Origin of the sequence: Fibrobacter sp. UBA7003, assembly GCA_002449765.1 — a bacterium.
Lineage (GTDB): Bacteria > Fibrobacterota > Fibrobacteria > Fibrobacterales > Fibrobacteraceae > Fibrobacter.
In genome coordinates, this window is record DJXN01000006.1 from 1 (window position 1) to 57,671 (window position 57,671).

The 57,671-nt window shown below is 54.2% G+C and carries 49 protein-coding genes and 1 tRNA gene (1 of these 50 running past the window's edge); 31 read left to right on the forward strand and 19 right to left on the reverse strand.

What is annotated here, in order from left to right; all coding sequences use genetic code 11:
- Positions 1-152 precede the first annotated feature (152 nt).
- Positions 153-869, forward strand: a complete 717-nt coding sequence (locus tag B2952_RS04255; protein ID WP_290729981.1) for a hypothetical protein — start codon at positions 153-155, stop codon at positions 867-869.
- 206 nt (positions 870-1,075) lie between these two features.
- Entirely contained in the window at positions 1,076-1,801 is a 726-nt protein-coding gene (locus B2952_RS04260; RefSeq protein WP_290735642.1) for a hypothetical protein, read from the forward strand.
- 167 nt (positions 1,802-1,968) lie between these two features.
- Here the strand turns inward: B2952_RS04260 and glgC are convergent, their stop codons facing one another.
- Positions 1,969-3,219 carry a glucose-1-phosphate adenylyltransferase gene (gene glgC / locus B2952_RS04265; protein WP_290729985.1) on the reverse strand — a complete coding sequence of 417 codons (1,251 nt, stop codon included), beginning with the start codon at positions 3,217-3,219 and terminating at the stop codon, positions 1,969-1,971.
- A 256-nt stretch (positions 3,220-3,475) separates the two neighbouring features.
- On the opposite strand from glgC, the gene B2952_RS04270 reads away from it, so the two are divergent.
- From B2952_RS04270 to B2952_RS04290, 5 genes are all read left to right on the forward strand, one after another.
- Positions 3,476-5,338, forward strand: coding sequence for a phosphoenolpyruvate carboxykinase (GTP) (locus tag B2952_RS04270; RefSeq protein WP_088657573.1), 1,863 nt, complete (start codon positions 3,476-3,478; stop codon positions 5,336-5,338).
- Between the two features lie 202 nt (positions 5,339-5,540).
- Positions 5,541-6,146: a PadR family transcriptional regulator gene (locus B2952_RS04275; protein WP_173365897.1), complete on the forward strand. Its 606-nt coding sequence runs from the start codon at positions 5,541-5,543 to the stop codon at positions 6,144-6,146.
- Between the two features lie 53 nt (positions 6,147-6,199).
- The gene (locus B2952_RS04280; protein ID WP_072810829.1) at positions 6,200-8,713 is read left to right on the forward strand and encodes a GH36-type glycosyl hydrolase domain-containing protein; all 2,514 of its coding nucleotides are present in this window, start codon (positions 6,200-6,202) and stop codon (positions 8,711-8,713) included.
- 203 nt (positions 8,714-8,916) lie between these two features.
- Positions 8,917-9,642 (forward strand): TonB family protein, encoded by a 726-nt coding sequence (locus tag B2952_RS04285; protein ID WP_173382885.1) that lies wholly within the window; start codon positions 8,917-8,919, stop codon positions 9,640-9,642.
- 307 nt (positions 9,643-9,949) lie between these two features.
- Positions 9,950-10,651 carry a DUF2314 domain-containing protein gene (locus tag B2952_RS04290; RefSeq protein ID WP_290727986.1) on the forward strand — a complete coding sequence of 234 codons (702 nt, stop codon included), beginning with the start codon at positions 9,950-9,952 and terminating at the stop codon, positions 10,649-10,651.
- A gap of 9 nt (positions 10,652-10,660) precedes the next feature.
- On the opposite strand, the gene B2952_RS04295 is transcribed toward B2952_RS04290, so the two are convergent.
- On the reverse strand, positions 10,661-11,533 hold the full coding sequence (locus tag B2952_RS04295) for a hypothetical protein (protein WP_290735651.1): 873 nt from the start codon (positions 11,531-11,533) through the stop codon (positions 10,661-10,663).
- 101 nt (positions 11,534-11,634) lie between these two features.
- Here B2952_RS04295 and B2952_RS04300 point away from each other — a divergent pair, with 101 nt between their 5' ends.
- Positions 11,635-12,669 carry a peptidylprolyl isomerase gene (locus tag B2952_RS04300; RefSeq protein WP_290727990.1) on the forward strand — a complete coding sequence of 345 codons (1,035 nt, stop codon included), beginning with the start codon at positions 11,635-11,637 and terminating at the stop codon, positions 12,667-12,669.
- A protein-coding gene (prfB, locus tag B2952_RS04305) for a peptide chain release factor 2 (RefSeq protein ID WP_290735654.1) occupies positions 12,669-13,776 on the forward strand; the annotation gives its coding sequence in 2 pieces (ribosomal slippage) (positions 12,669-12,740 and positions 12,742-13,776; 1,107 coding nt in all). Before B2952_RS04300 ends, prfB begins: the two co-directional genes overlap by 1 nt.
- A 1-nt stretch (position 13,777) precedes the next feature.
- On the opposite strand, the gene B2952_RS04310 is transcribed toward prfB, so the two are convergent.
- A complete protein-coding gene (locus B2952_RS04310; protein ID WP_173382890.1) occupies positions 13,778-14,656 on the reverse strand; it encodes a TIGR01212 family radical SAM protein in 879 nt (292 codons plus the stop codon).
- A 64-nt stretch (positions 14,657-14,720) separates the two neighbouring features.
- Here B2952_RS04310 and B2952_RS04315 point away from each other — a divergent pair, with 64 nt between their 5' ends.
- On the forward strand, positions 14,721-15,257 hold the full coding sequence (locus tag B2952_RS04315; protein WP_290735657.1) for a hypothetical protein: 537 nt from the start codon (positions 14,721-14,723) through the stop codon (positions 15,255-15,257).
- A gap of 285 nt (positions 15,258-15,542) precedes the next feature.
- Positions 15,543-16,166 carry a fibrobacter succinogenes major paralogous domain-containing protein gene (locus B2952_RS04320; RefSeq protein ID WP_290735660.1) on the forward strand — a complete coding sequence of 208 codons (624 nt, stop codon included), beginning with the start codon at positions 15,543-15,545 and terminating at the stop codon, positions 16,164-16,166.
- Positions 16,167-16,226: 60 nt separating this feature from the next.
- Here the strand turns inward: B2952_RS04320 and B2952_RS04325 are convergent, their stop codons facing one another.
- From B2952_RS04325 to B2952_RS04345, 5 genes are all read right to left on the reverse strand, one after another.
- Complete coding sequence (locus B2952_RS04325) at positions 16,227-16,550, reverse strand: hypothetical protein (protein WP_290724450.1); 324 nt, start codon at positions 16,548-16,550, stop codon at positions 16,227-16,229.
- A 195-nt stretch (positions 16,551-16,745) separates the two neighbouring features.
- A tRNA-Pro gene (locus B2952_RS04330) sits at positions 16,746-16,819 on the reverse strand.
- An 81-nt stretch (positions 16,820-16,900) separates the two neighbouring features.
- Positions 16,901-17,389, reverse strand: a complete 489-nt coding sequence (locus B2952_RS04335) for a Smr/MutS family protein (protein ID WP_290735663.1) — start codon at positions 17,387-17,389, stop codon at positions 16,901-16,903.
- A gap of 47 nt (positions 17,390-17,436) precedes the next feature.
- Positions 17,437-18,357 carry a lauroyl acyltransferase gene (locus B2952_RS04340; RefSeq protein ID WP_290735666.1) on the reverse strand — a complete coding sequence of 307 codons (921 nt, stop codon included), beginning with the start codon at positions 18,355-18,357 and terminating at the stop codon, positions 17,437-17,439.
- Positions 18,358-18,384: 27 nt separating this feature from the next.
- A complete protein-coding gene (locus B2952_RS04345; protein ID WP_290735669.1) occupies positions 18,385-19,719 on the reverse strand; it encodes a UTP--glucose-1-phosphate uridylyltransferase in 1,335 nt (444 codons plus the stop codon).
- A 127-nt stretch (positions 19,720-19,846) separates the two neighbouring features.
- Here B2952_RS04345 and B2952_RS04350 point away from each other — a divergent pair, with 127 nt between their 5' ends.
- Genes B2952_RS04350 through B2952_RS04360 form a run of 3 tightly spaced genes read left to right on the forward strand, consistent with a single transcriptional unit; the run spans position 19,847 to position 22,701 of the window.
- Entirely contained in the window at positions 19,847-21,157 is a 1,311-nt protein-coding gene (locus B2952_RS04350; RefSeq protein ID WP_290735671.1) for a hypothetical protein, read from the forward strand.
- A 10-nt stretch (positions 21,158-21,167) separates the two neighbouring features.
- Positions 21,168-21,884, forward strand: a complete 717-nt coding sequence (locus B2952_RS04355; RefSeq protein WP_290735674.1) for a fibrobacter succinogenes major paralogous domain-containing protein — start codon at positions 21,168-21,170, stop codon at positions 21,882-21,884.
- Positions 21,885-21,894: 10 nt separating this feature from the next.
- On the forward strand, positions 21,895-22,701 hold the full coding sequence (locus B2952_RS04360) for a fibrobacter succinogenes major paralogous domain-containing protein (protein ID WP_290735676.1): 807 nt from the start codon (positions 21,895-21,897) through the stop codon (positions 22,699-22,701).
- Positions 22,702-22,726: 25 nt separating this feature from the next.
- Here B2952_RS04360 and mraY read toward each other — a convergent pair whose 3' ends face one another.
- Positions 22,727-23,875 carry a phospho-N-acetylmuramoyl-pentapeptide-transferase gene (mraY, locus tag B2952_RS04365; protein WP_072810228.1) on the reverse strand — a complete coding sequence of 383 codons (1,149 nt, stop codon included), beginning with the start codon at positions 23,873-23,875 and terminating at the stop codon, positions 22,727-22,729.
- Between the two features lie 168 nt (positions 23,876-24,043).
- On the opposite strand from mraY, the gene B2952_RS04370 reads away from it, so the two are divergent.
- Complete coding sequence (locus B2952_RS04370) at positions 24,044-24,427, forward strand: hypothetical protein (protein WP_097035191.1); 384 nt, start codon at positions 24,044-24,046, stop codon at positions 24,425-24,427.
- A gap of 3 nt (positions 24,428-24,430) precedes the next feature.
- Positions 24,431-25,069, forward strand: a complete 639-nt coding sequence (locus B2952_RS04375) for a LysE family translocator (RefSeq protein ID WP_290735679.1) — start codon at positions 24,431-24,433, stop codon at positions 25,067-25,069.
- Between the two features lie 82 nt (positions 25,070-25,151).
- Here B2952_RS04375 and B2952_RS04380 read toward each other — a convergent pair whose 3' ends face one another.
- Complete coding sequence (locus B2952_RS04380; RefSeq protein ID WP_290735682.1) at positions 25,152-26,114, reverse strand: DHH family phosphoesterase; 963 nt, start codon at positions 26,112-26,114, stop codon at positions 25,152-25,154.
- Positions 26,115-26,209: 95 nt separating this feature from the next.
- On the opposite strand from B2952_RS04380, the gene B2952_RS04385 reads away from it, so the two are divergent.
- The 3 genes from B2952_RS04385 to pnp all read left to right on the forward strand — a co-directional run bounded on the left by B2952_RS04385 (position 26,210) and on the right by pnp (position 30,780).
- Complete coding sequence (locus tag B2952_RS04385; protein WP_290735685.1) at positions 26,210-27,250, forward strand: FISUMP domain-containing protein; 1,041 nt, start codon at positions 26,210-26,212, stop codon at positions 27,248-27,250.
- Between the two features lie 992 nt (positions 27,251-28,242).
- Entirely contained in the window at positions 28,243-28,515 is a 273-nt protein-coding gene (rpsO, locus tag B2952_RS04390) for a 30S ribosomal protein S15 (protein ID WP_072810239.1), read from the forward strand.
- Positions 28,516-28,536: 21 nt separating this feature from the next.
- A complete protein-coding gene (pnp, locus tag B2952_RS04395; protein ID WP_290735687.1) occupies positions 28,537-30,780 on the forward strand; it encodes a polyribonucleotide nucleotidyltransferase in 2,244 nt (747 codons plus the stop codon).
- Between the two features lie 158 nt (positions 30,781-30,938).
- On the opposite strand, the gene B2952_RS04400 is transcribed toward pnp, so the two are convergent.
- A complete protein-coding gene (locus B2952_RS04400; RefSeq protein WP_290724429.1) occupies positions 30,939-31,685 on the reverse strand; it encodes a glycosyltransferase family 32 protein in 747 nt (248 codons plus the stop codon).
- Between the two features lie 137 nt (positions 31,686-31,822).
- On the opposite strand from B2952_RS04400, the gene B2952_RS04405 reads away from it, so the two are divergent.
- From B2952_RS04405 to B2952_RS04420, 4 genes are all read left to right on the forward strand, one after another.
- Positions 31,823-33,517, forward strand: coding sequence for an HD domain-containing phosphohydrolase (locus B2952_RS04405; RefSeq protein WP_349679835.1), 1,695 nt, complete (start codon positions 31,823-31,825; stop codon positions 33,515-33,517).
- A 3-nt stretch (positions 33,518-33,520) separates the two neighbouring features.
- Entirely contained in the window at positions 33,521-35,242 is a 1,722-nt protein-coding gene (locus B2952_RS04410) for an HD domain-containing phosphohydrolase (RefSeq protein ID WP_290735691.1), read from the forward strand.
- Between the two features lie 41 nt (positions 35,243-35,283).
- Positions 35,284-37,023: a (E)-4-hydroxy-3-methylbut-2-enyl-diphosphate synthase gene (gene ispG / locus B2952_RS04415; RefSeq protein WP_290735694.1), complete on the forward strand. Its 1,740-nt coding sequence runs from the start codon at positions 35,284-35,286 to the stop codon at positions 37,021-37,023.
- Positions 37,024-37,089: 66 nt separating this feature from the next.
- Positions 37,090-38,256, forward strand: a complete 1,167-nt coding sequence (locus B2952_RS04420) for a phosphoglycerate dehydrogenase (protein WP_072810253.1) — start codon at positions 37,090-37,092, stop codon at positions 38,254-38,256.
- Positions 38,257-38,326: 70 nt separating this feature from the next.
- On the opposite strand, the gene B2952_RS04425 is transcribed toward B2952_RS04420, so the two are convergent.
- Positions 38,327-38,998 carry a hypothetical protein gene (locus B2952_RS04425; protein WP_290728018.1) on the reverse strand — a complete coding sequence of 224 codons (672 nt, stop codon included), beginning with the start codon at positions 38,996-38,998 and terminating at the stop codon, positions 38,327-38,329.
- Positions 38,999-39,050: 52 nt separating this feature from the next.
- Here B2952_RS04425 and B2952_RS04430 point away from each other — a divergent pair, with 52 nt between their 5' ends.
- Positions 39,051-40,100 carry an NAD-dependent epimerase/dehydratase family protein gene (locus tag B2952_RS04430; protein ID WP_290728020.1) on the forward strand — a complete coding sequence of 350 codons (1,050 nt, stop codon included), beginning with the start codon at positions 39,051-39,053 and terminating at the stop codon, positions 40,098-40,100.
- A gap of 70 nt (positions 40,101-40,170) precedes the next feature.
- On the opposite strand, the gene B2952_RS04435 is transcribed toward B2952_RS04430, so the two are convergent.
- On the reverse strand, positions 40,171-41,085 hold the full coding sequence (locus B2952_RS04435) for a PD-(D/E)XK nuclease family transposase (protein WP_290728022.1): 915 nt from the start codon (positions 41,083-41,085) through the stop codon (positions 40,171-40,173).
- A 193-nt stretch (positions 41,086-41,278) separates the two neighbouring features.
- Here B2952_RS04435 and B2952_RS04440 point away from each other — a divergent pair, with 193 nt between their 5' ends.
- Genes B2952_RS04440 through B2952_RS04465 form a run of 6 tightly spaced genes read left to right on the forward strand, consistent with a single transcriptional unit; the run spans position 41,279 to position 48,766 of the window.
- Positions 41,279-44,677 carry a fibrobacter succinogenes major paralogous domain-containing protein gene (locus B2952_RS04440; RefSeq protein WP_290728024.1) on the forward strand — a complete coding sequence of 1,133 codons (3,399 nt, stop codon included), beginning with the start codon at positions 41,279-41,281 and terminating at the stop codon, positions 44,675-44,677.
- Between the two features lie 41 nt (positions 44,678-44,718).
- Entirely contained in the window at positions 44,719-45,084 is a 366-nt protein-coding gene (locus B2952_RS04445) for a c-type cytochrome (RefSeq protein ID WP_290728026.1), read from the forward strand.
- Positions 45,085-45,096: 12 nt separating this feature from the next.
- Positions 45,097-45,654 (forward strand): cytochrome c3 family protein, encoded by a 558-nt coding sequence (locus B2952_RS04450; protein ID WP_290728028.1) that lies wholly within the window; start codon positions 45,097-45,099, stop codon positions 45,652-45,654.
- A gap of 3 nt (positions 45,655-45,657) precedes the next feature.
- Positions 45,658-46,533, forward strand: coding sequence for a 4Fe-4S dicluster domain-containing protein (locus tag B2952_RS04455; RefSeq protein ID WP_290728030.1), 876 nt, complete (start codon positions 45,658-45,660; stop codon positions 46,531-46,533).
- Positions 46,530-48,323, forward strand: coding sequence for a c-type cytochrome (locus B2952_RS04460; protein ID WP_290728032.1), 1,794 nt, complete (start codon positions 46,530-46,532; stop codon positions 48,321-48,323). Before B2952_RS04455 ends, B2952_RS04460 begins: the two co-directional genes overlap by 4 nt.
- A complete protein-coding gene (locus tag B2952_RS04465; RefSeq protein WP_073115869.1) occupies positions 48,320-48,766 on the forward strand; it encodes a hypothetical protein in 447 nt (148 codons plus the stop codon). Before B2952_RS04460 ends, B2952_RS04465 begins: the two co-directional genes overlap by 4 nt.
- A 19-nt stretch (positions 48,767-48,785) precedes the next feature.
- Here B2952_RS04465 and B2952_RS04470 read toward each other — a convergent pair whose 3' ends face one another.
- The 6 genes from B2952_RS04470 to B2952_RS04495 all read right to left on the reverse strand — a co-directional run bounded on the left by B2952_RS04470 (position 48,786) and on the right by B2952_RS04495 (position 56,969).
- Positions 48,786-49,379 (reverse strand): L-threonylcarbamoyladenylate synthase, encoded by a 594-nt coding sequence (locus tag B2952_RS04470; RefSeq protein ID WP_173381944.1) that lies wholly within the window; start codon positions 49,377-49,379, stop codon positions 48,786-48,788.
- A gap of 106 nt (positions 49,380-49,485) precedes the next feature.
- Positions 49,486-49,878 (reverse strand): YraN family protein, encoded by a 393-nt coding sequence (locus tag B2952_RS04475; RefSeq protein WP_173366218.1) that lies wholly within the window; start codon positions 49,876-49,878, stop codon positions 49,486-49,488.
- Positions 49,875-51,380: a serine/threonine-protein kinase gene (locus B2952_RS04480; protein WP_173366219.1), complete on the reverse strand. Its 1,506-nt coding sequence runs from the start codon at positions 51,378-51,380 to the stop codon at positions 49,875-49,877. Before B2952_RS04480 ends, B2952_RS04475 begins: the two co-directional genes overlap by 4 nt.
- A complete protein-coding gene (locus B2952_RS04485) occupies positions 51,377-53,452 on the reverse strand; it encodes an ATP-binding cassette domain-containing protein (protein WP_290728035.1) in 2,076 nt (691 codons plus the stop codon). The genes B2952_RS04480 and B2952_RS04485 overlap by 4 nt, the downstream gene beginning before the upstream one ends.
- Positions 53,453-53,469: 17 nt before the next feature.
- Positions 53,470-54,666 carry a pyridoxal phosphate-dependent aminotransferase gene (locus B2952_RS04490; protein WP_290728037.1) on the reverse strand — a complete coding sequence of 399 codons (1,197 nt, stop codon included), beginning with the start codon at positions 54,664-54,666 and terminating at the stop codon, positions 53,470-53,472.
- The gene (locus B2952_RS04495; protein WP_290728039.1) at positions 54,663-56,969 is read right to left on the reverse strand and encodes an MMPL family transporter; all 2,307 of its coding nucleotides are present in this window, start codon (positions 56,967-56,969) and stop codon (positions 54,663-54,665) included. The genes B2952_RS04490 and B2952_RS04495 overlap by 4 nt, the downstream gene beginning before the upstream one ends.
- A gap of 134 nt (positions 56,970-57,103) precedes the next feature.
- On the opposite strand from B2952_RS04495, the gene B2952_RS04500 reads away from it, so the two are divergent.
- Positions 57,104-57,671, forward strand: the 5' end (the start) of a protein-coding gene (locus B2952_RS04500) for a BamA/TamA family outer membrane protein (RefSeq protein ID WP_290728041.1). 926 nt of this gene lie beyond the right edge of the window; only the first 568 of its 1,494 coding nucleotides appear in the window; it begins with the start codon at positions 57,104-57,106; the stop codon falls past the right edge of the window.

Below are 57,671 nucleotides of genomic sequence, written 5' to 3' on the forward strand. Positions count from 1 at the left end.
TGTCCAACTTTTTGGGTTCAGCTCACTTTGAGCCGGGGCCTTTGCGTTCCGGAGTGTGTTTTCGATCATATTTTGACCTTTTTTCGTATAGGATGTCCCTATATCGGTCAGTGTGATATATATTTATATTAAACTTAAAAAAGGAGTTTTTTATGGTGTGCAAAAAAATTGCATGTGCTCTTTCCCTCGCCGCGGCGTTCGCTTTCGTGGCTTGTGATGACGAATCCACGTCATTCTCTCCGAAGACCGAAGGCGATGAACAGGAACTTTCCAGCGATTCGAAGGACGTGGATGGTTCCAGCGAGTCTAAGGATGTGAATGGGGATGACGGGAAGGCGGTCTCCAGTTCGTCTGTCGCGGGCGGATTCGACGTGGATGAGATGAAGTGCGACGAGGAAGGCGCGAAGAAGACGAAATCGTACATGGGCCAGGAAATACCCCTTGTTTGCGAAGAGGGCTTCTGGATGCCTGACGAAGAGGCTATGGACGAAATGTACACGTGCGACGAGGAAGGCGCCACCAAGACCGATACGATAACGATGGGAAATAACAGCATGCAGGTTGCTTATGTCTGCGTGGATGGCGAGTGGAAAGTTGATTCCGCGGCCACGGCCAAATGCGACAAGGAAGGCGATGAAATGGAAGTCGACTTCGGTGGCATGGTCATGAAGGCGACCTGTGTCAATGGCACTTGGGTTCCCGATGAGGGGGCCATGGAAGAACAGTTCGTTTGCACGGCGGAAGAAGAAGGCAAAACCAAGGAAATTATGGGTATGCCGTTTGTCTGTACGGATGGCGAGTATATGCCCGATATGGATTTCGACTTTGGTGATTTGCCGGTCGACACGCTTGGCGTAGTTAAAGACTAGTTCCTTCGCCAATACCTTTACGAATAAGCAAAGAGCCCCGCAAGGTCGCGGGGTTCTTTTTTGGGACAAAAAGCCCCGTGCGGGGTGTTTTGGATCGCTTTTTTATATGCGTTAAATTTGAATTTACTTTAAGTTACGCAGGTGTAAGTTTCTCGGGACGTATATTTAGGGCGTATGGGAGATCGTTAACCAAAAAAGGAGTAAAAATGAATCTCAAGAAACTTGCTTTGGCCCTCTCCCTTACGGTGGCCTTCACTTACATGGGATGCGACGATTCCGCAAGTGCCTCCGTGACCGGTGGCGACGAACAGCCGGCACTCTCGAGCGCATCGACCGGCGATGAAGGTGGTGAGCAGACTGCTACTTCCAGCGATGCTAAGGCTGAATCTGCGGATTCGGGCGATGTACCCCCGGCAAGTTCTGCCGATGTGGGCCCTGGCACGATTCCGGGGATGGACTCGTCCTTCGTTTTTGACAGCACGGCCATTGCCGACATGATGAAGTGCGATGAGGAAGGTGCCACGCAGAACCAGATGGGAATCAAGATGACGTGCACCGACGGCCAGTGGACTGTTGATTCCTCTTCTATCGCCGACATGATGAAGTGCGAGGCGGGGGAGACCATGGAACAGATGGGCATGGTGATGAAATGCGAAGACGGTCACTGGACGCTGGATTCGGCCGCGACTGCGGCGGCCAACACGTGCGACGAGGAAGGTGCGACGAAAACCGAAAGCATGTCGATGGGTGGTGGAAATGGCTTCGAAATGACGTACATCTGCAAGGACGGCGAATGGGTCGTCGATATGTCTGGAATGGGCGGCCCCGGTGGTGGCATGAATTTCGGTGATTCCAGCTTCACGATGCCCGGCGGAGGTACGGGGGGCTGGGGCGCGAGGGATTCCTCTAGTACGCAGCCTGCCGGCGAATAAGTTTCTTTCATAACCAACCCTAAAGGCCCGCACTCATCGTGCGGGCCTTTTTGTTATATAATCGTTTGTGCAATCGACCGTTCGCCTTATTAAGCCTGGCGCTCTGTCGAGCGCATGCCTTTCGGCTCGGTCATGGACAAGCAAACTTGTCCGCGACTCTCGCCTTATTAAGCTTTGATGATCGTGTCCTTCGCTAGCACCACGATGCCGGATTCGGTCACGTGGAAGAGTTTCTTGTCGCGTTCCAGGTCGTAGCCGATCTGGAATCCGGCGGGAATGTGTAGCCCTTTCTCGATAATCGCGCGACGGACTTTTGCGCCCGGGCCGATGGTCACGTTCGGGAAGAGGATGGATTCCTCGACGAGCGCGTCCTTCTGAATGGAGACCCCGGGGGAGAGGATGCTTTTCACGACGGTTCCGCCGCCGATGATGCAGCCCGAAGACACGATGGAGTCTATGGCCGCTCCCTGGTGGGCGCTGCCGTCACCCGCGAAGAACCTTGCTGGCGGCTGGTTCCAGTTGAACGTGCGGATGGGCCAGTAGTTGTTGTACAGGTCGAACGGCGGGTTTTCGGAGCAGAGGTCCATGTTCGCTTCGAAGAAGGCATCGAGCGTTCCTACGTCGCGCCAGTAGCCCTTGGTAGATGCCTGTTCGCCGCGCACGATGTTCGTGTTGAAGTTGTAGACGTAGACGGGGTAGTCCTTGTAGAGGCGCGGGATGATGTGCTTGCCGAAATCGGTCGCACCTTCGTTTGCGCCCTTCAGGAGCTCGCGCACCAGGAACTTGCTCGTGAAGATGTAGTTGCCCATGCTTGCAAGGCACCAGCCCGGATGCCCGGGCATTTCCTTCGGGTTTTGGGGCTTCTCCTCGAATCCGATCATGCGGTTGTCCTGGTCCACTTCGATAATGCCGAACTCGCGCGCATCCTTGATTGGCACGGGAATCGCCGCAATCGTAAGCAGTGCGGCGCGACTCAGGTGGAAGTCAATCATCTGGTTGATGTCCATCTTGTAGATATGGTCGCCGCCGAAGATGGCCACGAGATCCGGACGTTCGTCGGTAATGAGGTTGATATTCTGGAAAATGGCGTCGGCGGTGCCCTTGTACCAGTCGTCTCCGGTGCGCATCTGGGCAGGTACCAGGTCCACGTACTGGTCGAGGCTAGCATTCAGGTTCCATGCGGCGGAGATGTGCTTGTTCAGCGAATCGCTCTTGAACTGCGTCAGGACCTTGATTTTGAAGATGCCCGAGTTGATGAAGTTGTTCAAAACGAAGTCGATGATGCGGTAGGTTCCGCCAAAGTGCACGGCCGGCTTGGCGCGGTCGCGGGTGAGGGGCTGCAGACGGCTTCCCTGTCCGCCAGCCATGATCATGCAAAGGATGTTTTTCTGATGTTCTCTAGAATAAGACCAACTCATAAAACCTCAGTTCGTGCTTAAAGCTCTATTTCTTGTATACATGCGTAATTTATGTAATTTTTTTTTGAAAAATCATTTTTTTTGCAAAAAAACACGAAAAAATCGAAAAAAGTGATACCGCTGACCTCAGGTGCCGGATTGGGCGGCTTTTATATGCATTTTTCTGGTGTTGCCCTGCTATTCCGATTTTATTTTTGTAAATTTTACCGCGTTCGAAATTATCGAAACTAAACGTTAAACCAAACAGGAGCTCATAATGAGTCTTACCCTTAACGATATCAAGCACCCGAAGATCAGTACTTGGGTGAATGAAATGATTGCCATGTGCGAACCGGACAACGTCGTTGTCGTTGACGGCTCCAAGGAAGAATACGATGCCCTTATGCAGAAGTGCGTCAAGGCTGGCCTCGCCACGAAGCTCGCCAAGAAGGAAAACTGCTACCTGTTCCGTTCTCTCCCGTCTGACGTGGCCCGCGTCGAATCCCGTACCTTCATTTCCTCTGTGAAGGAAGAAGATGCAGGTCCGACCAACCACTGGATCGACCCGTCTGAACTCAAGCAGACGATGCGTAAGCTCTATAAGGGTTGTATGCACGGCCGTACCATGTACGTGATTCCGTTCTGCATGGGCCCGCTCGGCTCCCCGATTTCCAAGAACGGTATCGAAGTCACGGACTCCGAATACGTTGTTCTCAACATGGACATCATGACTCGCGCCGGTAAGAAGGTTCTCGACATCTTCAATGCTGACGTGAACGCTGACTTCGTTCCGTGCCTCCACTCCGTTGGTAAGCCGCTCCGCGAATGCGAAAGCGACAACGGCATCTGGCCCTGCGCTGACGTTGAATACAAGTACATCACTCAGTTCCCCGAAGAACGCCTCATTTGGTCCTACGGTTCGGGCTACGGTGGAAACGCTCTTCTCGGTAAGAAGTGCTTCGCTCTCCGTATCGCTACCGTTCTCGCTCGCGACGAAGGCTGGCTCGCTGAACACATGCTCATCCTCAAGCTCACCAACCCGAAGGGCGAAGTCAAGTACGTGACTGGCGCATTCCCGTCTGCTTGCGGTAAGACGAACCTCGCTATGCTCATCCCGACTATCCCGGGCTGGAAGGTCGAAACCATCGGTGACGACATTGCATGGATGAAGTTTGGTAAGGATGGCCGTCTCTACGCCATCAACCCGGAAGCCGGCTTCTTCGGCGTAGCCCCGGGTACTTCTGCAGAATCCAACAAGAACGCTCTTATCTCTGCTGAAAAGAACACGATCTACACGAACTGCGCTCTCACTGAAGACGGCGACGTGTGGTGGGAAGGCATCGGCTACCCGGCTAAGGGCAAGCTCGTTGACTGGAAGGGCAAGACCCGTGACGCTCTCCCGAAGGACAAGGCTCCTAAGGGCGAAGAAATGGCTCACCCGAACGCTCGCTTCACCGCTCCGGCTAAGCAGTGCCCGTGCATTGCTAAGGAATGGGAAGATCCGGCAGGCGTGCCTATCTCTGCAATCCTCTTCGGTGGCCGTCGTCCGTCCACCATTCCTCTGGTCCACCAGTCCCTCAGCTGGAACCACGGCGTGTTCCTCGGCTCCATCGTGGGTTCCGAAATCACGGCTGCCTCTACGATTGACGCCTCTCAGGTCGGTAAGATCCGTCGCGACCCGTTCGCCATCCTCCCGTTCTGCGGCTACAACATGGGTGACTACTTCAAGCACTGGATCGAAATCGGTAAGAAGTCTACCGAAGACAAGCTCCCGAAGATCTTCTACGTGAACTGGTTCCGCAAGGATGCCAACAACGAAAAGCTTCCGGGTGGCTTCATGTGGCCGGGTTACGGCGACAACAGCCGCGTGCTCGCTTGGATCTTCGACCGCTGCAACGGTGTTGACAACGCTGTCGAAACTCCGATCGGTTACATGCCGAAGGAAGGCGCCATCAATACTGATGGTCTCGCTGACTACTATAAGGAAACTCTCCCGGAAATCACGAAGGTTGATGTGGAAGGCTGGAAGAAGGAACTCGCTGACGTTAAGGAAAATCACTATCCGAAGTTCGGCAAGCACCTCCCGAAGGAACTCTCCGACATCATTGACATGATCCAGGATCGTCTCAATAAGGCTTAATAGGCATAACAGCCTAGTTTGTTAAGTTCTCCTCCTAACAAACAAGTCCCCGTGGCCGCAAGGTCGCGGGGGCTTTCCTATTTATAGCGGATATGGCGGTTCGAACGGTTTTAGAATGCTTTTTTTACATTTTTTTTGAAAAAAATCGCTCTTTCCCATTTTTTTTGAGTATATTCCAAGTTGGAATAGAAAGAGGTATTGAATGAACCGATATGACTTGGTCCTTCTGGGGCTTATTCTCGAACACGAAAGCAGCGGCTACGATATCATTACAGAAATCCGCGACCGCGAACTGGACCGTTGGGCCAATTTGAGCACATCGACCGTCTACAACCGCCTGGCGACCCTCGAAAAGCATGGCTGCATCGTCGGCCGTTCCGAACGCGATGGCAACCGCCCCGAACGTGTTGTATTCAATATTACAGACAAGGGAAAGGACACGCTCCGCAAGGAAGTCCTCAAGCACTTGACGGGGTTCAACGACGACCCGCGCACGCTCGGTTTTGCATTCCTCTATGGAGCCGAGAACAAGGAGCTGATTCGCACCCTGGAGGCCCATGAACGCCACCTCGTGCTCGAAATCGAGAATCTGGAAAAGATGATTGCCGAAGAACCGCGCCCCACGCTCTACCCGGAAGGCCCGTTCCTCAACTGCATGAGCCGCGACCACATCCTCGTGGAACTCAAGTACGTGCGTGCCGCCATCGGCATCTTGCGCGACCCCATCCGCAACAAGAAGCTCGACGGCTACTTCTATATCAACTTCGGTAACCGCGACTTCGAGAACTTCAATCAGAAGAAAGACTAGTTTTTTCTATATTTACCGCGTTAAATTTAACAACCCCCTCTTACGGAGATACAATGGCTACAAAACAGAAGAAGAGTGTCAAGAAGGTCGCCTCCAAGAAGGCTCCGGCCGCCCAGTACGGCTACTTCGACGACGCTGCAAAAGAATACGTGCTCACCACGCCGGCAACCCCGATCAAGTGGTGCAACTACGTCGGTACTTTGAACTTCGGCGGTATCGTGGATACCACCGGCGGTACCCTGGTTTGCAAGGGCGACCCGGCCCTGAACCGTATCACCAAGTACATCGCCCAGATGCCGTGCTCTGACTTCAAGGCCAGCACCATCTACATCCGTATCAAGGAAGCCAAGGGCTACACGGTGTTCTCTCCGTTTGTCGTTCCCACCCTCACCAAGATGGACAAGTGGGAATGCCACGTGGGCCTTTCTTACATGCGCTGGATTGCCGAATGCTGCGGACTCCGCACCCAGGTCACGATTTTCGTGCCGACGGGCTCCAACACTCTCCTCCAGGACATCCAGGTGACGAACCTCGGTGGTGCCGCCAAGGAAGTGGACATTATCCCGGTCTATGAATTCAGCCACTTCGAAGCTGAAAAGCAGCTCACGAACGCCGACTGGGTCCCGCAGACCATGACCCTCAAGGGCCACTGGGAAAAGGACGGCCACGTCGTTCTCGAACAGTATGCCTACATGAAGCGCGACTACGCCGTGAACTACGTGACCGCTAACTGCAAGGTCGGTAGCTTCGACGGTGACCGCCGCGTGTTCCTCGGCGCGAACGAAATGGGCTCCTGGGCCGCTCCGCTTTCCTTGGGCAACAAGGAACTTTCCAACAGCGAATGCGACCGTGGCGACAACATCGCCGCCCTCATGATTCACGGTGGCAAGATTGCCGCCAAGAAGACTTTCCGTTGCTGCACCCAGCTCGGTCAGGAACAGAGCCTCAAGGTTGCTGCCAAGGCCATCGCCAAGTACCGCGACCTGAAGAACGTCGACAAGGCTTTCGACGAACTTGCCAAGTTCTGGGAAAACTACCTCTCCACGATTCAGGTGAAGACTCCGGACGCATCGTTCAACACGATGGTGAACGTCCACAACCCGCGCCAGTGCCACACCACCAAGAACTGGAGCCGCTACCTCTCCCTGTACCAGCTGGGCTACGGCACCAGCCGCGGTATCGGTTACCGTGACTCCACGCAGGACTTGATGGGTGTCATGAGCCACATGCCGGAAGAAGCCTTGGTCCTCACCAAGAACCTCATCTCCGTGCAGCGCCCCGAAGGTAACGCCATGCACCAGTACGCCCCGCTCGCCCTCGCCGAAGACAACGGCAACGAAGCGAACGCCGGTGACTCCCGCGAAAAGGCTGGCGTCAAGGATGCCAAGGGCAATCCGATGTATGCCGATTGGTACGGCGACGACCACCTCTGGATCATCCTCACCGTGGCTTCTTACCTCAAGGAAACCGGCAAGATGGATTTCCTCAAGGAAGAGATTCCGTTCTACGTCGCCGGCAAGAAGCGCAAGGACCGTCCGAAGGGCACTGTCCTCGAACACTTGAAGCGTGCCCTGAAGTTCACCCGTGAACACCTCGGCAAGCACAACCTCCCGCTCCTCGGCTTTGCTGACTGGAACGACTGCATGAACTTGCCCCTCGGTGCAGAATCCACGTTCAACACCGCCTTGTATGCCAAGGCCCTGCTCGAAATGATGGACATCGAAGAAGCCCTCGGCGACAAGAAGGCCGTCGAAATGTACAAGGGCTGGTACGAAGACGTCAAGGCCGCCTTCAACAAGAGCGCCTGGGACGGCAAGTGGTGGACCCGCTGGTTCGACAAGGACGGCAACGGCTACGGTGTCGCCAAGGCCAAGTACGGCAAGATCTACTGCAACGGCCAGTCCTGGCCGGTTATCGCCGGCATCGCTTACGGCGACCGCGCCAAGCAGGGCATGGACAGCCTGAACAAGCTCCTCAACACCAAGTACGGCGTGAAGAGCTCCACTCCGGGTTACCGCGGCTTTGAACCGGCCGTGGGTGGCATCTCCACCTATCCTCCCGGAGCCAAGGAAAACGGCGGTATCTTCCTCCACACCAACCCGTGGGTGATGATTGCCGAAACCATCCTCGGCCGTGGCGACAATGCCTTCCAGTACTACAACCAAATTAACCCGGCTTCCAAGAACGACATCCTCGACGTGTTCGAGTCCGAACCGTACTGCTATCCGCAGAACATCCTCGGTGACGAACACAAGCAGTTCGGCATGGGCCGTAACGCATGGCTCTCCGGTACTTCCACCTGGACGTACCAGGCTGCCACGCAGTTCATCATCGGTATCCGTGCCAACTACAAGGGCCTCGTGGTTGATCCTTGCATCCCCTCCAAGTGGGATGGCTTCGAAGCAACCCGTAAGTTCCGTGGTGCAACCTACCAGATTACGGTGAAGAACCCGAAGCACGTGTGCAAGGGTGTCGCCAAGATGGTGGTGGACGGCAAGGAAATCGACTCGAATATTGCCCCGATCTTTACGAAGGGTGTCCATAAAGTCGAAGTCACCATGGGCTAATTTGAATTATAACCGTCGTGATACGGCGTTTCCCCAAAGAGGATAACTCCACTAAGGGGTAAAACCCAAGTGTCGTATAGCTCGCCCCCTCACGTACGCTTAGTACGCTACGGGGGATCGCGCCTGGTCTCACTCGGTTCTAATCCAAATTCGAATTTAAAGGTCTGCTTCAAACGAAGCAGACTTTTTCTATATATAAGTGTATGGCGAGTTTATTTGGAAAATGCTGGAATAATTTTGTGCTCTTGGCTGCGGCGGTGCTGTGGGCGGGTTGCTCCGATAGCGATAAAAATGCGGATAAATCCCTAGAGCAGGAAAAGGGTAAAACGGAACAGTCCTTGGACGTGAAAAAGGAAGATGCCGAAAAACTGCGCAGGGATAGTGTATTTAAAGCATCCATAGACAGTGTTTTAAAGTCGGTGGGGCATCTTTCAACGCATGGGACGACTACGCTTTATGGATGTCGTCCAGAAAATGGCTGTTCCGTTAAAAGAGATGAATATGGGATTCCTGTAATAGATGAAAAGTACTTGCAAGGCCGTGCACGAGGCGTCGCAAAAGCCCCTACTTATGAGGAATTGAGTGTGGCAGGTGGCGTTGATGCTGATAAAGCTCTGATTTTAAAGAACATTCGCCTGCGGACTCCTGGATTGCGTCATATTTATAATAAACATTTAAAGAGGAATCCCAGTTTTAGCGGGACGATTGTTTTTCGGTTGAATATCAATGCTGATGGCTCCGTTCAAAAAGTCCAAATAGACTCAACGACTACCGGCAATACGGATTTTGACGAAAAAGTCCAGAATGCGGTAGGTCGCTGGAATTTCCAGATCATGAATTCGGGTGTAGTAGCCAAATTAAATACGGATGTAGTTGCGACTTTCCCGGTACAATTTTATGAAAGAGAACCGGCAAAAATAGGCGATTAAGGGCGATACCTAACGAGCCGGATTTTTGCTTTTTTTGTGGAAATTGGGGATTAAACTGCTGAAAAAACGCCTGTTTGGTACCCAATTTGTTAGCTTGTTTGTACTAAAAAAGTCAAATTTTGCTTTTAGTGGGGATGAAATACACAAAAAACGCCGGTTTAATCCCCAATTTTTGTGCAATATCAGTGTTTGAACGCTGTGAATGTATCATTTTGTGTTAGTTTGTGTGTGAAAATGGGTACTAAAGTGCGTCAAAATAAGTCGTTTGGTACCCATTTTTTGTTTTTTGTATTATTTTTAGTGAAGTATGAATATGTTTTCTAGACTATTTCGCGTGATTTCCCTGCTTGCAGTGCTTTGCGTATGCATTCACGCAGCCGAGGACAAGTTGTTCAACATGAACACTGATATGGAAAAACTCATAGCCCCGTATATCGAAAAGGCCAAGGCGACGTTCCCTGCGGTCAAGAAGAAATACATCGCGGGCGACTATGTGCGCGAAAAGCGTGTGCTGGATGTACAGATTAATCTTGTCGACAAGGACGGGACGAAGGAGATGGTTTTCGTTTTTGTCACCCAATGCCTGGGAAATCGGTTCCAGGGAATTGTTACTAACGATATTCAGCTCCTTAAGGAATACAAGAAGGGCGATGAAGTCTCGTTCACGCAGGACCAGATAAGGAACTGGGTCGTCGTGGATTCCTTGGGCAACGAGGAAGGCAATTATGTGGGGAAGGCCATCGAGGCTTTTGATTCTGGGATTGTCGGCGTCTTTTTCGAGGGGGTGTTCAAGAAGGGCAAGTTTGAGTTCAAGTACCAGGATGCCAAATCGGCGAAATACCAGAACAGCATAGACGGGATTGTATCGCAGGAAATCATTGCGGAAATAGCAAAGCGCTTGAAGACTTCGTACGAAAAGAAACGACGCGAAGGGCAGAAGTTCGAGGAAGGGAAACCGTTCTACACCTACGGGATTTATGACTTCCGAACCGGTGAGATAAAGCCCTGATTCCCCGGTCTAGAACTCGTCCGGCTTGATGACATAGACCGAATCGCGCCATGTCGGTAGGGGCTTGTAGGATTCTAGTTCCTTCCGGATCTCGTAGAAAAGGTTCCCCTTGAAGAATTGGTCGAGGGTCTTTTGGGAATGGAGCCTTGTGAAGATTGCGAACTTTGTCATTTCATGGTTGCAGACGCTTGCCTTGAGGTCGTAATCTATGTATGAGGTGTCCTGGTTGCGCAGGTTGTTGCAACTTTTCACGAATTTCTTTAGGATATAGTCGAACTTGGCGCCGATGTAGTTGTTGTCATAGATGAAATGCGCTTCCTTGAGGGAAGGGTTGAAAAGGTAGATATCCGAGTTCCATGTAAAGTAGTTGGAATCGATGGCAAGCTTGCGGTTGACGTAATTCTGGATGCTGGAATCCAGCTTGAGGTCGATTTCTTCTCGGTCTGCGGGGAGGACCAGCCAGCACATGATGGGGTATTTTGCGGTGAGCGCTATCTTGTCTGCGGTACTGTACGTGCCTTTGCTGGTGTCCCAGAACATGACAATCTTGCTTATGGCGGACGGGGCGACGAACCAGTTGCCCGCAAAGAGGAACGTTATGAATATCAGGATAACCGCAAAGATGCGGGTGAACAAGTCCTGGAAAATCTGTCTCTTGGCATCGGGGCCATAGCCCGTGTCAAGTATGGGATACTCGGCCTTGAGCGCCTCCATTTCCTTGAGCTTGGATTTGAATTGCTCGGCGTTCAGGGGGGAGGTGCCCGTCTCCTTGAATTGGCGGGTCGCGTCCTCGAGTTCGGACTTCAGCTCAAAGTAGTGCTTGAAGTCGGCCTTCGTCTTTTCCAAGTCGCCAGAGGAGTCCTGTTTATTCAGATGGAACATATTCCCCAATATAACAATTGGGCTCCTTTGGAGGGTTTGAAGGAATCCCTAATATTGAAAATTGCTATATTATTCGCGGAAATTTTTAAAAAGGATAGACAATGTCTCTTAAACTTATTACTCGTGGTGTTCTTACCGTGGCGCTTGCTGCGGGTATTGCCTCTGCGCAGCTCCTCAACAGCAAGAGCATGGATGTCGTGCGTGTCGAAAAGGTCGGTTTTTCTGCCGGGCGCATCGATAGCTTGACCCAGGCGCTTGCACTACAGCAGTTCCAGGGCAAGAAGGTGAGCGATGAGACCATGGCCCAGGTTCGTTTTGCTGTGATTGACAACCTTGTTGGGCAGGAACTGGTACGGCTCGAATGCAAGAAGCAGGGAATCAAGGTCCCGGCTGCCCGCGTGGATAGCCTTGCGACCCTCTTCAAGAAGCAGTTCCCGAGCGAGGATGTGTTCCAGAAACAGCTGAAGCAGAGCGGCCAGACGATGGCTCAGTTCCGTGAAAAGCTCGAAGACCAGCTCAAGAGCGAAGAACTCCTCAAGAAAAAGGTGCCCTATCCGAAGGACCCGACCGAAGAAGAAATGAAGGCCTACTGGACGCTCAACAAGAGCAAGGTCCCTGTAAACGATTCTATCAGCGGTGTCCGCATCTACATCAAGACGAAGGGCAAGAGCGCCCAGGACGTGTCGGATACGAAGGACATGCTGAAGGGTATGGCCGCCCAGCTTAGGAGCCAGATCCGTGCCAAGAAGGTTCCTTTTACTTATGCGGTGCAGCTTTTCGCACAGCAGGCTGTCCAGAACAGCGACGATCCCAATGCGAAGAAGACGGGCGGTGCCGTGCTGACCACGCTCAAGGGTAACGGGGCTGCGTTCGAAAAGGCCGTGGCCAAGTTGAACGTGGGTGACATCTCGGATGTCTATAACGACAAGGACGGTGTCGCCATCTTCATGCTCACGGGCAAGAACGATGGAAAGTTCGAAAGCTACCGTAACCAGATCGATACCGGACTTCGCATGCAGGCCGAACAGGAACGCCAGATGAAGCTCAAGGCTTATCTTGACGAACTCGCCAAGGTCTACAAGGTGCAGTACCTCGACAAGAAGTATACCCCGCCGCAGGCTATCGGGGGCAAGTAATGGCCTTCCAGACGACTCATACCGGGCTTATCGAGCTGCGTAGCCGCATCGACAAGCTCTGGGGGTATCTTTGACTTAGAGGCGAAGACCGAAGAACTCTACGTCCTCGAAAAGGACTCTGCCGACCCGAACCTGTGGAACGACCAGGAGAAGGCGCAGTCCATGATGAAGAAAATCGGTAACCTGCGCGGCCTCCTCGATTCCTGGAAGGAGGTCTCCCAGACCTGTGATGACCTTGCCGAGCTCTACGAGATGAGCAAGGACGAGGAGTCTGCCGACCTGACCAAGACCATCGAATCGGATGTCGCGGACTTGCGCGCACGCGTCGAGAAGATGGAATTCAAGAAGATGCTGAACGGTCCGGACGATGCCTGCAGCTGCCTGATGTCGATTCACCCGGGCGCGGGCGGCACCGAGTCGCAGGACTGGGCGCTGATGCTTTTCCGCATGTACACGCATTTCTTTGAACGCGAGAACATGGACTTCAAGGTGGTGGATTTCCAGGAAGCGGAAGACGCTGGCCTCAAGAGCGCGACCATCGAGATCACTTGCGAGAATGCCTACGGCCTGCTGCGTTCGGAAATCGGCGTGCACCGCCTGGTGCGCATCAGCCCCTTCGACGCGAATGCCAGACGCCACACGAGCTTTACCGCCGTGTACCTGTACCCCGAACACGAAGACGTGGAATTCGACCTGGACATGGCCGATGTGCGCGTGGATACCTACCGCAGTAGCGGTGCCGGCGGACAGTACATCAACAAGACGGATTCCGCGGTGCGCATGACGCACTTGCCCACGGGTATCATGGCGAGCTGCCAGACGGAACGCAGCCAGATCCAGAACCGCGAGACCTGCTACAAGATGCTCAAGACCATGGTGGCCGAGCACTACCGCCTCGAAGAAGAGGCGAAGCGCGATGCCCGCATGGCCGAAAAGAAAAAGGTCGAGTGGGGAAGCCAGATCCGTAGCTACGTGCTGCAGCCCTACCAGATGGTGAAGGACCTGCGTACGGGTGTCGAGACCTCCGATACCGCAGGCGTGCTCGATGGCAAGATCAGGCCGTTTATCGATGCTTACCTGCTGAGCACCAGCGAAGAGCAGAAGTAAGCTAGCTTAACAGTTTTTCCACTTCCGCAATAATGCGGTCGCGTTCCCCGCACCAGTCGGGGGCGATAAGCATGTCGCTCGGGCTTTCGCCGCTGAACCGCTCGATGGCGGTATCCGGCCCGATAATCTTTATCATCTCGGCGACGGCTGCGCAGTATTCCTCGAATTCCAGCAGCTTGATTTCGCCTGCGGAAAAATCTTGTGCCATCACAGTGCCCGCGACGATGTGCAGCGGGTGGATTTTCACGGCGGCGAGTTTCAGGTCGCGCACGACTTCGGCGGTACGCTTGAAGTCTATCAGGGTCTCGCCGGGGAGTCCAACGATGACGTGCGTGGTGACGGTGAGACCCGCCGCCTGGCAGCGCTTTACCGCGTCTTCGAAATCGGCGAGTGTATGCCTGCGGTTGATGGCCGCAAGCGTGAGGTCGTTTGCCGTCTGCAGGCCGATTTCCACGATAATCGGCTTCTTGCGGTTCAGTTCCGCGAGGTACTCGATTTTCTCGTCTTCGAGGCAGTCCGGGCGCGTCCCTATCGCAAGCCCCGCAATCTCCTTGTGCTTGATAATCGGGTCGATAATCCCCTTCAGGTGTTCGAGCGGCGCATGCGTGTTTGTATATGGCTGCAGGTAGGCGAGGATGCCCGCGTTCGGGTATTTTTCGCGGAGCCTCGGTACGAACTTGTCGAGCTGTTCCTGGATGGAAACCTTCGCCTGGTCGAACACCGGGCTGAAGCTGCGGTTGTTGCAGTAGCTGCAGCCCGAGAATCCCTTGGTGCCGTCGAGGTTGGGGCAACTCATGCCGCCGTTGAGCGGGAGCTTGCGCACCTTGAGGTAGTTCGGGAAAATCTTGAGCAGTAAATCGCGGTAGGGAGTGTAGTGCATGTCGTAAAAGTAATAAAAGCGGGGCGTTCACTTGTTTTGACTCCCTTTTTTTTATATTCTATTCATGCCGTTTTCAGAAGAATACCTCAAAGATTACGAAAATAAAATTCGGAAGCTCCCTGTCGATGGACTTTATGAAATACATGACACAATTCGTGATCATCCTTTAAAAGCAGACGATTCTCCTGAAAGAGTCCAGATTGTTGAAAAGCGCATTATTGAACTTACTGGCGACAAAGATTCTATTTTGTCTCGTGAAGAGTTTAATAAAAAAGTGGAACAGGAATATATCGAGAAGACAAATCCTTTGGCAGTCGGGCTTGAAATTTTTGGAGTTGTCCTAATTTTAATAGGAGGTGTGTGCACGCGAAATCCCCATCTTGCAGAAATCAGTTCGAATCCAATATCTCTTTTTCTCAGCGGTCTTGGGTGCTTAATTGTAGGATTATGCAATTTAATCGATGGAAAGATTAAGATATACCTAATAGGATGGGCGGTAATCCTGACAAAAAAAGAACATCCGAAAAAGTTCTGGTCTATAGTGGGATTCTTTTGTATTGTCGGGGTTTTCTTTTTAGTTAAGGCATGTCAATGCTGGTAGGGTAAGTTGGATTTATTTTGGGGGAGGGCGCTATCAGTATGGTGAGATTGCATCTCGCATCGGAATAGCGAGATGGACGCCTACGGCGTCCGCGGCTTCGGCTCGGTCATGTCGGCAAGCAAGCTTGCCGTCGCGACACTCGCCTTGCACGCTTTTGCCAAAACGTACACTTCGTTAGCATTTTGCCCTCAGGGTTACGCCTGGCAGCGAGCCTTTTTTTTGTGAAAAAATCCCATTGGGCGAATACGGATGTATATTATGAGTATTGATATTTGAGGATCTTTTATGAAACGACTGGCTTTGACCCTGGCTCTCGTTGTTGTGTTCTGTGCGGTGGGAGCCTTCGCAGCCCCGAAAAAGGGAACTATGACAGACGCTCGCGACGGCGAGTCGTACCAGACTGTAAGGATTGGTAAACAGATTTGGATGGCAGAGAATCTGAAGGTGAAAACCGAGGGTAGCTTGTGCTACGAGGATAAGGAATCGAGCTGTCAGAAATACGGTTGGCTCTATAACTGGGACGCGGCAAAAGTTGCCTGCCCCGTAGGCTGGCACTTGCCCAGCAAAGAGGAGTTCGAAATTTTGTTTAAGTTCGTGGGCGGGGCTCAGGAAGATGCTTGGAAATGGGAAAATGCGGGGAAAATGCTGAAGTCCACCAACGGATGGAATGAATATGAAGGAAAAGATGGCAATGGTAATGATGCTTTCGGGTTCTCGGCGCTCCCTGCTGGCTACAGGAATGGCAATGGGGATTTCAACAACGAGGGCAACCGTGCGTACTTCTGGAGTTCTACAGAGAGCGTTAGCGGCAGCGCGTACTACATGGGCTTGGACTTCAGCAAAGACGATGCGTTCCTGAACAGCTTCTATAAGACCCACGGGTTCTCGGTGCGCTGTGTGAAGGACTAGGCAAATTGGCTCGGAAAAACCATGCAGCTCCCAGGACGGGAACTGTTTTGTGTAAAGTTTTTATTTTTTGAAAACAACTCCGTATCCGCGGTACTTGCAAACAGTTTCTGTTTTCAAGACTAATGGACCTAAAATTAGCGATGTTGTTGTTTCTTCCGCGCGGATTCCGATAACTTCATCAAAGGCTCCGCCTCTATAATCAATAAATTCCATAATGCCACAATTTTCGTTTTCTGGCTTGCTCGAATACGATATTTCTTGGTACGATGCATAATCAGAAGGTGTGAAAATTCCTTCTTGCACCACAATTGGATGATGGATCACCTTTGTGCATCCAACAAGCATTAATGCTGTAATGCATAATGCGATGACGTTTTTGTTCATAAAAAACACCTCTAAAAAACGTTTATATAAATATACAAATCTTTTTGAAAGGAGTGGCTTAATAGCGAGATTGCCAAAACGTTCACTTCGTTCCGCTCCGCGGTAGTCGAACTCACGACTACGTCGCTCGTCCGGAATCTCTCGCTATTCCGGATATAAAAAGAAAACCACCCAGGAGGGTGGTTTTTCTTTTTATCGGAATAGCGAGATTCGAACTCACGACCTCTTGCTCCCGAAGCAAGCGCTCTACCAGGCTGAGCTATATTCCGGTTTTGTGGGCACAATTATAGATAAAAAGTGCGAGTTTTCAAAGGGGTCGGGGGCGAAAAATTTGTAAAAATACCCAAAATTTACTTCTTTCGGGCGTTTTTCTTGGCCTTTTTGGGGTCGGGGCGTGCGGGGACGTCGCTTTGGGCGGGTTTCCCGAGGACCATGATGCTCGAACCTGCGTTGTCGGGTTCGACCTTGTACAGGCGGATGCGGTTGTTCCATTCGGACCGGACCTTGCGGTCAATGATGCGCTTGACGTTCCCGTAGCTCGGGTTTCCGCCGCCGTGGATGACCCGGAGGACCTTGAGGCCGGCGATGGTGAGGTCATCGATGCGCCGCTCGACGGCTTCCGCTGCTTCGTCGGCGGTCATGCCGTGCAGGTCAATCTCGTCTTCGGGCATGGGGAGGTCCCAGGCGGCGGGGTTGCGGCGCATCTTGCGCCCGCGCGCCATGCGCACGGGCCTCGCGGCGGCATTCTCCGCATCGACGCGCATCTGCTCGTCCTTGTCTTCCATGCGGTGGTTCATTATCCACTGCATCTGGAATTCTTCTTCAGCATTCAGGGGCATCTCAATTCCTCGACCCAAATATAGAAAGCGGCTCCGTGGTTTGCGCTCTAGACGACGAAGTTCTGGTGGTAGTTCCAGCTCCACTGGTCGGGGTGCTCCGCTATCCAGCGCTCCGTCTCGCGGGCAATGTCCTTCACGAGGGAACTTTCTCCGGCCTGGCTTGTGGCCTTGCCGGCAACGGTCTCGTCGTATTTCGGCGGGTAGAACGTCTCGAACCGGATGACGATGCTCCCTTCGGGGTACTTGCTGTCGCGGGAGGGCGATCCGCGCATTTCTGTCCAGGTGCGGAAGGTGACGATGCCCGCTCCCATCTGGTTGATTTTCTCGATGAGCCGCAGATAGAGTGTGGTTTGCCGGCCGAACAGTTCGACGGTGTTTCCCTTCGTGTTTTTCCCTTGGTCATAGACCATCGCGAGAATCCCCTTGGTGCGGAAGAGCTCGCGGATGAGCCTGCCAGTTTCTTCGGGGTGGTATTCTGTGAGGTGCGGGTCGCTGCGGAGTTCCGCTAGCACGTCGCGGAAGGCAATGTCTCCGACGGAATCGGTGATGAGGTGCACGTGCTCGCTGTAGCGGCAGAGCACGCGGTGCATGAGTTCGAATGACCCCTGGTGGATGCTGATGCCTGCGATGGGGGCGCCTTTTTTTGCGCATTCGGCAACGGCGCCTTTGATGATGCCCTCGTTCTCGAACACGATGCGGCGTTCCACGCTCTTGAAGCGGGCGAGGCCGCGGTAAGAATCCAGCGCGTTCCAGAAGATGCCGCGGAACATGTCGCGAGCAGTCACCTTCTGCTTCAGATATCCCCTTGCCGCGTCCAGATGCCTTACGACACGCCCGTAGGCGCGTTCGGTGTGGAGCGCCTTGTAGACGGGGAATGCGATGGCGAAAAGGAACGAGTAGAAAAAGTCCGGCAGCCGCAGCAGGATGTTGAGCAGTAATTTGTATGTAATTACCTTGAACTTGTACATGGGGGCGCGGCGCCTGCCGATCAGGAATTACGCTTCCTCGAACTCCAGGATATTCCTTCCGAGTTCGCGCTCGAACACGCGTCGCGAAAGGCCTTCGCCTGCATAGCTGATTGTGGGCGAGACCTCGTAGAGCTTGCCGGGCTTCACCTCGACATGCGCCTTTACGAGCCATTCGCGGTGGAGCTTGCCGATCATCGTGCGGGCCGTCTTCGGGCTGTCCGTGCCTTCCGCGTTCTTGACCGGGCTAAATTCCTCCTCGCGGATGACGCCGAAGGGGAGCATGGTGCCGAGCTGCGGGAAAGCATCGAATAAAAACTGTTCGAACTTGAAGCAGTTCTCGATGCCACAAACCGTCTTGCGGGCCGTGTGCCACGGGAGTTTGCCGGTCTGCAACTTGCGCAGTGCCGAGACTTTGAACAAATGAATGGCGAGGTTCCCGCCGTCAAATACCAGGCTTCCATCCGGGTTTGTCATGTCGCGGTATTCTTCGGGCAAGTCGCTGTATTCGACCACGCCGGGCTTGTTGTTCTGGAAGGCGAAAATGCCCACGCGTTCCTGCGCGTTCGCCTTGTGAACGACCTTCGATGCGCTGGCCATCATCCCGTTGTCGGCGAGAGCCCCGATGAATGCGGGGTCGCAGATGCGGCAGAGCGCGTTGTCGACGCTGTAGAGGAACACGTATTCTATACCCTTCTCGACGAGCCATGCGAGCGAACCGCTCTGGGCGAGCGCGCGGAAGCACCCGCCGTTGCCATCGGGTACGAGAGCGAGCCTGTCGCCGTCGAGCACGGCCTTGCCATCGGGCGTAAGCGCGCAGATGGTTCCCTGCTCAAAAAAGCGGATGTTGTCGCGGTCCATCCCGAAGAAGTTGTGTTCGGTAAAGAAGTTGACGGTCGCCTCGTGGTTCAGCGGGCTCGTCATGATGCACCACGGAATCGGGTGGCCTACGCGAGCCGCGAGGTTCTGCAAGCGTTCCGCCTGCAGTTGGAACAAACTCTTGTGGCTCGGGAGCCCGATATCGAACATTCCCTTCGGGCCGTCGAACCCGAGGCGCGAACCCTGGCCGCCCGCGACGAGGAACGCCGCCACCTTGCCCTTCCCGAGCAGCATCTCTCCGATTTCTTTCCAGTAGTCGTATTTCAGGTTGTCTTCCGCAATCCGGAACGGCATGGGCTTCAGGTCGGCAGAAACGTTGTCCGCCTTGCTCGCGTTTGACTTTTCGGCGTAGAGCGCCTTCAGTTCTTCCCAGTCCTGGCTTAGAATGTCGCGTTCGAGGAGCTTGCGTGCATCCCCGGAGAGTGTTTCAAGGTGCGCCGCCAGTTCCTGCTGGCCGGCCGCGTTCAGAGTCTCGATAATATCCATGCGTCTTAATATAGAAATATCGCCTCTGATGTCTGCGTAAAGGGTATAATTGTTGTTGGATACCCTTTTTTGCGAGAAATTCAGTAGTTGCTTTAAATGATTATGATAAAAGAAATATATTTGTAATATGAAGACTTTTGTATGCTTTTTCTCTGTCTTGTGTTGCCTTGCAACATCTGTCCTTGCTGCACACGTGGCTGTCCTTGAAACTACGGCTGATCCGGTCACTAAGGAAATGGTGTCTGCATCGGACCGTCAGTACCTGACGAACGTCCTGCGCGAGGAGGCTGTGAAACAACTTCCTGCGGCCCAGGATTACACCATCATGACGCGAGAGAACATCCAGCAGATGCTTCCGCCGGGCAAGGCTATCGAGGACTGCGAAGGAAGCTGCCTCGTGGAAACCGGCAAGAATATTGCGGCGGATTACGTGTGCCAGGCGCGAATCGGGAACTTTGCGGGTGAACTGACGCTCTCGGCGGAACTCTATGAAACGGCGGGCAACAAGCTTATTGCAAGTTTCAACGGACAGGGCACCAACTTGAAGGAACTCCTCACGCTCATCAGGCAGCAGGCTCCGGATTTCTTCAAGAGCGTGAAGGGCAACACGACGGGATTCTCCGGCCTCGGTGCCGTGGTTCCCGGATTCCTGGAAGTGACCCCCGTGCTCGGAGGGGATGTCGCGAAGAAGGGCAGACTGAGTGTCACGGTCGACGGGAAGGCTGTAGAAGGATCCAAAGTCCAGCTCGACCCCGGTGACCATACGGTGCGAGTGGAACACCCCTGCTATGACCCGGCCGAATTCAATGTGTCAATCGAAGAAGGCAAGACTCAGCTGTTCAACAGAGAAATGAAGCGCGGCAAGGCGAAACTCGAACTTACGGCCGAACTCAACGGCGTGTCCCAGGTGGTGCCCGTTTTCTTTGACGGCGTCCAGGTGGGTGAGACTCCCTTTGCGGGAAAGATTCCGCTTTGTTCCGAAGTGACCGTCAGGGGCGAGGGATGGAGCGAAAAGGTGTTTGTGCATCCGAAGTGGCATGAGACGGCGAAGGTGACGCACAAGTTGAAGCACTCGCCCGACGTGGTCGCAAAACCCGCGCTGCGTTCGCAGCAGGCTAGTTCCGCTCCGGTGGCCGAACCCGCTGCCAACGACAATGCGAATGTGGGGGAAAGCATTCCTGCAAATGTTGAAAGCAAGAAGGGCGGCGCTGCCGGCTGGGTTGTTCTTGGAATCGGAGCCGCTGCTACGGTAGCGGGTGCGGTGCTCGCCGTCATCGGGAATAACCAGGCGAAGGATGCGTCTGAGAAATCTTACTCGACGGTTGCAGAGTACCAGCAGTATCATGACGATGCCGTGGCCGGACAGAAACTCCGCAGCATTGGCGTCGGCCTTGCGGTTGTCGGTGCCATCGGTGTCGGCGTAAGTTTCTTGTTCTAGGGGTGGAAAGATGAAAGATTTTATTCGGAAATTTTTGCCATCCGGCGGAATTGCGGTAGGGGCGGCATTGGCCCTCGCAGCTCTTTCTGCCTGTACCGACTACGTGGCACAGATGGAAGGCGATTTCGAAGCCTGGGCGTCTTTGCAAGGTGATGAAATTCCGCTGTCGACCACGAAACCGAGTTCCTCGGCTTCTGTTTATGTGGCGACCGGCTCCATGCTTGATGATCGTGATGGACAGATTTACAAGACTGTCACGATTGGTTCGCAGACTTGGATGGCGCAGAATTTGAATTATGCCCATCCTGACAGCTCTTATTGCTATGACAATGTAGTTGCCAATTGCAATACTTATGGCAGGCTCTATACATGGTATGCTGCTATTGAGGCCTGTCCGAGTGGGTGGCATTTGCCGAGCTTGGAGGAATACCAAACGCTGTTTGAAACTGTGGGTGGCAGTGATGCTGCAAAGAAAAAACTCAAGTCTACGAGTGGTTGGAGCGGTGGCGCCAATGGCACGGATGATTACGGATTTACCGTTCTCCCGGCGGGAAGTCATTTTTACTTTTCGTCGGATATGGGAGAAGAATCGTTGTTGTGGACGACTTCACAGACGACTTATGGCGATGTAAACTATGTTTATTTTATCCAGTTCTCGAGTGCGGGCCTTTGGGATATTTCCTCTTATAGAAATAAAGCCAATTCAGTCCGCTGTCTCCTAAACTAGAGTGAAAAGCATGAAAAACGTGGTTGTCTATTTTTCGCTAGCATCTGCCATTATCGCTCTTTCCGCATGCACGGATTACGTCGCCCAGATGGAATCCGACTTCGAAACGTGGGCCTCCCTGCAGGGCGGGGACTATCCGGAATGGGGTGGCAACGAAGTCCCGCCGTCCAGTTCTTCGGCTTCATATACCACTTCCGTAGTGACGGGTTCCATGCTTGACGAGCGAGACGGCCAGATTTACAAGACAGTGACAATTGGTTCGCAGACTTGGATGGCGCAGAACCTGAACTTCGCATCGGATTATTTCTGGAGCTATTGCTATGATGACCTGCCGAGCAACTGCGCCAAGTACGGAAGGCTCTACACGTGGGCTACGGCCATGGATAGTATCGGCGCGTTTAGCACGAATGGCAAGGGATGCGGTTATCAGGTTTCGTGCTCGATATCATATCCTGTGCGCGGAATTTGCCCCGAAGGTTGGCATTTGCCAAGCAAGGAAGAATGGGAAGTGCTGCTTAATGCGGTCGGTGGTGAAGATAATGCAGGAACCAAGCTGAAATCAAGCACCGACTGGCTTAATGGTGGCAACGGACTGGATTCGTATGGATTTAATGCTTTGCCTGCGGGCATGAGATATGAAACTTTGGGATCCGACGATATGGGTGAGGACGCCGAATTTGTAACATCATCGGAGTATGTCAGTAGCGGGCTGTATTATGATCAGTATGTCGCTCACTTCTATGATTCGGCCACATGGGTGACCATACAGTTTTCTGGAAAAAACTACGGCTACAGCGTCCGCTGCGTCCAGAACTAGAATGTCTGCCGTGAGGCAGTACGCATTACCTTAAGCCGAAGAATATCACCATGCTCACGATAAGCGCGAAGATGCTTATCAGGTGCATACGCCACACAATCTTCGAGTTCATCAGGGGCTTGCTCGGGAAACGGCCTTCCCACTTTTTCTGGTAGTGGTGGTGGAGCGGCGCACAAAGGAAAATGCGCTTGCCCGTGCCGGTTGTTTTTTTGGTGAACTTGAACCAGAGAATCTGAAGCAGCACCGAGCAGGCCTCGGCGATGATGATGATGCATACGATGGGGAGGAACAGCCCCGCCTGCACCAAAATAAACATGATGCCGATGGTGGCGCCGAAGCCCACGGAACCCGCGTCACCCATGTAGATTTCGGCGGGAGGGCTGTTGAACCACAGGTAGGCGAGCAGTGCGCCCGCGATGGCCATGGCGATGGGGAATAGCTCATCGCAGCCGGGCAGGTACGGCACGTGCAGGTAGGTACTGAAGATGAAGTTGCCGCTCACGTAGGCGACAAGCCCTACGAAAATCATGCTGGTAAGGATGGGCACGGAAACGAGGCTGTCGAGACCGTCGGTAAAGTTCGTCCCGTTCGCGCTGGCCGCGATGACGAACGTCATGAAGGCGACAAAAATCCAGTTGGGGAGGTGCAGCTGGAATACGTCGATGGGGCAGAAGGGGATGGTCAGGTCGCCCTTGAGCTCGGGGATGAACTTGTAGCAGAAAATCGCGACGATAAGGCTGAACAGGAAGTAGAGGAACAGGCGCAGGCTGCTGGAGATGCCGTCGGCCTTGTCCATGTAGTCGGCGGCCTTGAGTTTGCCGAGCTTGATGAGGCGTTTGGCGCGGACCTTCGCGATGTCGTCGATGGCGCCCACGGCGGAGAAGGCCGCGAGAATCACGAGCGTCGAAATGGTGTAGCCGTTCATCTTGCAGACGAGGAGTGAAACCACCTCGACCACCACCACCAGGAGCAGCCCGCCCATGATGGGTGGGGACTTGGTCTTACCGTCCTTGTCGAAGTCGCTGGTGGCGTCGAGCCCCTGCAACAGGCGGATGTACTTGGGCATGAAGAACAGCACGAGGATGATGGAGAGCATGGCGGCCGAGCCTGCGCGGAAGAGACGGCCATCGAAAATGTCCATGCTGGTAACGTGATAAAGCCAATGACAGAGCATAGTTATAAAATCTTAGATTTTCCCGGCGAGGGGGTTGTGTCATCCTGAGCGGAGGGCGCAGCCCGTAGTCGAAGGATCTGGTGTTTAAACTTGTGTTTTTTCTTTGCAAAGATAAAATATTGTGCCTGCGTTGGCTTTGGACTGCCCGAAATTTCTACATTATGGGGCATGAGTGAATTGCGTATCGATTGCCCCCATTGCGGAGCCACCTTCAACGTCATGCTGGACGGGGAGCCCTCGTCCATGATGGTCTTTGCCTGTGCCAAGTGCAAGACCCCGCTGATGCACATGGCCGGAGTGACTTCGGAACTGGACCGGGAGGAGTTTGCGCGCCTCCGCGAACGCCTGAACCGCGTGCTGAGCGCCGTCATGAAGCGCGAGGGCGAGGTAAGCGAGGTCGCTGCGTCTCTCAAGAAGCTCGTGGATGAGTCGAACGCCCGTGCCGAGGAGCGCGAGTCCGAACCCGCTGTCGCGATATCCGACGAGGCGCTAGCGGAACTGCAGAAGGGCCTCGACGAGATGGACGTGGACAGCTTCCTGGAAAAATTGTAATTCATGTTAAACTTTTTCATAGCAGCCCTCGTGGTGGCGCTTGCCCCCGGCCCCGACAACCTGTTTGTGCTCGCCCAGAGCGCGACTCACGGAGCGCGTGCTGGATTCAGCGTGATTTGCGGGCTGTGCACGGGCATCTGCGTGCAGACGGTGCTCCTGATTGTTGGGGTGTCCGCGCTGATTGCGGCTAGCCCGATTGCTTTCTTTGTGCTGCAGTGCTGCGGGGCGGCATACCTGCTTTACCTCGCGTACAAGAGTTTCCAGGTCCGCGCTGGAGTGGTGAAATTGGACGCGGGTGATGCTGGCGAGATGCGCGCGGGCAAGGAAGGCGCGGGCCTTTCGTTCCGCAGGCTCTACCTTCGCGGCATCATCATGAACATCACGAACCCGAAGGCGGTTCTTTTTGCGCTTTCGTTTATTCCGCCGGCGGTCGACATGAGCCGTGACATGAGCCCGTCGCTCCAGATGGTTGTTCTCGGGGCGGAATTTGTGACGGCGACCTTCATCGTGTTCGGCTCCATCGCGCTACTTGCGGGCGCCGTGAAGAAATTCATGCTCAACAGCCCGAAGGCGAACCGCAATTTGAACTGGTTCAGCGGCTGCGTGTTTATCGCCCTCGCCATTGCGCTGTTCGCGCTCTAACGGTCATCCCCGCTATACGATACTTGGCAACTTGTTGCCATAGTAGAGTTATCCTCTTTGGGGAGAAGGCGGGGATCTCCATTTAGGTGAGTTGCTTCTGCACCAATTCGAGGATCTTTTCAATCGCCACTTCGGGCGCGTCGCTGGTGTCTCCGCCGGCGGCACGGGTGTGGCCGCCACCGCCGAATTCGCGGGCAATCGCGTTCACGTCCACGATGTAGTTGCTGCGCAGGCTAATCTTGTACTTGCCGTTTACGGGGTATAGGAACAGCGCCACTTCGGTGCCGCCGACTTCGCGGATGGTGTCGATGACGTTGCTGAGTTCCACGGGCGTGACGCCGAATCGTTCCATGTCTTCGGGGGTGATGTGGGCGTAGACCACTTTACCCCCGAGCCCGAGCTTGCAGTTCTGCATCACGAACCCGGTCACGAGCGTCTGCTTGTAGGTGCGCGTGTAGTACGTCTCGTTCACGATTTTCGCGAAGTCGATTCCCTTCTCGATGAGGTCGCCGACCACCTGCATGGTGCGCTTGCCCGTGCTGCTGAACTTGAAGGCGCCCGTGTCGTGCACAATGCCCAGGTACAGGCTGTTCGCGGTCTCGCGCCCGACCTTCGCCTTGTCGAGATTCACGTACAGCACCTCGCATGCGGAACTCGCCTCGGGTTCCACGAGGTTCAGGGTGCACAGATTCAGCGGGTTAGAAATGTGGTGGTCGATGTTTATCGTTTTTTTCGCGGCACGGATGCATTCCGCGCCGTTCGCCCCCACGCGCTCGAAACTCGGGGTATCCATGAGGAAGGCGAGGTCGTAGGGTTGCCCGCCGTTGCATTCTGCGGTGTAGGCCTCGCGCGCATCGCTTGCCCCGCGCAGAATCCGGTAGCTCTCGGGGAACTTCTCGAGGAACAGGTCCGCACGGATTCCCGGGAAATTGTCGCGGATGTAGTTGTATATGGCCGTGGTGCTGCCCACGCAGTCGCCGTCGGGCCTCACGTGCCCGAAAATCGCCACCGTCTTCGCTTCGCCCAGGAATTCGTCAATCGTCATGTTCAATCCTTTTTGCGGGGAATATAATAAAAACCGGGTGGAGGCTAGAAGGAAAATTTGCTAAATATACAACGTAACGTAGGAGGATTTTCTGTATGAAGCGTTTTTTGCTGGGATTGGCTCTCGCATTTTTTGCCGCCTGTGATGACGAGAGCAGTTTCGTTCGGCCGGGGGATGAAGATTCCTCTTCTTCTGTCATCCCCGGCTCGTCCGGGAATCTATCCAGCAGCAGCGTGCGTTCGTCATCCTCGACTCCGGTCGAGGATCTGTCTAGCAGCTCCGCGCGCTCGTCATCCTCGGCTCCGGTCGAGGATCTGTCTAGCAGCAGCTCGGCGAAGTCAAGTAGCAGCATTGCTTCCAGCAGCTCTGCAAAATCCAGCAGCAGTGCGAAGTCTTCCTCGTCGGTGCCGTTGAGCAGCAGCGAATACGTGCCGTTCGATCACTCCCAAACATTGGCTGGTGCTTGGCGTATAGGTGAGGATAGGTACAAAACTTTCACGGATCCGCGTAATGGCCGTAGCTATTATTATATAACAATAACGGGACATCCGTTAACAGGAACAGGAAATGTGTCTGTGACCGTGATGGCGGAAAACTTGAATATCGGCGAGATGGTGCTCGGCGAAAACGACCAGAACAATGATTCCAAGATTGAACGCTACTGCTACAACAATGATACTACCAAATGCGACGAATTTGGTGGCCTCTACCAGTGGGCCGAGATGATGCAGCTGCCGAGCCGCTGCAATACCGAGAGTTGCACCGACCTTATTCAGGAAAACCATCAAGGAATCTGCCCCGATGGTTGGAGGCTGTTCACGTATGAAGATTATATTGTTGTTCGTACTGCCGAAGGAAATGATGATGGTGTAAAGGGGCTGCGCTCTACATATGGTTTCAGCGGAACGAATAGCAGCGGATTCTCTTTGGTTGGCGCGGGAATGCGCGGCTCGACCGGAACATTTTCGGGCTTAGAAGAAAAAACAGCTTGGTTCCGCCCAGAGGAATACGCAGAAGAACCTAATGTTCGTGCTCACCACGGTCTTATAAGTACAAAGGATACTGCTCCGCAACAGAATCATAGAGAACTCAAGGAAAAGGGCTTCTCCGTCCGCTGTACTAAACTAGAAGAATAAAAACACATCAAAATCATCTTTTTTAGGAAAAGCGAATGCTTTTCCTGTCCAAATTTTTACCTAAAAGGGCCAAAATCATGTCCAAGAACGTCAAGTCCAACAACAAGAACACCAAAAAATCTGCTTCCAAGGCAAAAAAGTCTACCCGCAACAACTACAAAATGGACGCCTAGAAACATCTCCTTGCAGTTTAATTCTGTACCCGCTGTTCGCGAAGGCCGAAGTGACAAATCGTCGCAAGGCTTTCGCAGTACCAGCTTCGGAACGTTCCTGGAATAAACGGTCTTATTCCAGAAACACACTCGTATTTCTTTGCGGAGAGGGGCGTTTTGCTAAGCAAACAATGGAACGAAGTGATTTTGTTTGCGTGCGAAATGAACCTCGAAGCAAACTCTTTAACGAAAAGCAGGTCTGGACCTGCTTGAAAAGATCCCCACCTTGGTGGCCACGCGCACTAAGCACTAAAGTGCTAAGTGCTGTCCGCCCGCCTGCGCGGGGATGACATTTTTTTTCTTTTGCCATTTTTTACCTCTTTGAAAAGATCCCCACCTTGGTGGCCACGCGCACTAAGCACTAAAGTGCTAAGTGCTGTCCGCCCGCCTGCGCGGGGATGACATTTTTTTTTCTTTTGCCATTTTTTACCTCTTTGAAAAGATCCCCGCCTGCGCGGGGATGACGAGAATTGGCGCGGGGATGACGAGAATTGGCGCGGGGATGACGAGAATTGGCGCGGGGATGACATTCGGGTCTGGATCCTTGAGTTGGGTTAGAGATTGCTTCGCTGCGCTCGCAATGACATTTTAGGCCGTTTTTGCACCCAATTTTCGCTTTTTCCGCACAATTGCCCGCCTTATTATTTACTATTATTCCCCCCAAATTGCATTTTTGACTGGGTCCTGTGACCAGATTCGCCAATTCCACTGGTGCAAGAGCAGGGAAACTCGGACAAAAACATGTAATGAAACAACAATCAAAAAAAAGGAATGGCTATAATGGCTACTATCACTAAAGAAAAAGCTGCAGAACTCACCGCCAAGTTTGGTGCAAACGAAAAGGACACCGGTAATGTCCGCGTCCAGATCGCAATCCTCACGGAAAAGATCAAGAATCTGACGGAACACATCAAGAGCCACAAGAAGGACTTCCACTCCCTCCGTGGTCTGTCTGCCATGGTTGCCAAGCGCCGCAACCTCCTCAAGTACTACGGTGAGCAGGACATTCTCGCTCAGCGTGCTCTCATCAAGGAACTCGGTCTCCGCGGCTAATCTGCGGACTGGAGATAATCTATGTCTATTGACGCATACCATCAAAAATACGGCAAGATGCTCGACCCGAAGGAAGTGTCGGTTACGCTCCCTGACGGCCGCGTCATCACGTTCGAAACGGGCCGTATTGCCAAGCAGGCACGCGGTGCCGCAGTCGCCAAGATGGGCGACGCGTTCGTGCTCTCTACTGTCTGCTACGGCGAAGAGAAGGAAGGCGATTTCTTCCCGCTGACCGTCGAATACCGCGAAAAGGCCTACGCTGCTGGTCGCCTCCCGGGCGGCTACAACAAGCGCGAAGCCGGTCGCCCCTCCGACGAGGAAACTCTCTCTGCCCGTATCATCGACCGCCCGATTCGCCCGATGTTCCCCGAGAACTTCACGCGCGAAGTCCAGGTGATTGTGCAGGTTCTTTCTGCTGACCGCAAGTTTGCGCCGGATGTGCTCGGCGTGTCTGCAGCATCCCTCTCCATCGGTCTTTCCGAACTGCCCTTCGAACAGCAGGTTGCCGCCGTACGCGTGGCCGTGGTCGATGGTCAGAACATCGTGATGCCCACCTACGAACAGATGGCCTGCGCCGATCTGGACCTGGTGGTCGCCGGTACCGAAGATTCCGTCTGCATGGTGGAAGGCGGTGCCTACGAAGTGTCCGAAGACACGATGATCAACGCAATTCTCGCCGGTCACGAAGCCATCAAGCTCATGTGCAAGGCCCAACAGGAACTGGTGGACCGCTGCGCTAAGCCGAAGATGGAACTCAAACCGCAGCACGTTGGCGAAGCCCACGAAAAGCTTCTCGCCACGGTGAAGGAAGTCGTGTGGGACGAACTGAACAAGGACGTCCACTCCAACATGGTGAAGACCGACTTCTATCCGGCTATGGCAGACCTCTGCGCGAAGATGCTGGAAGACGAACGCATTCTCGCCATCATTGGCAAGGACGAAGAACAGGATCCTGCTCTCGTTGCCGACGCGAAGGCAATCTTCAGCGACTACGAACGCACTGCCATGCGCGAAATGATCCTGAACGAAGACGTGCGCCTCGACGGCCGTACTACGACCGAAGTCCGCCCGATCGAAATCGAACTCGGCGTTCTCCCGAGCGCTCACGGTTCTGCGATCTTCCAGCGTGGCGAAACCCAGGGTCTCGTGGTCTGCACGCTCGGCTCCAAGGCCGACGAACAGCGCTACGAAAGCCTGCAGGGCGAAGGCTCCAAGAGCTACATGCTGCATTACAACTTCCCGCCGTACTGCGTGGGTGAATGCAAGCGCCTCGGCATGAGCCGCCGCGAAATCGGTCACGGCCACCTCGCCGAACGTTCTCTCGCTGCCGTTCTTCCGCTGCCGGAAGACTTCCCGTACACCATCCGCGTGGTTTCCGAAATTCAGGAATCCAACGGCTCTTCTTCCATGGCCTCTGTTTGCGGTGGCTGCCTCAGCTTGATGGACGCTGGCGTTCCTATCAAGGCTCCGGTCGCAGGTGTCGCCATGGGCCTCATCTCCGAAAAGGGTTCCGTCAAGGAAGGCGGCAAGATTAAGATCTTGACCGACATCACCGGTACGGAAGACCACCTCGGCGATATGGACTTCAAGGTGACGGGTACTGCCGAAGGTATCACTGCCTTCCAGATGGATATCAAGATCCGCGGCATTACGCCGGAACTCATGCGCGAAGCTCTGGAACAGGCTCGCCAGGGCCGTCTGCACATCTTGGGCAAGATGGCTGAACTCGGCCTCGCCGCTCCGCGTCCGAAGGTTTCCGAGAAGGCTCCGACCATGATCAAGATGCGCATCCCCACCAACAAGATTCGCGACGTCATCGGTTCCGGTGGCTCCGTGATCAAGGGCATGCAGTCTCAGACGGGTTGCACCATCAACATCGACGACGATGGCAACATCGACATTGCCGCCCCGAGTGGCAAGGCCGCTGCAGTCTGCCGCCGCATGATCGAAGAACTCACGGCCGAACCCGAACCGGGCCGCAAGTACAAGGGCAAGGTCAAGACGATTCAGCCGTTTGGCGCGTTCGTCGAAATCTTGCCTGGTCGCGACGGCCTCGTGCACATCTCCGAACTTGCCGACCACCGCGTCGAGAAGGTCGAAGACGTCGTTCACGTGGGTGACGAAGTCGAAGTGCTTTGCCTCGGTGTCGACCCGAAGGGCAAGGTGAAGCTTTCCATGAAGGCGCTCCTCCCTCCGAAGGCCGCCCCGGCTGCTGAAGCTCCGGCCGCTGAAGCACCTGCTGCAGAAGCTCCGGCTGAAGCATAATTCGTTTATACGAAATTGAAAGCGCCCGGCTTAACCGCCGGGCGTTTTCGTATATAGGCACCGAAGGTGCCCACGAAGGGAAACACACGAAAATGTCGCGCAAAACAAGTTTGCGCTCCCGTTCATACTGCGTATGAACGCAGAACCCGCCTTAGTTGTTATTTCGAGAATAGGTGCTTGAAGGCTGCCCCGAGCCCCTGGGCCTTCATGTCGGACCAGAAGGTGGTCGGGACGGCGAGCAGTTCGGCGATGGGGCGCGGGAACTTCTTGAAGATGTACTGCCTGCGCTTCATGCCGATGCGGATGTTCTCGGGGCGCCAGTTGCTCCCGAAGTGGTGGATGCTCACCGTCTCGTCGGCGGTATTGATAGCCCCATCCAAGAAGCGCTTGGGCGAGAAGTACCATTCGGGCAGAATATCCAGCCCGTTGAACTTGTCGCAGGCGTTCGCGAGAATCTGCGGGAGCACGAGCTGTTCCACCTTCTCCTCGCTGTATTCGTAATGCCTTTCGGTGTAGTACTTGAGCGCCTCGCCGATGATGGGCGAGCCCTTCTCCGCCCCGAGGAACGAGGGCTCGATTCGCTTGGAACCGTTCTCGTACCCGAGGATGTACTTGCGGTCGAGCAGTTCGTTGGGCGACTTTAGCAGTTGCACGTCGGAATCCAGGTAGATTCCGCCTTCGGTGTAGAGCGCGTACAGGCGCACCGCGTCGGCGGCAAACGCCCAGTTGCCCTGTTCCATGGCTTCAAGAATCCAGGGAATGCCTGTCGCCTTGGCCTTCTGGTAATCCCAAAAAATGCAGTTGTAGTCGCCCAGGAACTTTTCCCAGGATTCCATACAACGTTGAACCTTTTCCGGAAAAGGTTCGTTCGAAAGCCAACAATAATGAAAAATCTTCGGGATCATAAAAATTCTCCGTCTACACCCTTATTTTAACATTTTTTTCGTCAAATGGAATGCTTTTTTTGCGATTTTATATGAATAATTAGGCATAAAGGCGGAAAGAACGTCTTTTTTGTTATATTTTTGTAACAAGGATTGTGATGGGACCGTTCTTATTGACATTGGCGTTTGCTCTTTCGATAGTGAATTTCGCTGTCTTTCTGCTTTTATTCCGGAAGCAGCAGAACAATTACATGTTCTTTACGTTTGTCGCCATCGTCGTCAGCTGTTTCGGTCACTGGCTCCTGGGGTTCTCGGAATCGGTCGACGGGGCCATCCTTGCAAATAAGATAAATTACCTGGGCTCGGCGTTCTTGCCGATGCTCATGTTCTTTACGCTCGCGGAGGTTTGCCGGCTGAGGATTCATCCGGTGGTGCGGGTCCTTCTGATTGCCTTTAGTTGCTTTGTCCTTTTCCTCTCGTTTACAGTCGGCTACAGCCAGATATACTACAGGACGGTAGAGTTTGTCGTTCAGAGCGGGGCGGGCAACTACGTGGCGACATACGGCTGGGGTCACGATGTCTTCAATGCGATGATCCTGTTGTATGGGGTGCTCGATATCGGGGTGATTGTCCATGCCTGCCTTATGCGGAGGCTGGTCTCGCTCAAGAATATCTTTGCGATGTTTGCTCTACAGCTCGTGACGGTTTCGTCGTTCTTTGTTTCGAGGTACATGGAAAACGACATGCTCTGCATGCCCTTCGTGTATCTCGCCGACCAGTTCTTCTTGCTCTACATCAGCTTGAACGTAAAGTGGTACGACATCGCAAGGAGCGTGATGCAGTCGCTCGAAAAGGACAATACGAACGCGTTTGTCTCTTTCACGCCTGATGGCGAATACCTTGGCTGCAACGAGATTGCGCTTGCCTTTTTCCCGAAGCTTGCGGAGTGTCGCGTGGATGTGGCGATTCCCGACGAAAGCGAGATGGGGGCGGTGTTCAATCCGCTGCTCAAGCAGGTCGAAAGCGGAAAATCGCGGAATGCGTTCAAGTTCTGGTTCGGCAATCGTCATTTCAGGTGCTCGGCACGAATGATTCCTCTCTGGAACGTGATGCAGATTTGCCTTTTCCGCGTTGAGGATGACACGAGCGTGCAGATGTACGTGGATACGCTTGGCAAGAGCCATAACCAGCTGGTGAAGGTGGTCGAGCAGAACGCGCAGGCGGTGAGTGCCATCCAGGAACAGATGATTGTGGGCATGGCGAACATGGTCGAAAGCCGTGACGGCAATACGGGCGGTCACATCAAGCGCACGAGCCAGGTGATTCGCATACTGGCATCCGAGATGCGCAAGGATATGGCGTACGGGAGGATGGATTCTTTCTACGATGCGTTGATTTCTGCCGCTCCGATGCACGACCTCGGTAAAATAGCTATCGATGACGAAATCTTGCGCAAGCCCGGACGATTTACCGATGACGAATATGAGCAGATGAAGACCCATGCCGAGAAGGGTGCGGTGATAGTCGAAAACCTGCTGACAGGAATAGAGGACCCCTTCTTTGTGCAACTGTCGAAAAACGTGGCCCATTACCACCATGAGCGTTTTGACGGTACGGGCTACCCGCAAGGCTTGCGGGGCGAGGAGATTCCCGTGGAAGCGCGCATTATGGCGGTCGCGGATGTCTACGACGCGCTGGTGAGTAGCCGCTGCTACAAGGAAAGCATGTCGTATGACAAGGCGGGGGATATTATCCTCTCCGGGATGGGGACACAGTTCGACCCTGTCCTTCAGAAATATTTTATTGACTGCGAACCAAAACTTCGCGATTACTACAGGACCGTGGAGCACTAGCGTATGGAAAACATGGTGATTTCTTACTTGGTGCTGATGTGCGTGGTCTCGTTCCTGAACCTGTTCGCGCTTGTGCTGTTGTATCGCAAACAGCTGAATTTCTATTTCGCGTCTATCTTTGTCTCGGTACTTGTTGCGAACATCGGCTACTTGGCTGGGGCCCTTTCCGAGACGAGGGAGACGGTCATCATCGCGACCAAACTTTGCTACCTGGGGTCCGTTTTCGTGCCGATGTTCGAGTATTTCATTATCCTCCGCATCTGCCGCTTCAGGTTCCCGGACTGGGGAAAGCTTTTGCTGGGGCTTTGTTCTGTAGCGATACTCGTGCTCGCTTGCACTATCGGATATAGCGATATCTATTACAAAACGGTCACCTACACGCACATGTACGGGGTGGGCTATTGCTCTTGCGAATATGGGCCGACGCATATCCTGTGGAACATAGTGCTGGTGTGCTACACGCTTGCTAATATCGTGACCATTAGCTATGCGGCGCGTACGCGGATCAACGTGAGCTACAAGAACCTGATTGCCATTGCGTGCATGACTCTGATTTCCATTATATCGTTCCTTGTTTCGAGAAAGGTCGGGAGCGATACGATGGTGGTGCCGACGGTGTTTGTCATTGACGAATTTATTCTCTTTTTCGTGTGCCTGCGCGTAAGGATGAGCGATATTTCGGATTCCGTCCTTGAATCGCTCGAGGCGGAGAACCAGAATGCCTATGTGGCGTTTTCGGACAAGGGAATCTACCTCGGGTGTAACGACATCGCCTTCAAGTTTTTCCCGGAACTTGGTGAATTCCGCGTGGATGAGCCGATGCCCAAAGACCTTGAAATCTCCAAGCATTTTGGCTCGCTGATGGAATCGTTCGTGAGGAAGGATTCCCCGAGCGACAGCTACTTCGCGTACGGGAGGCGCAACTATAGGGTGTGCGTGCGCAAGGTCGTCCGCAACAAGATTTCGCATATCGTGCTGTTCCGCATCGAAGATGAAACCAGGCTGCAGCGCTATATCAAGAAACTCGATACGCACAACACGAAGCTCAAGGACGTCATCAAGGATAACGACCGGCATATCCACGCCATCCAGGAGCAGATGATTGTGGGCATGGCGAAGATGGTCGAAAGCCGCGACAGCAATACGGGCGGGCACATCATGCGCTCGAGTGCGGTCGCGGGAATCCTTGCCGAAGAACTTCGGAAGGATGATGGCTTTGGACGCACGAAGGAATATTACGATGCGCTGATTGCGGCGGCGCCGATGCACGACCTCGGGAAGATTGCGATTGACGACAAGATCCTGCGCAAGCCCGGCAGCTTTACGCCCGAAGAATTCGAGGTGATGAAGACTCATGCCGAGAAGGGGGCCGCCATCGTGGAGAACCTGCTTTCCGAAATAGAGGAGCCCTTCTTTGTGGAGATTGCGAAGAATATCGCTTGCTTCCACCACGAGCGTTTTGACGGAAGCGGTTACCCGTACGGGCTCTTTGGCGCGAATATCCCGTTCGAGGCTCGCGTAATGGCGATTGCGGATGTCTACGATGCGTTGGTGAGCAAGCGCTGCTACAAGGAGCAGATGTCCTTTGAGGATGCCTACAATTTGATTATAGATTCCATGGGGACGCATTTTGACCCGAGGCTCAAGGCAAGTTTTGTCGCATGCCGCGAAAAACTCGAGAACTATTACAGGAATAGCCCCGGCTGGGAGTCCAACGAAAAGTAAAAATAGCCTGCTTTGGCTTTTAATTTGCTATCTTTGTACGCATGACAAAGTTTAGCGAATTCCCGTATGTTGCCGACCGCTTCAACGCCGTCCGCAGGGAAACTGTACAAGTCCGCGTTGGCGAGGCTTTGATAGGGGGCAACGCCCCCATTTTAGTTCAGTCCATGACCACCACCAAGCCGAAATACGTCGAGAAGACGGTGGCCGAGACGCTTGCGCTCGCCAAGGTGGGCTGTGGACTGGTTCGCATTACCGCTCCGACATTTGCAGATGCAGCCGCTCTTGAAGAAGTGATGAAGCAGGTGCGTGCCGCCGGTTGCACGGTGCCGGTTTCCGCCGACATCCACTTCCAGCCGAAGGCCGCGTTCGAGGCGCTCAAGTGGGTCGAGAAGGTCCGCATCAATCCGGGTAACTTCGTGGATACGGGCATTTTGACGCTCGACCAGCAGACGGACAAGTCGTTTGACGAGGGCAAGGAAAAGGTTGCCGAGGCTTTCACTCCGTTTGTGCAGGAGGCCAAGCGCTTGGGACGCGCCATCCGCATCGGTGTTAACCACGGCTCGCTCTCTGCCCGCATGATTTACCGCTACGGCGATACGGTGGAAGGCATGGTGGAAAGCGCCATGGAATACCTGGCCGTGTGCGAAGCCGAGCATTTTGACCAAGTTGTTTTAAGTTTGAAGAGCAGCAACCCGCGCGTGGCGATTGCCGCCTACCGCATGCTCGCTGCCCGCATCAAGCAGGAAGGCTTCAAGCCGTACCCGTTCCACGTGGGTGTCACGGAAGCGGGCGCGGGTGCCGACGGACGCTTGAAGTCTGCGGCCGGCATCGGCGCCTTGCTGCTTGACGGTCTCGCCGACACCATTCGCGTATCACTCACCGAAGATCCTGTGGCCGAAGTCCCGGTGGCGCAGGAGCTTATCAAGGCCTGCGCTTTGCCTGCTGCGCCGACGGCATACAACGTGCCGGTTCTCGAGAAGGACCCGTACCATTACGAGCGCCGCGCGACTTCTGTCGTGAATGTTTCCGGCGTGGAAATTGGTGGCAATAGTCCGGTGAAGGTCGGCGTGAAGGCCGATGCGATTGCACTTACCGGCGAACGCCGCAACGCGGAATTTGCGCTGCCGAGTTTGGATGCCGCCCCCGTGGTACAGTTCAAGGACGCGATAGACATCGCGGGGTTCGCCGCGAATCCGGCGAGCGTGCCCGCAGGTTCCGTGTTCTGCTATACCGGCGCCGAGATGGTCGCTGGCGTGCGCGCCCTTGCTGCCGCATTGGATGCGGCAGGTCGCCAAGACCCGATTTTGCTTTACGCCAAAATTGGTGACTCCGAAAAGGAAACACTCCGCGTGTCCGCCGATATCGGTAGCTTGGTAACCGACGGTCTTGGCGACGCCGTCGTTATCGACGGCTACAAGGGCGCTAAGGAATGCGTGCTCCTTGCATTCGATATTCTGCAGGCCGCCTACTGCCGCCGCAGCAAGACGAACTTTATCAGCTGCCCGAGCTGCGGCCGCACCCTCTACGATATTCAGCAGGTCATGGGCAAGATCAAGGCCCGCTTCGGACACCTCTCCGACATTTCCATCGGCATCATGGGCTGCATCGTGAACGGCCCGGGTGAAATGGCTGACGCCGACTTCGGCTATGTGGGCGGTGGCCCCGGCCGCATTACGCTGTTCGAAGGCAAGACGGCTGTGAAGAAGAATATCCCCGAAGAGGACGCCATCGAGGAACTCGTGAATTTGATTAAGGAGCGCGGTCGCTGGCAGGAACCTTAAAAGATCCTCGCCTTCGCGAGGATGACATTGAAGAAAAGATTTTAAACATTAACAAAGGACATAAAAATGGCAACTATTAAGACGATGAACAACATTTCCAAGAAAGGCTTGAGCCTGTTTGGCTCGTTCTACCAGGTTTCCGACTCCGTCGAAAATCCGGATGCTATCTTGGTGCGTTCCGCCCAGGTTGATACCGACAACTTTGACGGCCTGCTGGCTGTCGCCCGCGCCGGCGCTGGCGTGAACAACATCACCATCGACAAGGCTTCTGCAAAGGGCATCTGCGTGTTCAATACTCCGGGTGCAAACGCCAACGCCGTTGCCGAGCTCGTGATGACCGTGCTCGGCATGGCCGTCCGTAACGTGGACAAGGCCGCCGCATGGGTCAAGAACCTCGACACCACCGACCCGGACCTCGCGAAGACCGTCGAAAGCGGCAAGAAGAAATTCGCCGGCATGGAACTCGCTGGCAAGACTCTCGGCGTGATTGGCCTCGGCAAGATCGGCGTGCTCGTCGCCAACTATGCCCGTTGGAAGAACATGCGCGTCATCGCTTACGAACCGTATCCGAACGCCGCCAACATGCATGAACTCTCCAACAAGGTGGAAATCGCCGACCTCGACACCGTGATTGCGAAGTCTGACTTCCTCACCGTGCACGTCCCGTTCATCAAGGGCGTGACCGAGAACCTGCTCAACCGCAAGAACCTCGCCGGTTTCAAGGGCAGCTACATCATGAACTTCGCCCGCGGTGGCATCGTGGAAATGGCCCCGGTCAACGAGATGCTCGCCTCTGGTTCTCTGCAGGGCTACCTCTGCGACTTCCCGGATGCAGACCTCATCAAGAACGACAAGGTGACTTGCTTCCCGCATCTCGGCGCCTCTACCGAAGAAGCCGAAGAAAACTGCGCCGTCATGGCCGTCGAAGAACTGAAGGACTACATCGAATTCGGTTGCGTCCGCAATTCCGTGAACTTCCCGGCCCTCGTTGATCACCCGCACGCTGGCGTCAAGAGCCGCGTCGTGGTCATCAACCAGGATGTTCCGAACATGATTTCCGAAATCACGAAGGTGTTCGGCGCCGAAGGCATCAACATCGCCAGCTTCAGCAACAAGAGCAACGGCAAAATCGGTTACAACCTCGTTGACGTGGAAAGCAAGGTGGACGACTCCATCATCGAGAAACTCTCCAAGCTCGACAAGGTCATCAAGGTCCGCGTGATCCACTTCTAAGATTGCGCCCCGCAAAAAATTTAGACCGTAGCATGACGCTTCGGTCTTTTTTGTTTTTATATGAGTTGCTCTATTTCTGCTTGCACATGAGCGCTTCTTTCATGGTGTATTCTTCGTGTTTTTTCTTGTTGCCCTTGCGCTTGTAGAATTCCACGATGTTGTGAATCACGATGCAGTCGGAAGGGTATAGTTTGTGGGCGCGTTCCAGATAAACTATCGCGCTGTCGCTCTTTTGGAGCATGTGCACGACGCTCATGGCGTTCAGCGATTCGACGCTGTTGGGGAGGAACTTGAACATCTGGCGCGCGAGCATCTCGTAGCACGGGTCGTTTTCTACTTCGAAGTGCTTCCTTGCGGCGATGGTGAATTCGCCCTCCAGTAGTTTGTCTGCGTTGTCGATTTTTCGCCCACCTGCGAGTTCGCACTTGTCCTTTTTCGTCTTTAACAGGTCGTGGATTTTTTCGAAGTATTTGACTTGCTCCTTGCAGTTTTCCATTTCGCCGTTCAGTTGGACCTGCCCGAGCCAGATGTCGATTCGGTACGGGAAGCGCTCGAGCGCAGAATCTAGTATTGCCGATGCCTCCTGTAGGCTCCCGAGGGAATAGGCGGAGCGTATGGTGTTGCTCGAGGCGCGGATTTCTTTTTTGATGACGCTGTTCGCCCTCGTAATCCATTCTTCGGGGGTATCGGCGAAGGTCTGTGCGAAATACACGGCTAATATGGTAAATAAAATCTTCTTCATGTTTTGAATTATAGAATTTTTCTACTTTTCGTTACAAAATAGGATTGTAGGAATGAAGATTCTGGTGACAGGTGCGGCGGGTTTTATCGCCTCGAAGATCATGGCGATGCTTTCGGCCCGTGGTGACGAGGTGGTGGGACTCGATAACATCAACGACTATTACGATGTACGCCTCAAGTACGGGCGCCTGTGGGAAAACGGCTTCCGTTCGGTGAATGGTGGTGTGCTTGCCGAAATCCCCTTCGGGCAAATGCTTGAAAGTTCGACGCTCGCGGGTGCACGCTTCGTGCGCATGGACCTCGCCGACAAGGAATCTATCGACAAACTTTTTGCGGCCGAGAAGTTCGACAAGGTGGTGAACCTCGCGGCACAGGCCGGCGTGCGCTACTCCATCACGAACCCGTATGCCTACATGCAGAGCAACATGGTCGGCTTCCTCAACATTCTCGAGGCATGCCGCAACAACCAGGTAAAGCACCTGCTCTATGCTTCTTCCAGTTCTGTTTATGGCTTGAACGCGAAGGTGCCCTACAGCGAAGAAGACAATGTCGACAGGCCTATTAGTTTGTATGCGGTAAGCAAGAAAAGCAACGAACTGATGGCGCATTCCTACGCGAAACTTTACGGCATCCCGATGACGGGACTGCGCTACTTTACGGTTTATGGCCCGTGGGGCCGCCCCGATATGAGCCCGATGCTCTTTGCCCGCGCCATCTCGAAGGGCGAGCCCATCAAGGTCTTCAACAATGGCGACATGATTCGCGACTTCACCTATATCGACGATATCGCGGAAGGCAGCGTTCATGCGCTCGACCACATGCCTGTCGCTGCGGAATGCGAAAACGGCGTGCCCTACAAGGTGTACAACATCGGCTGCAGCCACCCGGTAAAGCTGATGGACTTTATCGCCGAAATCGAGAACGCTTACGGTGAGCCCGCGAAGAAGGAATTCTTGCCGATGCAGCCGGGCGACGTTTACCAGACGAACGCCGACACCACGAAGCTCGAGGCCGAATGCGGATACAAGCCGCACTGGAGCCTGCACGACGGCATCGCTGAGTTCATGAAGTGGTACAAGAGCGACAAGAATCCACTGAGGTAGATACATATTAAAAAACGCCGACGGCTCCCATCCGGGAGCCGTTTTTGTGTAGAAAAGATTGATGGAAAGATTATTTCACGTTTGACAGAATGTCACTTTTGGAAACATGAAGGAGGCTGACCGCTTCATCGGGAGATAGCTTGCCGGCTTTTATTAAGATTTGGGCGACTTCTTTACGGTCGTCTTCTTTTCCCTGCAAATACGAGCCCTGTTTCTCATAAAGCATGTCCGTCATTCCGTCAACCTCGTTCAATAGAGTTTCGTCCGTATACCCTTCTAAAGATACATCTTTTGCGAACTCTTTGTCAAGGAGGCGCTTCAGCTTTTCTTCGGGGATTTCATTTTCTTCAAGTACATCGCGAAACAAGCGCAGCATTTCGGCCCTGTCGGACGTGTCGCGCTTTTCGGGCGGGGTGCGATCGTCGATGGCAAAGAACTTCTCGATTTCGACCAGGTAGATGTCCATCTTGTCATAGTAGAGACGATGGTTCCGTACCAGTTGAGCGTGGTGTAGGTACGTATTCCGTTCTTTCGGAAACTGGTTCTCGGTCAGGATGGAGAGCACGTAGATGTGCGGCAGGTTGTAATCCTGCGACTTCTTGACCGTGCGCGAGACAACACGGGCGGTATAGTAGAGAAGCCGGTCCACAAAAAGCGTGTTGAAGTTCTGCTGGACCTCAATCAGCACGGGTTCTCCCGCCTGCGTAGTTCCGTAAATGTCGAAAATTGCAGTCTTGTCGTTCAAAACACCGGGATTTTCGGGTACTCCGAGTGTATAGGATTTTATCGCTTTTTCACCGGTGAGGCCAAGCATTGCGTTTAGAAACTTCACGGTGCGTTCAGGCTTGGCCTCGTTCGCCAGGAGCATCTTGAAGATGCCGTCGCTAAACGGATAGACGTTCTTGTATTTCTTGCGGTAGTATGCCAGACGCTCGGGGTGCTCGTGCACGTCCTTTGCCATGGCGATGTATTCAATGCGGTTCATTTAATCTCCCTTTGGGTTGGCGATACCCCGGAATTGGGGTGTGCCTACCTATAAAAACGATTGAAACGCGAAAACGTTACCTTTGGGCCGTTTTTTTCGCGGACTTGCGGAAAAGAGGGGAAAATAGCTCGCCAAAAGAAAAAATGCGTTGGCTATGCGTACGGTTTGTGTAAAAATGTGTTATCTTAAAGGTATGAAGTATTCAACTTTAATATTGGCTCTTTTGCTTGTGGTCTCTTCGGCCATGGCTGCAGCGCAGGGAACCTTGGTCGACAAGCGCGATGGGAAAAAGTACAAGACGGTGCAAATTGGCTCGCAGACCTGGATGGCTGAGAACTTGAATTATAAGACTAAGGAAAGCTATTGCTACGAAGACAAGTCTGCAAACTGCAAAAAAAATGGACGCCTTTATAAATGGGATGCAGCACTACAAGCATGCCCTGCTGGCTGGCATTTGCCAAATAAAGAGGAGTTTGAAGCATTGTTTGCTTCAATTGGTGGAGATGCTGCCGGCAAGGGAATTGCAAAAAAATTGAAGTCAAAAACTGGTTGGTCTGAGGAGAATGGAATCGATGCATTTGGTTTCTCCGTGCGTCCTGTTGGTAGCTGGACTTATTCTGGAGATTATTATGGATACATCGGCATGGATGATATCGCGAATTTCTGGAGTTCTTCTGGGGCCCATGTCGGCAATGCGTTCTACATAGATTTTCTTTGGAATTCAGACGATGTCTACTTGGGAGCAGAATCAGCTGATTTAAGATTGTCTGTCCGCTGCCTCAAGGACGATGAAAAAGAATTCGTTGACAATCGAGATGGGAAAAAGTACAAGACCGTTACAATAGGCGATCAGACTTGGATGGCGGAGAACTTGAACTATGAGACGGAGAACAGTTTCTGCTATGAAGAAAAGGCTGCAAATTGTAAAAAATATGGTCGCCTTTACACATGGGAAACTGCGTTAAATGTATGCCCCGCTGGCTGGCATTTGCCAAGCAAAGAGGAGTTCGAGGTTCTGATTGCTGCAACTGGCGGGGTAAATGTTGCAGGCAAGGCTCTTAAATCGAAAGGCGGATGGAATGGAAAGATTGGCAATGGTTCTGACGCTTTCGGCTTCTCTGTGCTCCCAGCCGGCAGCTGGGATTCCAATGGTGGTTTCAACCGCGAAAATTACAACGCAACGTTTTGGTGTTCTACAGAGAATGATAGCAATGGTGTCTGCTACATGAATTTGAGTGGTAACTTCGACGATGTATTATTAAGTATCGACCCCTTTAAGCACTACAAGGTATCCGTCCGTTGCCTCTTGGACGATGACGAATCGGAGGTGCAGCCAGTAAACGCGGCATGGAATGTATACAATGACGAAAAATCCAGTGCTTCCTTGATAGATGAACGTGACGGTAAAACGTATAGGACGGTTTCCATCGGCAACCAGACGTGGATGGCGGAAAATCTGAACTACGAATCGAAGGACAGCTACTGTCTCGAAAACAAGTCGGCAAATTGTAAAAAATACGGTCGCCTTTACGCGTGGAATGCCGCTCAAAAGGCCTGTCCTGTTGGTTGGCATTTGCCGGATAAAGAGGAATTTAAAACTTTGTTCGAGGCTGTTGGCGGTCAAAGCTCTGCTAGTAAAGCTCTCAAATCGAAAGCTGGCTGGAACGGCAATAGCAATGGTAATGACTCCTTCGGATTCTCGGGATTCCCCACTAGCTACAGAAGCATCAATGGGGGCTATGGAGCCAAAGGCGAGTTTGCGTACTTCTGGAGTTCTTCAGAGCGTAGCAGAGATCTTGCATACTACATGTACTTGTATGATTACAACAGTGTGGGTTTGGAGGATGGGCCTAGGGACTATGGGTTCTCAGTCCGTTGTCTCAGGAATGGCGATGAATCAACAAGGTCGGTTGTAAATGTTACGGCAGGTTCCATGATAGACGAACGCGACGGCAAAACATATAAGACCGTTACCATCGGCGATCGGACCTGGATGGCAGAGAACTTGAATTACAAGACCAATGATAGCTACTGCTACAAAGACAAGGCTGCAAATTGCTCCAAATATGGTCGCCTTTACGCTTGGGATGCGGCAAGATCGGCCTGTCCTGAAGGCTGGCATTTGCCGGACAAAGAGGAATTTGAGAGATTGTTTAAGTCCGTTGGTGGCGAAAGCATCGCTGGTAAAAAATTGAAATCAAAGAATGGCTGGAAAGATGGTGGTAATGGAACGGACTCCTTTGGCTTTTCGGCGCTCGCTTCCGGCTGCAGCTATGGCTACGACAGTAAGGGGTACAACTATGAGGGCATCGGTGCTGATTTTTGGAGTTCTTCTGAGGCAAATGCTGGATCCGCGTACTATATGGTTTTGGACTATCGCTACCTCAACGCGGGTTTGGAAACCGGTCATACAGCCTCAGATCGTAGGTTATCTGTGCGTTGTATTCAAGATTATATAGAAGAAGTTATATTATTCGACTCTTCTGAAGGCCCGGTTCTGGCCGCATCAGTGGTTGTTGATGAAAATAGTTCTGCAGGATCCTTAATTGACAAACGTGACGGGAAAAAGTACAAGACTGTGCAAATCGGCTCGCAGACCTGGATGGCAGAGAACCTGAATTATAAGACGCAGGATAGTTACTGTTATGATGATAACTCTAGCAACTGTTCCAAGTATGGTCGCCTTTACACATGGAATGCGGCAACTTCGGCCTGTCCCGAAGGCTGGCACTTGCCGAACAATGCAGAATTTGAAACATTGTTCGAATCTGTTGGTGGAAAACAGGTTGCTGGAGTAAAATTAAAGGCCAAGTCTGATTGGAATAGCGACGGTAACGGCACGGATGTCTTCGGTTTTTCGGCGATTCCTGCTGGTGTTAGGAGCTACGATGGAAATTACCTCGAAGAGGGCAACTTCTCGCACTTCTGGAGTTCTACGAAAGCCAGTAGTTACGACGCGTTCTACATATATTTGAACTACGGCATGGACAATGCGAGCCGGTCTTTCAACGATAAACTCGTTGGGTTCTCGGTGCGTTGCCTCCAGGACGCTGGCGAATTGGGTGAACCGAATAGTTCTGCTGGAACTTTGGTAGATACGCGCGATGGGAAATCGTACAAGACGGTACAAATAGGCAACCAGACGTGGATGGCGGAGAACCTGAATTACAAGACGCAGGATAGCTATTGCTATGGCGGTAAGTTTGTAAACTGCAAAAAGTATGGCCGTCTTTACAAATGGAACGCAGCAAGAACTGCGTGCCCGAGCGGTTGGCATTTGCCGAGCAAGGAGGAATTCGATATATTGCCTAATTTGATCGGTAGTGATCAGTTTGGTAAAAGTTTAAAATCTAAGGTTGGCTGGAAAGATGGAGGAAATGGCGTTGATACTTATGGATTCTCGGTGCTTCCTGCCGGCTACAACTACGATGGCGAATACCACAATGAGGGCATCAGCGCTGCTTTCTGGAGCTCTACCGAGGATAATAGTGATGCTGCGTATGAGGTGAACTTTGTTTACGAAGACGACTTGGTGGGCATGGCGGGCAGTGAAAAGGAGATGGCGCTCTCAGTCCGTTGCGTCAAGGACTAGCATGGGACTCTTTCGCCAAAAAACTTCTATATTGTTTTTTGATGATTTCTCGTGTCGTTATACCCGTTGTGCTCCTTGTCTGTGCGCTTTTTGCGGCGGACGTGTTTGTGCTACCTGCCGTGACGCCCGAACTCAAGGCGAAAGCGGGGGAGTACTACAACAACGAATGCAAGGGTTGCCATCGCTGGGCGCGCAAGTTTGCGGCGCCGCCCATGAAGGATAACGTCGCGCAGTATGTAGAGAATCCCGAGGCTCTGGTGCAGTACCTGATGAAGCCCGAACCCAAGCACCCTGACCAGTGGGACCCGATGGAAATTTCGCCCATGAGCGAAGCCGACGCGAAGATGATGGCGTCGTGGCTGCTGTATATTCTGGAGCACCCGGACGACCTCGGAAGGCCTAAGTAACAGGAGCTGTGCTTGAAGTATTGGATGGGTGGCATTTTTGCGGTCGTGTGCGCGTTCTTTCTGGCGGATTTCCTCTTTTGCCAGAAGGCCACTCCTGTGCGAGTGGGTGCCGATGCGGGCGGCCCGAATTCGATTGCCTTTTTGCACGAGCTTCACGGCGAAAACATCGGGCTCGATTGCAGCCACTGCCATACGGGTGCTGCGTCCGGGGCGCGCGCATATATGCCCGCAAAGGCGGACTGCATGGATTGCCACCGCCTGCCGCTCACCGAAAATCCCGGAATCGAGAAGCTGGATTCGGCGCTGGCCGCCGCTCCGGCATACCCCTGGAAGCACGAGTCCGCGTTGCCGGAGCACGTGGTGTTCCACCACGGGGTACACGCGGCCGCCGGGGTGGAGTGCGCGGACTGTCACCGCGGTTTTGCCGGAGCTCAGCCCGGCGCGAAGGCCGACGTGTACGGCGGCGAGAATTTCAGCATGCAGATGTGTCTCGCCTGCCACAGGGGCGAAACGTTCAAACAGAAGAATTTCAGGCGGGCGGCCACGTACTGCGCCGCGTGCCACAGGTAGTTTATGGACAGGCGCGAGTTCTTGAAAATCCTTTCGGCGACGGTGGCGGGTTTTGCGCTGTTCGGGTGCCGCGACGGCCTGCTCGGCGATATGCCGGTCAAGGGCGCGCGCCTCAAGCTCGCTGACTTCGAGAACGAGGTGAAATTCGCCCTCTCGAAGATGAAGCCCGGTATGGAACTCGTGCGCGTGCCGATGCCCGCAGCGCTCAAGACTCCCGGTGCCTCGCAGGAGAACCGTTTTGGCATGGCTATCGACCTGGATGCCTGCGATGCCTGCGGCAAGTGCGTGCTTGCCTGCATCCAGGAGAACAACATCCCGCTTAGTGCTCCCGAGCGTGCGAACCGCGGGCAGTTCATGCACTGGATAGAGATGTGCGGCGGTGCGCCCGCGATGTGCTTCCACTGCGGGGATGCCCCCTGCGAGAAAGTCTGCCCGACGGGGGCCGCGAACCACACTCCCGATGGCGTCTCTGCGATGATGTACAAGCGCTGTACCGGGAGCCGTTTTTGCGGTGCGAACTGCCCCGTGCATGCCCGCAAGTTCAATTTCGATGACCCTGTGGCTTCGGGCCGTTCGCTCAAGTTTAACGCTGGCGTTCCCGTGCGCGAGAAGGGCGTGATGGAAAAATGCTCGCTGTGCCTGCAGCGCCTGCAGGATGCGCGTCACGACTTCAAGGCGCTCCATCCGGGAGAAAGTTTTCGCGGGCGCGGCGTGACCACCGCCTGTGCCGCCGCGTGCCCCAAGAACGCGATTATATTCGGCAACTGGCTCGATGAAGGTTCCCCGCTGGTAAGGGCGGCGAAGGACCGCGTGCTCTATGCCCCGAAGGCAGTCGCCTCGCTTGACCCGTCTATCGTCTACATGAGGGGGCATCGTTGATTTTCCGCATCCTCCTATATGCGGGGCTTGCGCTCCTGTTGCCCGGCCTTGCCGCGCTAGGGTATTCCCTCTGGGAAGGCCCTGCCGTGTGGTCGCTGGACACGCATACCTTCTGGGGAACTCCCGTAAGCCTGTTCGTTTTCTGGATAGGCATCGCCCATGCGGGTACACTCATTTCTGCGATTCTCCTTGCGCTCGGCGTGCCGCTCGATCGCCGCACCTCGATGCTTGCCGAACTCACGACTCTCTGCGCGCTCCTGGTCGCCGCGATATACCCGCTCATGCATCTCGGTGTGGTGGAAAACTTCTACATGGTCATCCCGTTTCTGGATGCACGGGGGAGTTTCGCGAACGTGCGTTCCCCGCTGGTGTGGGACTTCTGCTGCATCGCCATCTATGCGGTACTCTCGCTCGTGTTTTTCGCGATTCACCTGTTTGCGGATAGGTCGCAGGCGCTGGAAGATGTGCGTCGCCCGATGGCATGGCTACTCTTCCCGCTGGTGCTCTGGGTGCACACGATTGTGAGTCTCGATTTTGCGGTGACGTTCGTGCCCGAGTGGCGCGGGGCGTTTTTCCCGCTGTACTTTATCGCGGGTGCCATCTATTCGGGCCTTGCGATGGTGAACGTGCTGCTTGTTGCGGAAGGCTGCCGCGTGCGCCTGCTCGAAAAGCTCATGATGGTCGGTTCCTTCGTGATGCTCGTATTCTGGGCTTGGAACTTCGCGTTGAAGGGGGACTGGAACTTCTCGGTGTTCGCGTTCGGGGCGCTGTTGCCGCAACTCTGGTGGGTGTCTGCCGTGCGCGAAAGCCCCATCGGGCGGCTTGCGATTTCGATCTCGGTACTTTTCGGGCTCTGGCTGGAACGCTTCTTCCTGGTAATGCCCGCCGAACCGCGCGGCTTTGGGTATGTCGATGCGGGCCTTGTCGCTTTTTCCATCGGGTTGTTTACAACGTTGCTTGTGATTTTGCGTGTAAAGTTGCGTAAGCCCATCGAGGGCGGGGAACTTCTTTTCGGCGAACTGGAAGAGGCTTCTGCGCCGGTTGTGGAACCCCATACGGAACCGCTCACGAGCCGCGAGTTTATCGTGTTGCGCTTCCCGTTGTTGCTGGGCGTGCTCGTGGCGCTTGTCTACACGCTCTGGGCGGTGTCGCAGCCCGTGTTCGATACGGTGGCGGTCGCTATCCCGAACGTTGCCCCGCTATTCTACCCGATTGTGGCGCTGGTGGCCGCTATTGCCCTATGCATACGCCCGGTATGGCAGGCGGTTTCGGCGCACAATGCAGATGGATGCGGTTCCCGTTACCTGAAAATCGCCTTTGCTATATGTGTACTTATGTTTGCGTTTTTTGCGGGAGTGTTTTATGCGGGCGGTTCGTCTGCGCCCTCGAAATTCACGAGCTATGCGCAGGTCCCGGGGGAGGCGGACAGTGGCGCGTTTGATACGCTGCGGACGCGCGCGGTATGGAACGCGCGATGCAGCGGATGTCACGGGACGGACGGCAAGTTCAACGCGAAGTTTGTCCGCGAGTTCTACCCGGTTCCGCAAAAGTTGACTGCGGCTCGTCTCGATTCCCTCGGGGAGGATTCTCTGGTACACGTGATTATGTACGGGCGCACGAACATGAACCCGTATGGTGACCGCATTACCGAGGCTGAAGCCCGCGCCCTCGTGCGATACATGCGCTCGCTTGCCCCGGAGGACATCCCTGCACCCGAGATAAACGATTCGACGCACGAGATAAACAATTCGACGCCCGAAACAAACGATTCGGCGGAGGTTCTACAATGATCCCGCTGATGAACGCTGTCGCCTGCCTCCTCGCGCTCGCCATGGCCCAGTTCTTCTGGCGCCGCCCCATCCGCCTGTTCAAGGAGGCGTTCTTCTTGCTTGCCGCCGTAGTCGTGTTCTGCGTCTACGCCTACTTCTCGGGCGACATGAACGACCCTGCGATGGAATCTTACCCCTTCCGCATGTTCGCGCTGGCCCTGTGCTTCTCTACGACGGCCCTGCCCGTCAAGCGCCGCCGTTACCTGCTCATGGCTCAGGTCATGTGGTTCTGGGTCGAGTTCTTCGGCTCCGTGTCGCTCTTCTACCACGGCTTCGACATGCCGTGGACACGCCTCTTGGCAATCGCCGTCTCCGTGTTTGGCTCCACGTTCCTCTCGCGCATCTCGCAGGGCATGGAGTTCGCCCTGATGGCTTACTGGATTGCCGTCTGGGTGTTTTTCTAGTTGATTTTGCTCTGGGTGCCTACGGGTCGAGCAACTCGCCGCGGATGACTTCGACGTTCCCGCCGATGAGGCTTATTATGTTCGTCGGGTTAATCTCAATGGGGCCGCAGTCGACCATCATCTCTACGGAATGCTCGAAGGTCTTCCAGATTACGTCGGGCTCGAAGATGTCCTCTTCGCTGAGTTTTGCCGCCGTGCTGAGGATGGGCTTGTCGAAATGCTGGAAGAGTTCCTTGAAAAACGGGTGCGTGGGCATGCGGATGCCGATTTCGGGGCGCTTCACGTCGAGCCTGCGGGCAATGTGCGGGTCGGCGGGCAGAATGAAGGTGTAGGGTCCTGGCACGCGCGGCTTCATGATGTTGAACGCGAAGTTGTCGATGCGGGCGTACTCGGTCGCACTGCGGATGTCGGGGACGATGAGCGCCATGAAGAACTTCTTCATAGGCTTTTTGAGGGCGTAAAGCTTGTGGATTGCCTTCGGGGATTCTGCATTGCAGCCGATGGCATAGCCCGATTCGGTGGGGTAGAGTACCAGCGCGTCGTCTTCGAGGGCTGCTGCAGCGAGTTTCACGATTCTCGCCTGCGGGTTGTCTGGATGTACTTCAAAACGCATGGCGATAATATAAAAATATGGCTGGATTTTGCATCGTCATCCTCGCGACTTGTGCTGAGTTTTGTCGAAGCAAGGCGAGGATCTTTAGGGCAGATAGTTTATCTCGCTAGCACTGCGGAATCACTTGGGTGCCTTCGAAAGCGTTCTTGATGTGTGCGAATTGCACGGGCGTCTGGTACATGCGCGCGGTGAGGACGTCGAAACGGCATGGCTGGTCAAAGCCCCTGGGCGCTTCTTCGCGGTGTGTGTGCAAAAAGTGGCACGCCGTCTGCCAGATTTTCCGTTGCTTCTGCACGTTCACGCGTGCGGCGGGATTCCCTTCGCCGGTTTTCCATACGGATTTTACCTCTACGAAAACAATCGTTTCGCCCTGCTTTGCAACGATGTCGAGTTCGCCGCCGCGATAGGCGTAGTTACGGGCGAGGACACGGTACCCTTCTCGCAAGAGGTACGCGGAGGCGTGTGTCTCGACGAGGTTTCCTTTGGATTTGCTGTTCAATGGAGCTCCATGCCGAGCAGGCGCATTTCAGAAATGGCGAAGTCCTTGTTTTCGGCGTCGTAGGCTTCGTCGAGGTAAATCTTGATTTCGCTGGTTTCCATCGCCTGGATTTTCGGATACTGCATGCCCTTGATGTTTTCAAGCGTCACCTTCTGCTTGAAGCCTTCCTTGGTCTCGAAGGTGAGCGTCTTCGGCTTCTTGAAGATGCGGAAGCGGTCGCCGAATGGGTCGTCGACCGATTTCTGGTAACCTACGGCAAATCCGACGTGCGTGATGAGCGTGATATTGTCGAAGAACAGCGTGAGTACCGGGTTCTGCGGCTTGGCAGGCATGGCGTTGAGCCAGGCCGTCTTGAGGTCGCCATCGGTGAGGTTGTCGATGGGGTAGCCACCCGAGATGTCGGCTTCGATGGCTGCGGTCTCGTGGTTGCCCATCGCATCGTCCCATTCAATCTCCGTAAGCATCCTCTCGGGCTTGTGCGTGAGCATCAGGAGAACGAGGAGCAGGATGATGAGCGGGAACAGCGAGATGGCAAGCGCGGTTAAACGCCTGCGGATGACGCGTACGTGCGATGGGAGGCGGGTGGCCGCTTCGGCAATCGAGGCGGGACCGTGCCGCAGCAGGGAGCCCTTCTTGCCGATCTTTACGCTTCCGTGCGTTTCTTTTTGCGGGAAAACCTGGTCGCATTCATCGAGGAATTCCTGCATGTCGTGGAAGCGTTCGTTGAGCTTTTTCTTAAGGCACTTGAGGATGAGCTCGGAGAGTCCCGGTGGCATGTCGGGGCGGAACTGTTTGGGATCCGGGGGAGGTTCCTGAACGTGCTTGAGCGCAATTTCTACGGGTCGGCTTCCGTTGAAGGGGAGTCTTCCGCAGGTCATTTCGTACAAGATAACGCCCATGCTGTAGATGTCCGACTGGAGCGTCACTTCGTCTCCGTGACATTGCTCGGGGCTCATGTATTCCGGCGTACCCATGGTAACGCCCGTCTTGGTGAGCCTATCCTTTTCCATCTCCTGGATGTACGAAATCCCGAAATCCATCACGTAGACACGGTTGTCGCGCGTGAGCATGATGTTCGAGGGCTTTACGTCGCGGTGGACGATGCCCTTGCTGTGGGCGTAGAGGAGCCCGCGCGCAATCTGGCGGATGATGACCTCGATGGCGTCGAACGGCAGCTTGCTTTGCTTCTGCAATACGTCCGAAAGCGAGAATCCCTGCACGTAGGTCATCGCGATGAACAGCTGGTTGTTCTGCTTTCCGAAGTCGAATACGTGGACGATGTTCTGGTGGTCCAGTTCCTTCATCGCCTGCGCTTCCAGGTAGAACCTCTGGATGGCTTCTTCGTCGGCGGAGGCGTCGAGAATCTTGAAGGCGACTTCGCGCTTGAGCTTTTTGTCGAGGGCTTTGTAGACAAGTCCCATGCCGCCTTTGCCGAGGGTGCCGATAAGGTCGTAGTTCTCGTTGAAGGGCCTGGGAAAATTCTGTGATGCAGGTTCTGTCATTTTGCTTTCTTGGACCGGTAAAGAATCGTTGCGGTAATTATACAAAATAATGCGGCGAGGAGTAGGGCCGCTCCTTTGTTCCAAACGTCATCGGGATGTTCGAGCAGCGTGTTCAGCAGCGAACTTTGGCTATAGCGTGACCAGACGATGTAGGAAAGCCATTTGCCCACCTGTTGCATTTGGTCGAAGGGAACCAGGGCCCCGGCGAGCGCCACTTGCGGGATGATGAGGAGCGGCAAGAAGGCGTTCGCTTGTCCCGAATTGCGCGATAGTGAGCTCACGAGAAGCCCGATGGCGATGGCGGGAGTTGTTGCCGTAACGGCGATTGCCAGGAGCTCGGGAATGTCGTGGTGGATGGGAATGCGGTAGGCGATAAAGGCGTATACAATGACGGTCTGCAGGATGGATACAATCGTGGGGAGGATGAATTTGGCGGAGAGGTAGGGAAGTATGCGGGCCCCCTTGCGGAATTCGCCCTTGATTGTATTTTTTTCCTGAACGATTTCGCGGATGGAAAGCGATAGCGAGAACCAGTTCGCGCAGAGCACGATGGCGAATGCGACTGTCCAGAGCGAGGATGTCCGCGAGAAAATTTGCGAAAAGAGAAAGCCGATGATGAAGGGCTGCAAAAGAAGTGCGGCTAGCTTCCCCTTGTCACGAACCCATTGGCGAAGCATGAGCGCCATGTTGTAGAATAGCGAACCCTTGTGCCGTTGCTTGGTGAAGTAGTAGTGGCTTAGGTTGTTCGAAACCGTGTCCTTGCTGATGATTCCTGATTTTTGCCAAATCGAAGATGAATCCGTAGAGAGGTTCGAGAGGATTTCGTCAGGATTGCTTGTCTTGAAGAACTGGTATGCTCCTTGCGGGCTGCCGTAGAAGCACTGTTCGCCTTGATGGATGACGAGCACTTTGTTCGCAATGCGGAGCGCCTCGTAACTGTGCGTGGTGAGGATAATTGTGTGCCCGAGAAAGGCGAGCTGCTTCAGGTGCGAACACAGGATGCGGGAGTTGAATGGGTCGAGACCCGAAAGCGGCTCGTCGAGGATGATGAGACCTGGGTTTCCCATGAGTTCCGCTGCGAGGGCGACGCGGCGTATCTCGCCGCCGCTGAGCGTCCTGATGCGGCTCTGCCGCCTGCCGCTCAGCCCGAAAAGTTCGCAGAACTTTTCGAGTCGCCCGTCCGCGCTTTCGCGAAAGTCCTTTGCGTCAAGCGTAATGCGGGCGCCATGGCGGAGCGTTTCGTCGACGGTCAGGTCGCTGCGGAGTGGCGGATCCTGTTCGAGAATGGCGATGCGTTCGCGAATCTGGCTGTGGCGGTAGTCGACGCCGCCTATGGTGACTTCGCTTCTTTCGCCCTTGCGGTAGGTGCCTTCGAAGAGTTTCAGTAGGCTTGATTTTCCCTGTCCCGAGCGTCCGATGATGGCGAGTATTTCGCCGGCGGGGAGGTCGAAGTCGATACCCGACAAGAGCTGCTTCTTCCCCGCGTATACGTCGAGGTCCCGGACGTGCAATTCGAACCCTGCTCCCGCTTTTCGCATGAAGAGCTTCCCATCCCTGACGCTCATTTCCGTCTGGTCGAATCGGATTCCTTCGCCGGGGCGGAGCCCTATTTTTTTCCTGCTCTTGCCTTCCTCGTCTATGATGGGGTGCTGGAAACGGATTTCGGCGCCGTCTCCGTCCTTGCGCACTTGGATGGGTTTTGTCGAACCGTCCTCGCCTAGATCCACCATGCAGAATTTGTCTTCGAGCGGTTGCTCCTGGACTTCGTCGTTGATGTCGTAAAGCAGGAGGGAAAGTTTGTCTTCCTTGATGTCGACCCTCAGCCTCTTGACCCCGATTCCGATGATGTCGCCGTCGTGAAGTTCGCTTTCGTTTATCTGGGCTTCGTTCAGGAGGGTGAAACTGTTTTCGGTAAGGCTGCGGATTTTCCAGACGGCTCCGTTCGGACCTTGCTCTCGTTCAATGACGGCATGTTCCCTGGATACAAAACGCTCCGAGAAGCGGAGGTCACTTCCTTCTCTGCGCCCGATGGTGAAGGGCTTGCTTGTATCTGGCGTAATGATTCTGAACATGGCCGCTTACCGCCGCATTACTTGAGCTCTTTGATTCCGTTCTCGAATCTTTCGCAGGCTTTTGCCAACGTCTCGTCGCTTGCCGCATACGAGAACCGCACGCAGCTGTCGTCTCCGAAGGCGGCTCCCGGCACGATGGCGAGTCCCTGTGTCTCGAGCAGGTATTTGCAGAAGTCAATCGAACTGTTTACGGCTGCACCTGCGGGCGTCTTTTTGCCGTAGAGCTTTGCGACGGGCGCGAACAGGTAGAATGCGCCTTCGGGCGCGGAGATGCTTTCGCCGAGGATTCTCGAAACCTGCGATACCATGAAGTAGCGCCTCCTGCGGAATGCCGCGCGCATCTTATCCACTTCGCCCATGCCCATGCGGAGAGCTTCGAGGGCTGCATATTGCGCGATGTTGCTCGGGTGGTGTGTTGCCTGTCCCTGAATTTTGCCGATTATCTTTGCAATCGGAGCGGGGGCGGCGTCGTATCCGATTCTCCAGCCCGTCATGCAGTGCGATTTCGAGAACCCGTTCACGACGATGGTTCGTTCGGCCATCCCGTCGAAACTCGCAATGCTTGCGAACTGTGCGCCATAGACGAAGTATTCATAAACCTCGTCGGAGATGCAGTAGATGTCGTTCTTGACGATGACTTTAGCGAGGCCGGCGAGTTCTTCGTGCGAATACACGCTTCCGGTCGGGTTGCAGGGGTTGTTGATGAGGATCGCCTTCGTCTTTTCGGTGATGGCGCTCTGCAACTGCTCCGCGGTCATCTTGAATTTGTTCCCGATGGTGGTCGGCACGAACTTGGGAACGCCGCCGAGCCACTTCACGAGTTCGGGGTAGGTGACCCAGTAGGGGGCGGGAATGATGATTTCGTCGCCCGGGTTTACGAGGGCCGCGAGTGAATTGAACACGGCGTGCTTCGCACCGCTAGTCATGATGATCTGTTCGGGAGCGTAGTCGAGGCCGTTGTCGCGCTTGAGCTTGTTGCAGACTTCCTTGCGCACCTCGAGAATCCCGACGGGGGCGGTATAGCGCGTCTTGCCATCGGTAATCGCCCTGGTGGCGGCATCGCAGATGGGCCTTGGAGTCGGAAAGTCGGGTTCGCCCGCGCCGAGGCTGACCACATCTTTGCCTTCGGCGATCATTTGCTTGGCGAGCGTATCGATGGCGACAGTGAGCGATGCTGCGATATTTTCTGTTCGTGTCGAAAGGGGACGTGTCATTTTGACTCTTTCTTCTTTTTCCAGATTCGGTAGTTGTCGAGGATTCCGGCAATCAGCGGGAAGGTGGTGAACTGTGCAAGCGCAATGCAGGCGAGCCCCAGTAGCAAGACCTGGCCGATGCTGCGGAGTCCGGGATGGGATGATATGATAAGGCTGAAGGAGGCGATGAACGATGCCGCCTGGCTCAGGAGGATGCCGAAGAACTTTGTCTGGAGGACCGTGATGGCTGTCCCTGCCTGTTTCGTGTAGAAGGCGCTCCAGAGCTGCAGCGAACCGTCGACGCTAGCCCCGATGATGAGGGGGAATGCGAGCGAACTGTAGAACGAAAGCTCGATGCCGAGCAGCCTAATGAGGATCAGCAGCCAGCTTATGGCGAATACCGAGGGGAGGAGGGTGAATATGGCCCTGCTGAATCGGTTGTAGAACATGAGCAGGAAGAACCATACGAGGAAACTTCCAATCCAGAGGGTCTTGTCCAGGTTTTTGAGGATGAGGTCGAGGACGGTTGCGCGGATGACGGGTTCCCCGGTCATCAGGATACCTTCCTTTTCCGGGCCCCTGATCTTGTCGAGGTTCTCGTTCAGCCTGCGGCACGCGAGTCCGTCGTCTGGATCGATATTGTGGAAAATGAAAGAGAAAACGCCGCGGTTCCCGTTCTTGTCGCTGAACTTGACTTTCACGTTGTCAGGCAGGTCCTCGTCGTCGACCTTCCTGTTCGAAAGCGCCTCGGCCATAAAGTCGTAGGCTTTCTTCTGCTTTTCGTCGAGATCCTTGACGTCGATTCCTTTCGCGAAAGCCTCCAGCGTGTCGAGTTTCTGTTCGCGAGAAACGCTTGCGTGCGGAACAGTCTTGGCGAGCGTGTACATCTTCTGGACGTTCGGGATGGCGCCTTTCTTCTTTAGCTGCTCGAAGTTGCGGTAGAGCTCCGTGCTTGCCTCTGCGCTTGTTGTCTCGACGATGATGGGGTCGTATTGCGGGAATCCGGTCTGGGCGAGGAGGGAATCGGCCGTGCCGGTTGTCTTCTTGATTTCGGTCTTGCTGAAATCGTAGAAGAACTTGAGATTTGACCCTCCGTAGACAAGGCATACGAGGCTAATGATAGACACGATGGCGATGAGGACGACATTGAGCCTATGGGGGAGAAGCGTCACTTTGTGCGAGGACGGATTTATTTTGAATGAGTTGACCGAAAACGGACGGCTCTTCTGGAATACGCGCAGGAGGGCGGTGGCGACAAGGAGGGTGACCATCCAGTTGATGAGTGTCCCGAGGCTCCCTAGGATGGCAAGTTCCTGCAGCCCGGGAAGCGGCACGAACATCATGCATGCAAAGAGGGAGGCCATGATGCACGAGGATGCGCATGTGGAGGGGCCGATGCCGAGAATAGCGCTCTCGATGCAGAGTTGCGGGCTCAGGTTGCGGGCGCGTTCTTCGAAATAGCGCTTGTAGACGTGGTTCACTATCTGGCATGCCTGGCCCGGCAGGATGATGGCGAGGAGCAGGGTGTATAGGTTGATTCTCCCGTAGAGGAGCGATGCGAGGGCGAGCGTGTAGACGATTGGGAGCGCCGTCGCCACCGACGAGATAAATATCAGCTGCGGCTGCCTGTAAAAATTCACGACAAAGAGGAGCAGGATGATGAGGGCGGTAAGTCCGCCCGCTAGCTGGGCTTCGGGAAGGAGCGTCCGTCCGCGGCGGATTGTCTCGAAAACCTTTCCGGTAAAGTAGGATTGCACGTCGCCGCCCTGGATGATTGCGGAGAGGTAGGTGCTGGTCTGCGACAGGAGTTCGCGGCTTGCCTTGAGGTCCGTTAGCGGGTGCGTGGGGTATATCTCTACAACCCGGATGGTGCCGTCGGGATTCGAGTGGCTGCGGTTCATGATTCTCGCGTATTTTTCCTGGAGGTCGTTCACGCGGAATTCGATTTCCTTTTCCGTGGAGGAATCGAGGCCGGCGTCCAGGTCGACGTAGAACGGGTTATTCCTGCTGATGAACTTGTCCCGTATGGGGCGGATGCGGTTGATGGTGGAATCGAGGTCGCTCTCGTCGATATAGAGAAGGCAGTGCCGCGTGTAGTAGTCGGTGTCGGTTTCGAAATCCACGAAGTGGACCAGCGGATCCTTGCGCAACATCTGCGCTAGACTTTTCGCGGTGGTGTAGTTCTGGAGGCTGTCCTTGGAATGCAGGACGACAATGAGGCTCCCGAGCCCGCCGAAGTCGCTTTCGATACGCTTGTAGTCGTTGTTGGACTCGTCGCTGAAGGAGAGCGTGTCCTGCAACTGGAGGTCCCACCGCAGGTTCATGATGGGAAACGCCGAAAGAATGGCGAAAATGGTCCCGAAAAGCAAAACGGCTACAGGAAATCGTGTAAGTCTTCTGGTTATTTTGCTGATTAGGGAAAACATCGGCTATAATATAATTATAAATTAGGATTGAGATGATTCGCTTGCGGCTTTGCATAATCGCCTTTGCCCTTGCGCTGGCCACATCCGCCTTTGCCGAGGCGGATTCTGTGGCCGTTGCCGACTCGATGGCGCACGGTCCCGATTCTTCGGCTACAGTCGAAGAATCCTCCTCGTCGTGGAAACGTTTTTTCACCTGGCCTTTCGAACATATCATCCAGCCGGTGCTGAACGCGGCGGTCTATCCGATAGCGCAACCCCTGCATTACGCGTTCGACAACGGGGTCATCGAGACGGCTGTCGACCTGATTACGTTTGGCGAGAAACGGAACATTCTGCTTTATCCCATAATGAACCTTAAACCCGGCAATTCCACGATGCTAGGGTTGACCTACCGCCACAGGAGCCTGTTCTTTGGCAAGGATTACCTAGTCCTTTCGCCGCAGTATTTCGCGAACGGCGATTTCTTCGTCGACCTGCGCTACACGAAGCACGAACTTTTCGGGACCGACTTGTTCGGGGGCATTCGGCTTCGTAAGTTCTGGGACCGCGACGGGTTCTTTGTCTATCCGGGGACGCGAGAGGACTTTGTCATGCCGGATT

Excerpts from the sequence above, each read along its gene's own strand:
- B2952_RS04425 (WP_290728018.1), bottom strand. The coding sequence starts at position 38,998 with ATGAAGAAGATTTTATTTACCATATTAGCCGTGTATTTCGCACAGACC.
- B2952_RS04455 (WP_290728030.1), top strand. The coding sequence starts at position 45,658 with ATGGACAGGCGCGAGTTCTTGAAAATCCTTTCGGCGACGGTGGCGGGT.
- rpsO (WP_072810239.1), top strand. The coding sequence starts at position 28,243 with ATGGCTACTATCACTAAAGAAAAAGCTGCAGAACTCACCGCCAAGTTT.
- B2952_RS04310 (WP_173382890.1), bottom strand. The coding sequence starts at position 14,656 with ATGCACTACACTCCCTACCGCGATTTACTGCTCAAGATTTTCCCGAAC.
- B2952_RS04380 (WP_290735682.1), bottom strand. The coding sequence starts at position 26,114 with ATGACGATTGACGAATTCCTGGGCGAAGCGAAGACGGTGGCGATTTTC.
- B2952_RS04345 (WP_290735669.1), bottom strand. The coding sequence starts at position 19,719 with ATGGATATTATCGAGACTCTGAACGCGGCCGGCCAGCAGGAACTGGCG.
- B2952_RS04435 (WP_290728022.1), bottom strand. The coding sequence starts at position 41,085 with ATGAACCGCATTGAATACATCGCCATGGCAAAGGACGTGCACGAGCAC.
- B2952_RS04315 (WP_290735657.1), top strand. The coding sequence starts at position 14,721 with ATGCCGTTTTCAGAAGAATACCTCAAAGATTACGAAAATAAAATTCGG.
- B2952_RS04465 (WP_073115869.1), top strand. The coding sequence starts at position 48,320 with ATGATCCCGCTGATGAACGCTGTCGCCTGCCTCCTCGCGCTCGCCATG.
- B2952_RS04350 (WP_290735671.1), top strand. The coding sequence starts at position 19,847 with ATGAAGACTTTTGTATGCTTTTTCTCTGTCTTGTGTTGCCTTGCAACA.
- B2952_RS04370 (WP_097035191.1), top strand. The coding sequence starts at position 24,044 with ATGAGTGAATTGCGTATCGATTGCCCCCATTGCGGAGCCACCTTCAAC.
- B2952_RS04490 (WP_290728037.1), bottom strand. The coding sequence starts at position 54,666 with ATGACACGTCCCCTTTCGACACGAACAGAAAATATCGCAGCATCGCTC.
- pnp (WP_290735687.1), top strand. The coding sequence starts at position 28,537 with ATGTCTATTGACGCATACCATCAAAAATACGGCAAGATGCTCGACCCG.
- B2952_RS04335 (WP_290735663.1), bottom strand. The coding sequence starts at position 17,389 with ATGCCCCTGAATGCTGAAGAAGAATTCCAGATGCAGTGGATAATGAAC.
- B2952_RS04385 (WP_290735685.1), top strand. The coding sequence starts at position 26,210 with ATGAAGCGTTTTTTGCTGGGATTGGCTCTCGCATTTTTTGCCGCCTGT.
- B2952_RS04420 (WP_072810253.1), top strand. The coding sequence starts at position 37,090 with ATGGCAACTATTAAGACGATGAACAACATTTCCAAGAAAGGCTTGAGC.
- B2952_RS04445 (WP_290728026.1), top strand. The coding sequence starts at position 44,719 with ATGATTTCTCGTGTCGTTATACCCGTTGTGCTCCTTGTCTGTGCGCTT.
- B2952_RS04405 (WP_349679835.1), top strand. The coding sequence starts at position 31,823 with ATGGGACCGTTCTTATTGACATTGGCGTTTGCTCTTTCGATAGTGAAT.
- B2952_RS04400 (WP_290724429.1), bottom strand. The coding sequence starts at position 31,685 with ATGATCCCGAAGATTTTTCATTATTGTTGGCTTTCGAACGAACCTTTT.
- B2952_RS04320 (WP_290735660.1), top strand. The coding sequence starts at position 15,543 with ATGAAACGACTGGCTTTGACCCTGGCTCTCGTTGTTGTGTTCTGTGCG.
- B2952_RS04285 (WP_173382885.1), top strand. The coding sequence starts at position 8,917 with ATGGCGAGTTTATTTGGAAAATGCTGGAATAATTTTGTGCTCTTGGCT.
- B2952_RS04295 (WP_290735651.1), bottom strand. The coding sequence starts at position 11,533 with ATGTTCCATCTGAATAAACAGGACTCCTCTGGCGACTTGGAAAAGACG.
- B2952_RS04255 (WP_290729981.1), top strand. The coding sequence starts at position 153 with ATGGTGTGCAAAAAAATTGCATGTGCTCTTTCCCTCGCCGCGGCGTTC.
- B2952_RS04280 (WP_072810829.1), top strand. The coding sequence starts at position 6,200 with ATGGCTACAAAACAGAAGAAGAGTGTCAAGAAGGTCGCCTCCAAGAAG.
- B2952_RS04325 (WP_290724450.1), bottom strand. The coding sequence starts at position 16,550 with ATGAACAAAAACGTCATCGCATTATGCATTACAGCATTAATGCTTGTT.
- B2952_RS04430 (WP_290728020.1), top strand. The coding sequence starts at position 39,051 with ATGAAGATTCTGGTGACAGGTGCGGCGGGTTTTATCGCCTCGAAGATC.
- B2952_RS04495 (WP_290728039.1), bottom strand. The coding sequence starts at position 56,969 with ATGAACCTGCGGTGGGACCTCCAGTTGCAGGACACGCTCTCCTTCAGC.
- B2952_RS04340 (WP_290735666.1), bottom strand. The coding sequence starts at position 18,357 with ATGTACAAGTTCAAGGTAATTACATACAAATTACTGCTCAACATCCTG.
- B2952_RS04355 (WP_290735674.1), top strand. The coding sequence starts at position 21,168 with ATGAAAGATTTTATTCGGAAATTTTTGCCATCCGGCGGAATTGCGGTA.
- B2952_RS04270 (WP_088657573.1), top strand. The coding sequence starts at position 3,476 with ATGAGTCTTACCCTTAACGATATCAAGCACCCGAAGATCAGTACTTGG.
- B2952_RS04470 (WP_173381944.1), bottom strand. The coding sequence starts at position 49,379 with ATGCGTTTTGAAGTACATCCAGACAACCCGCAGGCGAGAATCGTGAAA.
- mraY (WP_072810228.1), bottom strand. The coding sequence starts at position 23,875 with ATGCTCTGTCATTGGCTTTATCACGTTACCAGCATGGACATTTTCGAT.
- ispG (WP_290735694.1), top strand. The coding sequence starts at position 35,284 with ATGACAAAGTTTAGCGAATTCCCGTATGTTGCCGACCGCTTCAACGCC.
- B2952_RS04300 (WP_290727990.1), top strand. The coding sequence starts at position 11,635 with ATGTCTCTTAAACTTATTACTCGTGGTGTTCTTACCGTGGCGCTTGCT.
- B2952_RS04410 (WP_290735691.1), top strand. The coding sequence starts at position 33,521 with ATGGAAAACATGGTGATTTCTTACTTGGTGCTGATGTGCGTGGTCTCG.
- B2952_RS04480 (WP_173366219.1), bottom strand. The coding sequence starts at position 51,380 with ATGACAGAACCTGCATCACAGAATTTTCCCAGGCCCTTCAACGAGAAC.
- B2952_RS04260 (WP_290735642.1), top strand. The coding sequence starts at position 1,076 with ATGAATCTCAAGAAACTTGCTTTGGCCCTCTCCCTTACGGTGGCCTTC.
- B2952_RS04440 (WP_290728024.1), top strand. The coding sequence starts at position 41,279 with ATGAAGTATTCAACTTTAATATTGGCTCTTTTGCTTGTGGTCTCTTCG.
- B2952_RS04485 (WP_290728035.1), bottom strand. The coding sequence starts at position 53,452 with ATGTTCAGAATCATTACGCCAGATACAAGCAAGCCCTTCACCATCGGG.
- B2952_RS04275 (WP_173365897.1), top strand. The coding sequence starts at position 5,541 with ATGAACCGATATGACTTGGTCCTTCTGGGGCTTATTCTCGAACACGAA.
- B2952_RS04290 (WP_290727986.1), top strand. The coding sequence starts at position 9,950 with ATGAATATGTTTTCTAGACTATTTCGCGTGATTTCCCTGCTTGCAGTG.
- glgC (WP_290729985.1), bottom strand. The coding sequence starts at position 3,219 with ATGAGTTGGTCTTATTCTAGAGAACATCAGAAAAACATCCTTTGCATG.
- B2952_RS04375 (WP_290735679.1), top strand. The coding sequence starts at position 24,431 with ATGTTAAACTTTTTCATAGCAGCCCTCGTGGTGGCGCTTGCCCCCGGC.
- B2952_RS04360 (WP_290735676.1), top strand. The coding sequence starts at position 21,895 with ATGAAAAACGTGGTTGTCTATTTTTCGCTAGCATCTGCCATTATCGCT.